Genomic DNA, 41,822 nt, shown 5'->3' with positions numbered 1-41,822 from the left:
GGGGACATCGTCCCCGCCCGCCGTTTGCGGTGTCGTCCTACAGAACGCCCAGTTCGCGAGCTGACCGGGCCCGCCCGGTCATGGCGATGGTACGGGCGGATCGGGTTGCCTCAGTGCTCGTGGTGCTGCGACCGGCCTGAGGCCGGAGCATTCGAACCCTCGACAACGCTTCGTTGAGTAGGTACATCTCGGCTCCGTTCGGAAGGTGCAGCATGGTGGTCCGCTTTCTGTCGGCCGGTGCGACACCGGCGGGGTTGATCGGAATCGGGAACATGTCAGGCAGCCAGCCGGACCGCGCTGCGCGACGTGGCCAGACCATCGGCCGCCAGTCGCGCCTCGGCCTCGACCCGCAACTCGGCGTCACGGGCAAGATCCTCCTTGCGCGGGCGACCGCGAGGCCGCTTGCGCGGAACGACCGCGCCGCGCTCGAAGATCTCGCCACCCCAGACGCCCCAGGGCTCGGCCCGCTCGACCGCACCGGCCAGGCACTCGACGCGCAACGGGCAGTCCCCGCAGAGCGACTTGGCCAGTTCCAGCTCGGTGGGCGAGTCGGAGAACCACAGGTCAGGGTCGAACTTCCGGCAGGGCAGGTTCGCCTCCACCTCGACGCTCACGTCGAGCGGAGCCAACGCCAGACTCATCGCCCGGTCACCTCTCTCTCACTGCGGTCTCTCATGGACCGCTGTCGATGTACTTCGGCGGTGCAAAAAACTAAGGCCGCGGATCCCGGTATGCGGGTTCCGCGGCCTCGAGGTGAGCCGGTGGTCTGTGGTCAGACCGGTCTACCTCGAGGTGGAACACCGCGGACGTCCATCCGCTTGCTGACGCCATCGACGCCCTTGCCCGTGAAGCCACTACGCCCCTGGAGCCCGTTCGTAACCGGTGCGAGAATCAGCTCGGCCTGAACCTCGACCCGGTGCACCTGCGGAGCCCACGGTCGCGCGGCGACAGCGGTGGCCCGGACTTCCGCCAGCGGAGCGACGGTCATCGGGGCAGCCGACAGCGGAGCGACGGCAACGGGCAGCGCCGTCGGACGCTGGTAGATGTAGCTCTCCATCGGTGCCACCTCCTTTGACGTTCACTCGTGGTCGACCCGGACACAAACCCCGTGAGCAGCCCGAACAGGGCCCCCTCCCGAGGTGTGCCATGAGGCTATGCCTGCCGGCAGGGCGAGGGCAAACGAATTAACGGTCAGATTCAGAAGTTTTCTGTGGGCAGATCTCGTCGACCGCCGCGCCTGCCACCAACGCCAGCACCGCCTCCCCGTACAGGCCGAGTTTGCGCGGCCCGATCCCGGCGATCGCGACCAGTTCCTCGGCCCGGCCCGGCCGCCGCTCAGCCAGTGCCACCAGCGTCGCGTCGGTGAAGACCACGTACGCGGGCACCTTCTGCGCCCCCGCCACCCGGGACCGCCACTCGCGCAACCGCTCGTGCAGCTCGTCGTCGATGTCGGAGAGACAGGTGGCGCACCGGCCCAGTTTGCGGTCGGGTCCGGCGAGCAGGGTGGTGCCGCAGATCCGACAGGACACGATCCGGGTGGCGGCGCGCCGCTGGGGGGTCCGCACCGGGCGCCCTCCGCTGGCCCGCTCCGTCGCCGAGGTGGGCGCCAGTTGCGGCAGGAAACGACACGGCCGTCGCGGTCGGCCCCCCGGCGAACGGGCCGAGGCGTACGACAGCCAGAGCCACTGCCGGGCCCGGGTGATACCCACGTAGAGCAGGCGGCGTTCCTCCTCGACCTGCTCGGTGGTGCGCGCGTACGTGGTGGGCAGGGTGCCCTCGGCCAGACCGACCAGGAAGACGGCGTCCCACTCCAGGCCCTTGGCGGAGTGCAGGGAGGCCAGGGTCACCCCGTCCACGGTGGGTACGTGCTGCTGAGCCGCCCGCCGGGCCAGTTCCTCGGTGAAGTCGGTCAGGGTGACCGGGCGCTCCACGGTGGCAGCCACCCCCAGCGGCACGATCTCCGGCGTGGCCGCGTACTCCTCGGCGAGTTGCACCAGCGCGGCCAGCGCCTCCCACCGTTCACGGGCGGCACCACCCGGCGGAGGGGTGTCCGGTGCCCATCCGACACCGGCCAGCGCCTCGACCACCGCCGCCGGCAGTGGCGTGTCACCGGGCAGCGACCGGGTCGCCGCGCGTAACGCGACAATCGCCTGACGGACCTCGACCCGCTCGAAGAACCGCTCCGCCCCCTGGACCAGGTACGGCACGCCGGCCTCGGCGAGCGCCTTCTCGTACGCCTCGGACTGGGCGTTGGTGCGGAACAGCACCGCGACCTCGCGGGCCGGGGTGCCGGCGTCGATCAACGCGCGGCAGCGGGCGGCGACCGCGGCGGCCTCGGCCGGCTCGTCGGTGAAGATCCGCCGCTCCGGTTCCGGGCCGGCCGGACGCTGCCCGACCAGTTCCAGGCGCAGCCGCGCCTCGGTGCCCCGCGCCTGCGAGATGACCGCGTTGGCGAGCCCCACCACCTGGGGGGTCGAGCGGTAGTCGCGAACCAGCCGGACCACGGTGGCCGCCCGGTACCGTCGCGGGAAGTCGACCAGGTACGCCGAGGTGGCGCCGGTGAACGAGTAGATGGTCTGGGAGGCGTCGCCGACCACGGTCAGGTCGTCACGTCCGCCGAGCCAGGCGTCCAGCAGCCGCTGCTGCAACGGGTTGACGTCCTGGTACTCGTCGACGACGAGGTGTCGGTACTGGTTACGGACCTGCTCCGCGACATCCGGGTGTTCCTCGATCCCCCACACCGCGGCACGCAGCACGTCCTCGAAGTCGATCACACCTCCGGTGCGCTTGAGCCTCTCGTACGCGGCGAACACCTCCGCCACCTTCGCCGGCTCGTGCGAGGTCTCCCGCAGTGCCTTCGCCGCGGCCACCACGTACTCGCCCGGCTCGACGAGGGAGGACTTGGCCCACTCGATCTCACCGGCGAGGTCGCGGGCCGCCGTCCGGTCGGCCCGGAGACCGGCTCGCGCGGCGGCGAGGGTGACCAGTCTGACCTTGCTGTCCAGCAACTCGGGCATGGCCCGGCCGTCGAGCAGCCGGGGCGCGAAGTAGCGGACCTGGCGCAGCGCCGCCGCGTGGAAGGTGCGTGCCTGTACGCCGGCCACACCGGCCACGGCGAGTCGTTGCCGCAGTTCCGCGGCGGCGCGGGCGGTGAAGGTGACCGCGAGCACGTGCCGGGCCGATATCTCACCGGTCAGCGCCCGGTACGCGATCCGCGACGTGACCGCTCGGGTCTTCCCGGTGCCGGCGCCGGCGAGCACGCAGACCGGGCCGGCCGGGGCGGTCACCGCCGAGCGTTGCTCCGGATCGAGCCCGGCAAGCACGCGTTCGGACGCGGAGTTAACCACCACAGCGGGGAATTGTCGCAGCTCCCCCTGATGTTGCAGCGGATAGCCCGTGCTTGATCGGCAAGCCACCGGGCGCGACGTTGGAGGATCTGACCATGCTGACGATGTATTCCACCCCCTGGTGCGGCTACTGCCACCGGTTGAAGTCGCAGCTCGACCGGGAGGGGATCGCCTACGAGGTGGTCGACATCGAGCAGGATCCGGCAGCCGCGACGTTCGTGATGCAGGTCAACGGCGGTAACCAGACCGTGCCCACGCTGCGCTTCGCCGACGGCAGCGCGTTGACCAACCCGTCGATCACTCAGGTCAAGCAGCACCTGGAGAGCATCGCGGCCTGACCGCCCTGGCGTGGACCATCTCCTCCCGCGCCGATCATGACGTTGGTTGCCCGGGTGCGCGTGCACCCGGGCAACCTCATGATCAACGGTGTCGGGAGGGGTGGGGAGTCTTGGACAGAGCGGTGTCGGCTTTCCGGGCCTCGGGTGCCGGGCGTTGGATGGGAATCCGGGGTCGGGCCGGTGGGCCGGGCGGTGGACTCAGGTGCCGCCCACGCCAGAGGTAGTTGCCCGCGAGCAGGGTCGCCAGACCGACCACCGCGAAGACCAGCCGGTAGTCGAGCAGGGCAACGACAAGCGCACCCATGCCGACAGAGAACGCCTGCGGGCACCTGACCGCCGCCTCGGCGGCAGCGGCGACCCGGCCGAGCAGTTCCGGCGGGGTCCGCCGCTGGATCAGGGTGTGCAGGCCGACCAGGGCCAGCGGCAACGACAGACCCGCCACCAGCACCGCGGCGAGGCCGAGCCACAGATTCGGGTACGCCAGCATCAGCGCGGCAGGTCCGAAGAGCGCCACGCCGACCGCGAGAGTGCCCAGCTCACCGACCCGACGCAGCACAGCGGCGGAGAGCAGCCCACCCACCAGACCACCGATGCCCTGCGCGGTGAAGAGCACCCCCACGAAGGCGGGATCCCGCCCGAGCCCCCGGTCCACGTACGCGAAGATCAGTGACTCGGTGAAGCCCATCACCAGCGAACCGAGGCCGTATCCGAGCAGCGCCCGCCGCAGCGCCGGCTCGCCCGCCAGGTGGCGGAGTCCAGCGACCAGTTCCGCCGGCCAGCGTGGTCCGGGCCTGGCATCGTCGGCCAGCGCGGCGGGCACCTCGTGCGGCACGGCGACCCCCCGCGGCATACCGACCACCACGGCGGCCAGCAGGAATCCGACAATCCCCACCAGGACCAGCGGCCAGCCGCCGAACGCCACGTAGAGGCCGGCACCGGCGAGCGGGCCGATCAATCGCAGTCCCTGCCGGGCGGTCTGCAACGCCCCGTTCGCCTCACCGAGCAAATCCGGTGGCACCAGTTCCCGCACCAGCCGGCTGAGCACCGCCCCGATGGTCAGGTTCGACAACCCGTACCACGCGGCCACCGCGTAGACGAGCCACATGTCGCCCGCGTCGCGGACCGCGAAGAGGGGGGTGAGCAGCAACGCCGTCGCGAGGTTGGTGACCACGAAGAGGGGCCGCCCCGGATACCGGTCGACGAACCATCCGACCAGCGGTGCGAGCGTGCGTGGCGCGAGGATCACGAAGATCGTGGCACCGGCGAGGCCGTCCGATCCGGTGAGGTCCTTCACCCAGACGGCGAGCGCCAGCAGCAGGATCGACTCCGCGGTCATGCTGGCCAGCAGTCCACCGAAGAGCAGGCGGAAGTCCGGGCGGTTCAGGACGGTGCGCATCGATCCTCCGGTGGCGCGACTCGGGATGGAGGGTGTTCGGCGACGCGGATCGCGCCGACCGGAGTCGCTGTCGGGTCCGCGTATTTCTGATGACACGCCCCCACCGGTACCTCCGGCGCCGGTCGCGACGTCCATACTGACCGTGGGGGGCGAATTTCATACAGTTACCGTCGCGTCTGCGGCGGTCGACGGAAAAGAGGACACTGTGCCTCCTGCCGCACCCAGCCCGATCCTGCGCCGCCGCCGGCTCGGCGGTGAACTGCGCCGCCTGCGCGAGGCCGCCGGGCTCACCGGCGACCAGGTCATCGAACGCGTCGGCTGGGCTTCCGCGTCCAAACTGTCCCGGCTGGAGAACGGTCGCAGCCGACCCGACCCAGGCGACGTGCGGGACCTGCTCGACCTGTACCACGTGGACGACGCCCTCCGCCTGGAGCTGCTCGGCATCACCCAGGAAGCCGGCGACATGCGTGGTTGGTTGAAGCGATATCCGGCGATGACGCAACAGCAACGCGGCTTCGCCGAGCTGGAGGCGGGTTGCGCCGAGATCTCCGAGTACAACCCGGTGCTGGTGCCGGGGCTGTTGCAGACAACGGGATACGCGCGGATGCGGATCTCCTCCGCCTGGCAGGTCGATCAGGCCGCCGGTGCCCCGGAGGCCGAGGACGAGATCGAGACGGAGATCAGGGCTCGGTTGGCGCGACAGTCGGCACTCATCCGGGAGATCGATCCGCCCCGCTACACGGCGGTGCTGGAGGAGTCCGCGCTCGGCCGCCGGGCCGGGCCACCGGAGGTGCTTCGTGAGCAGTTGGCGCAGCTCTGCGAGCTGGCCATGCTGCCGAACGTCACGCTGCACGTGCTTCCCCGGGACGCTCCGATCGGCCAGTGGTACCTCCCGCCGACCGCGTTCTCGGTCTACCGGTTCGCCGATCCCCTCGATCCGGAGACGCTCGCCATCGAAGGTGGCTTCACCGACGTCATGTCGACCGACGCAATGACCCTAAATCGCTATAAAGTGGTTTTCGAGTGGCTATGCACGGCGGCACTCTCCGCAACGGACACCCTCTCCTGGCTGATGGAGTCGTCGGGACGGCTGTCCGCCGCGGCGACCCCGCCCACTGTGGCGGGTGGTCCGGCAACGGCGCCGGTTCAACGCCGCAGAGCCTCCGGGCGCCTGACAGAACGGTGACCGGTACCGGTCTGCCGTCGGGACGTGCGTGCCCACTCGTTCCGTCGGTTCACCTCAGGAGCGCAACGATGAACGAGTTCCGCAACACGACAACCGTCCTCACCCAACTCGCGGACGCACCCTGGCGCACCAGTACGCGCAGTCAGACCTCCAACTGTGTGGAGGTGGCACCGCTGTCCAACGGTCCCGCCGCGGTGGCGCTGCGTGACAGCAAGGACCGTGGTGGCCCGGTGCTGCTGTTCGGTCGGGTTGGCTGGCAGGGCTTCATCGCCGGTGCCCGGAACGGGGAGTTCGACACGCACTAGCACGTGGACGTTCGACGGGGCCGCCGGCTGCTGAGCCGGCGGCCCCCGCCGTCGTCCGACAACCCCTGAGCAGGGGTCGGATGATCGGTCGGGCCTGCACACCGATGGGCGCGTTTCACTTGCTGGGACACGCGACGGGCGTACGATGACGAAAGTGACGTGGAACTTCCACGGTCCCATTCATCGCGACACATCCGGAGACCCGCATGCGGTTCCTGATCGTTCGCACCGACATTCGCGCCGTCGCCGACGCCGACATCACCGCTGCCTGGGCCGAAGGGCAGCGGTTGCGGGACGAGACCGCCCAGCCCGAGGCACGGCGCCAGGTCGTCCACGCCGACGACCGCGACGCCGCGCTGCTGCTGGCCCGCGCAATCGCCACCGTGGGCGCCGTGCGTTCCGGCAAGCAGCGGGTCAAGGTGCTGCCGCTGGACGACCCTCGCCACCAACGGGCCGCCTCCGGCTGGCCCGGCACCTGACCCATCACACGTCCGTCGTGGTCGACCGGCTCCCCCGCCGTGTTCCTCACCAGCCGACCACGACGGCCCGTGTCCCCGGTCCGTGACCGCCGCGGCAACGACGGTCACGGACCGGGGCCGCACCACATCGTCCGTCAACAACGCCGGTCGAGCCAGCGGTGCACCAGGAACAGCGCGATCGACGAGGGCGGGGGCAACAGCAGACGGGCATCGCCCACCTCGACCGGCCGACCGGCGAGCGCCGCCTCGATCTCCCGCCGGGAGAACCAACGCGCCTCCGCGATCTCGGTCGGATCGACCCGCAGTGGTTGCGCCGGGTCGGCCACGGCCAGGAAGCCGAGCATCAGCGAGCCCGGAAACGGCCAGGCCTGGCTGCCCGCGTACGTGATGTCGGAAACCTCGACGCCGACCTCCTCGCGGACCTCGCGCAGCACCGCGGCCTCAGCCGACTCCCCCGGCTCCAGGTAACCGGCGAGGCAGGAGAACCGCCGCACGCCCTTCCTGCTGGGCCAGGTGGCGTTGTTGCCGAGCAGACACCTGCCCTCGGCGCCGTCGACCCCGTCGTGCACGAGCACGATCATCGCCGGGTCGGTACGCGGCCACACCCGCTCGCCGGTGCTGTCCACCCGGGTCCAACCGGCCTCGTCCGCCCGGGTCGGCTCGCCGGTGACCGGATGGTACAGGTGTCGGAGATGCCAGTTGGTCAACGCCAGCGCGGTGGTGAACAACCCGGCGTCCCGGTCGTTGAGCACATGCCCGACGTCCCGTAGATGGGCCGGTCGGGTCTCCGGTGCCGCCGGCAGTTGACTGTGCACACAGAAGACCGGGATCCCGTCCGGCTCGACACCGAGGAACATCGCGCCCGAAGCGAGTGCCGGCGGCACTGCCTCGGCGGCCACCAGCACCAGTTCCGGCACGGCGGTGTCGGTACGCACCAGCGCCCGCCCACCCGCCTCGATGTCCAGGACCAGCACCCGTGCCCCGGCCCACGCCTGGGCCAACCACTGCGGATCGGTACGCCGATGCGCCGCGCGGTCCAGCGTGGAGCGGGCCAACGGCGGGCTGCTCTCTCCGCCTCCGCTCACCACGACCCTCCACCGCGACGCCGGCCGACGTATGGCGCCACCGCATGACGACGCACGCTCAACACGGAACCGGGACGGTCTCGACCGGCGCCAGCGTGGCCAGCGACCCAGCGATCCGCTCGGCGTCACCGAGCACCACCGTGACCGCTCGTGACGGGGCGAGGTAGCGGGCCGCCACCTCGGTGACATCGTCCACGCCCACCTTCGCCAGCCGGGCCGCGTGTTCGGCCAGGTAGTCCAGCCGCAGCCCGTTGCCGGCGTACGCGCTGACCAGCGACGCCAGCCCGGCCTGAGTGGAGATGCCGAGCTGGAGCGTGCCGAGAGCGTACTGCCGGGCCTGTTCCAACTCGTCGACAGCGGGCGGCACGGTGGCGATCCGACCCAACTCGTAGATCGTCTCCAGCAACGCCGGTGCCGTCACCTCGGTGGCCACCTCGGCGGCGGCCACCAGCACCGAACCGGCCACCGAGTGCTCGATCAGCGAGTGCGGACCGTACGTGTATCCCTTGTCCTCCCGGATGTTCTCCACCCATCGGGAGGAGAAGTAACCGCCGAAGAGCAGATTGGCCAACTGCAGAGCCGCGTGGTCGGGATGCGTACGCGGTGCCCCCGGCAATGCCACCCGCATCGACGACTGCACCGACCCGGGCCGGTCGACCAGCAACAACGGGCCCGGCTCCAACGGTGGAATGGGCGGCACATCCGCCGCGCGCCCAGCACCGGCCCACCCGCCGAGGGCCTTCTCGGCCGCGTCCAACGCCCGCTCCGGGCGCAGGTCGCCGACCAACACCAGCACCGCGCCCGCCGGATGCACCCGCTGGGCGTGCAGCGACCGCAACGCCGCCGGACGCACGGCCCTGACCTGCTCCGGCTCCGGCGTCTGTACGGCGTACGGGTGCCCGCCGAAGATCCGCCGGAGCAGCGCCGTACGGGCCAGGTGCGCGGGCTGGCTCCGGGCGACCTCGATCCCGTCGACGAGCCGGTCCCGCTCGATGCCCACCCACGCGGACGGGTAGTTGGCGCCGGTAAGGATCTCCGCGAGGATCTCCAGCATCCGGTCCAGCCCGGTGGCCAGGCCGGTGCCGGAGAGCATCAGCCGGTCCGGGTCCAGCCCCGCGGAGAGCCCACCGCCGATCTTCTGCAACTCCGCGGCGATCTGCACACTGCTCATCGTCTCCGTGCCGGAGAGCAGAGTCTGCGTGAGCAGGTGGCCCCGGGCCGGGTGGACCCGCCCGAAGGGCATCCAGAGCCGCAACTCCACCAACGGGACCGCAGGTCGGCGTACCACGATGACGGTGAGCCCGTTACCGAGTGTGCGCTCGGCCTGTCGGGGCAGCTTGAGCCTCCGGGTCGGACCCAACGGCGGCAACTGTCGATGCGGTGTGATCACGCTCACCGGCGCACACCTTTCGTTCGCGACTGCGGGGCTCGCAAACCCGGCTCACTCCTCGCGCTCACCGGGCCCCTCCGGGAATGACCTCGATGGACGCGCGGCGCTCCGGGCGCAGGGTGGCCGCAGCGGCCCGGACCTGCTCGTCGGTGACCGCACCGATCAGGCTGGGCAACTCGCCGAGCAGCCCTGGCTCGCCGCGCTGCTGCTCCAGCACCGCCATCCGCAGCGCCCGGCCGAGCACCGCATCGGTCTCGCGCAGCAGGTGGGTGGCCATCCGCGCCTGGGTACGGGCCAGTTCGCCGTCAGCGAGCCCGTCCTGAGCGAGCCGGTCCAGTTCCTCGTCGAGGGTCCGCAGCACCTTGTCGGCATCGCCACCGGGCGGCAGGTGCGCTTGGAGCACCAGCGCGGTCGGGTCGCGTACGTCGAACGGGTCGCCCATGAAGCCCAGGTAGCCACCGATGCTGGTCACCGTACGGTCCCGGTGCACCAGCCGCCCCACCAACCGCGACGCGTCCCCGTCGGTGAGCACCTCGGCCAGCACCACGTAGGGCAGGTAGGCGGCGAAGTCGTCCACCGGGTCGGGCACCCGCCACGCCGTCGCCAGGGCCGGCAGAGGAGCCAACTGGTCGGTGTACGCGGTACGACGCTCGGCGGTCAGGTCCGGCTCGGCGAAGTCCGGCCGGTCAGGTGCCGGGCGAGCCGGTACGTCTCCGAAATGCCGCTCGATCAGGGTCACCGCCTCGGCGGTGTCGATATCCCCGCTGATCGCGAGCACCGCGTTGCCGCTGGCGTAGTAGCGCCGGAAGAAGTCAGCGGCGTCGGCGACGGTGGCCGACTCCAGATCGTCAAAGGAGCCGTACCCGTCGTGCTCGTTGGGGAAGGTGTCGAACATGACCGGTGGCAGGGTCAGCCAGGGGAACCCGCCGTACGGCCGGTTGAGCACGTTGACCCGGATCTCCTCCTTGACCACGTCGACCTGGTTGCGCAGGTTCTCCTCGGTCAGCCGGGGACCGCGCATCCGGTCGGCCTCCAGGAACAGCGCCCGCTCCAGGGCGTTGCTCGGCAGGGTCTCGAAGTAGTCGGTGTAGTCCAGGTGGGTGGAGCCGTTGAAGGTGCCCCCGGCGCCCTGCACGTACCGGAAGTGGGCGAGCTTCTCCAGATTCTCCGAGCCCTGGAACATCAGGTGCTCGAAGAGGTGCGCGAAGCCGGTACGCCCCTCCGGCTCGGATCGGATGCCGACGTCGTAGACGACCGCCACCCCGATGACCGGGGCGCTGCGATCGGGGGTGAGGACGACCCGTAGGCCGTTGTCGAGGGTGAACCGTTCGACCGGATACCTCGTCGCTGGGATTCTCGCTCTGCGGGTCGGCACGAATCCGACCCTAACGTCTCACCGCCTCTACCGGTGCCTGCGTGGGACGAAGCACCCGGCGACAGGGGTGGTGTGACGACCGGCCCGAGGGCCGCCCGGTCAGCCGGACGCGTTACCGACCTGGTCGGTCGGTGCTGGTCCCTGCAGCTCCACCAGACCCGAGGGAGCGGGACCACCCGGTGTGACCGGCCAGGAGGCGAAAGCCACGGCCGTGGCCAGCAGCAGCCCGACCGCCGCCACCGCGATCACCAAGAGCAGCTCACGCGCCGCCGAGCCCACCATGGTCGTCCCTCCCCCGTACCGAACACGAGCCCCCGGCTCGTCCCCCGCAGCCAGGGTCCCGGAGCCCGGCCAGGATGACAGTCGCCCACCCGACGGCGGAAAGACTGATTACCGACTCAGGGTTATGGTCCTGGTCGGAGCCGGAACGCGGGGACAGACGGGCCGGGAATGTCGGCCACGCGTCCGACCGCGCTCGCCCAGCAGACACGGACGGCCGGGCCGCCACCGGTGCGCGATTGCACGGCGGCGACCCGGCCGACACCGGGTGACCTGGAGATCAGAGCGGACGGATGTTCTCCGCCTGCGGGCCCTTCTGGCCCTGCACGACCTCGAACTCGACCCGCTGGTTCTCGTCGAGGCTGCGGTAGCCGGAGGACTGGATTGCCGAGAAGTGGGCGAAGACGTCCGCGCCGCCGCCGTCCGGGGTGATGAAGCCGAAGCCCTTGTCAGCGTTGAACCACTTGACGGTGCCAATAGCCATGCTTGTTTCGTCTCCTTGACGGAACGTCAACTCCGCACCTGTTGCGGAGTTGAAAGAGGAATGTCCCGGACGAACCTGCCCGAAACGCCTGTCGCTGTTGGTCGCCCCGCCCGGAGGAGTCCGGACATAACAAAGAGCGCCTGGGGCCACATTCCGCCAGGCGCAAACAGAGCTGGTAACCGAAACTGCAACGTGGCAACGATACCACGAACCTGGTGGCGCGCCAGTACTCATGGCAACTCGGGAACCGATCTGATCAACGCGGTCAGCCCGTCGACGTCCAGCAGGTCAGCCGGCCGAACGGTCCCCCCGTCCCGCACGTAGTGGAACGCCGCGCCGACCCGGTCGACCGGCACACCGGCCAGCTCCGCCCAGGCCAGCCGGTAGACCGCCAGCTGCACGGCCGCCGCCTCGGCGGCGGCCCCGTCCGGCCGGCCGCCGGTCTTCCAGTCGACCACGTCGAAGCGGTCACCGGGCCGGCGAAACACCGCGTCCATCCGACCGCGTACCACCACGCCGCCGATCACCGTCGCGAACGGCACCTCCACCTCGACCGGGGTGCGGTCCGCCCACTCGCTCGTCAGGAAGCGCCGCTGAAGCTCGGCCAACTCCTCATCCGGTGCCGCGTCGGCGTCCGCCGCCCCCGGCAGCTCGTCGGTGTCGAGCAACCGGTCCACTCCGAACCGCTGCTCCAGCCAGGCGTGGAACGCGGTGCCCCGGCGGGCGTACGGGCTGGGCTCGGTCGGCATCGGGCGGCGTAGCGTCCGGGCCAGCCCGGCCGGATCCCGGCGCAACGCGACAAGTTGCGTCACCGACAGCTGGTCGGGCAGCGACACCTCGACCGGGCCGGAGAGCCGGCTCAACTCCGCCCGCTCGGCCAGCAGCAGATCGGCTTCCCGCCGCCACCGGGCCACCTCCGGATCCGGGCCGGCCGCCTCGTCCGCCTCTTCGCCTTCCCTGTCGCCGGCGGTCAGGAAACGGCGGACCAACGCCGCCGCCTCGGCCAACGCCGGACGGCGAGGGCCGAGGGGATCCGCCGGCCACTCGGCCCGCAGTACCACCTCGGTGGTGGGATTCACCGCATCCGGTGCCGGTTCCGGAGTCCACTCGTCGACCAGGTGACCGGCACCGGCGTCCAGGCACGCTTCGTACACCTCGCGGAGCAGCGCCGACGGGCCGCGCGGACGCTTGGTGCCGTCACCCCACCAGTGACCGGAACAGAGCAGCAGGCGTCGGGGCCGAGTCACCGCCACGTACGCCAGCCGCCGCTCCTCCCGCTCGTCGTGGGCCCGCCAGGCGTCGGTGAAGTCCTCCACCGCCCGGGCCACACCCCGCTGGTCGTCCGCCTCGGCCAGGGCCAGCTCGGGCAGCCCGTCCGCGTCTCCCCGCAGCGGGAACGGCAGCACGCCCAGGCCGCCGAGCCAGTGGTCAGAGTTGCGGACCGGCCCCGGCCACACGCCACGGCTCAGCCCGGCCACCGCCACCACGTCCCACTCCAGCCCCTTGGCGGCGTGTGCGGTGAGGATCTGCACCGCGCCCTCGACCACCTCGACCTCGCCCGGCGTGAGGCCGCGCTCCTCGTCCTCGGCGGCGGCGAGATAGGCCAGGAAACCGGCGAGTGTGGCCGCCGGTGACTCCCCGCTGAACCGGGCGGCCACGTCACCCAGCGCGTCCAGGTGGCCCCGGGCCAGGCCGGCGTCACCGGCGCCGTCCCGGCCGGCCCGCACCGCCACCTCCACGTCCAGCCCGGTGGTCCGCTCCACATCCGCGATCAGCTCCGGTAGGGACTGGTCCAGCCGGTAGCGGAGCAGGCCCAGTTCCCGGGCGTACGCGCGCAGCCGCGCGTACCCCTCGGCCGAGTACGCCTGCGCGGGCCCCAGGTCGGCGAGCGCCTCCACCAGGGTCGCCTCGTCGAGTCGATCAGGAGTGATCTCCGGGGCACCATCGTCGGCGAGCCTGCGGCGGGCCACCGCGATGGCCCTGGCCCGGCGGTGCAGGGCCACCAGATCCCGCGGCCCGATCCGCCACCGTGCGCCGGTCAGCAGCCGCAGCAGCGCCGCTCCGTCGGTCGGATCGGCCAGCACCCGCAGGGTGCAGACCACGTCGCGTACCTCCGGGGTGTCCAGCAGGCCGCCGAGCCCGACCACCTCGACCGGCAGGCCGCGCTCGCGCAGCGCGGCGGCGATCGCGGGGATCTGGCTACGCAGCCGGACCAGCACCGCCGTGGTCGGGCGGCGGGTGACCGGAATCTGCTCGGGAAGCGCACCTGGCGTGTTGGCCGCGCCCCGCCAGGCCGCCAGCAGGCTGTCGGCGATCCAGTCGGCCTCGTCGGCGTAGGTCGACAGCAGGGCACAGTGCACCGTGCCGGCGGCGGCTCCGCGTGGACTGCGATGCGGGATCGGCTCGTCGACGCCGAGCGCGGCGTGCAGCTCCGGCACCCGGGCCCCGGCCGCGCGCAACGGCGTGGCCAGCGCGTTCGCCACGGCGAGGATCTCCGGCCGGTTCCGCCAGCTGGTGGTCAGCCCGAGCACCCGCGAGGGGCTGCCGTCGGCCCGGGCGAACTCGGTCGGGAAGCGGTCCAGGGTGCCGGCGCTGGCTCCCCGCCAGCCGTAGATGGACTGGCAGGGATCACCCACCGCGGTCACCGGATGCCCACCGCCGAACAACGCGCCGAGCAGCACCACCTGCGCGTGACTGGTGTCCTGGTACTCGTCGAGCAGCACCACCCGGTAGCGGTCGCGCTCGATCTCGCCGACCCCGGGATGATCCCGGGCGACCCGGGCCGCCCGAGCGAGCTGGTCGGCGAAGTCCATCGCCTCGAAGTCGTCCTTGCGGCGGACGTACCCGCGCACCAGCGGCAGCAGCTTCAGCCGGGTCTGCTGGAGGGCGAGGGCCTTGCGCACACCGGCGTAGATCCGCCCCGGACGCGACTGCACGTCGGCGAAGAAGCGGCCGGTCCAGGCGGCCAGCTCGTCCGGGTCGACCAGGTGCTCGTCCAACTCGCCGGCGAGCGCGAGGACCGCGTCGGTGACGGTGCTCGGCATCCGTTCCACCTCGGACATGTCCCCGTCGTAGTTGCGCACGATCAGGTCGACCAACTGCCAGCGGGACGCCTCGGTCAGCAGCCGGGTCGACGGCTCGTAGCCGGCGCGCAGGCCGTGCTCGGTGACGATCCGCCCGGCGTACGAGTGGTAGGTGGCCACCGTCGGCTCGCCGGCGAGGGGATCGTCGAGCGGGTTCCGCTCACGTCGGCCCAACCGGCGGACCAGTTGGTCGAGCCGGACGCGTACCCGGTGCGCCAGCTCACCGGCGGCCTTGCGGGTGAAGGTGAGGCCGAGCACCTGCTCCGGCCGGACGTACGAGTTGGCCACCAACCACACCACCCGGGCGGCCATCGTCTCGGTCTTCCCGGAGCCCGCACCGGCGACCACCAGCAGCGGTTCCACCGGCGCCGCGATGATCGCCGCCTGTTCCCGGGTGGGTGCCGGCAGCCGGAGCAGCTTCGCCAGTTCCACCGGCGTGTACCGAGGGCCGGCGTCGGCGGCGCGAGGCGCCGGCGGGACCGGCTCGAACAGGGTGGGTTGGCTCACGGTTCCACCACCTGCCGTCCCTGGCCGGAGACCGGGCAGCTGCTGCGTACCGGGCAGACCCGGCATTTCGAGTTGGCGACCGCCGCAAAGGTCGCCGCGGCCATCGTGTCGGCGGTCCGGCGGACCAGCGCGGTCGCCCAGCCGGCCTCCGGGCCGTCGGTGGCCGGCGGCTGGGCCTGCTCGCGGGCGTCCTTCGCGCTGGTGCCGAGCTGCACCAGCGCCGCGCCGCCGGACTCGTCGCCGAACTCGGCGAACGCTCCCGCCTCCACCGCCGCCTGATACGCACCCAGCTGCGGATGCTCGGCCACCTCACCCTCGGTGACCGCGGTGGACTTGCCGGTCTTCAGGTCGACAACCACCAACCGGCCATCCGCGTCGACCTCCAACCGGTCCACCCGGCCGGTCAGCTCGATTGGCCGGTGCGGGTCGTCCAGGCGTACCGCGAACTCGTGTTCGATGGCGAGCAGCCGGCGCGGGTTGGCGGCCAGCCAGCGCAGCAGCTTGTCCACCATCGCCTCGGCCCGAGCCTGCTCCGGGCCGACCATCCACCGCGCGGCCAGCTCGATCGCGTCGAAACGGGCGGCCACGTATTCCAGCAGTGTCTCCCGGTCGACGCGGGCGTCCTCGGCAAGCATCGCCGCCGCGTGCACCAGGTTGCCGACGCCCTGCGCGGTGCTGGCCGGCGCGCTGCCGCCGTGCCGTTCCAGCAGCCAGCGCAGGCTGCACCGCAGCGCGCTCTCCATCCCGGACGGAGTCACCCGGACCGGTTCTCCGTCGTCGACCAGGGGCCGGTCGTCCGAGAGGGGCCGCAACCCCCACCAGTCGTCCGGGTGCGCGCCGGCCACCCCGGCGGCGGCCAGCCGAGCCAACTCGGCCGCCGCCGCGCGCCGCCGGACGATCGGTGCTGCGGGATCGACGACCGCGGTACGCAGCTCCGCCACCAATGCGGGCAGCGTGAGCGCCCGGGGTGGCCGGCTCAACGGCAGCCGCCCAGGGTTCAGCCGTTCGGGCTCGGCGGCACCTGTCGGGCCGTCATCGCCCGGGACGTGATCCGTCGGCGGCCCCGGGGGGTGCGGGTGGGTCTGCGGCGGCGGCCCGGCCGTGTCACCCGGCTCGCCGGTGGGGCCCAGTTCGTAGAGGAAGCGGCTGGGTTGCTCCTCGTGGTCGTCACCGCCCACCGAAGCGGAGGCGACCGCGCTGACCAGCAACCGCCGCCGAGCCCGGGTCACCGCCACGTGGAACAGCCGACGCTCCTCGTCGAGCAGCGCGGAGGTCTGCCCGACCACGGTGGCCACCTCGGCTGTGCCGTCCCCGCGACCGGCCAGCACGTCGACCAGGCGTTCCGAGCCGAGCAGACTGCCGCGCAGACGCAGGTCCGGCCAGACGCCCTCCTGCACCCCGGCCACCGCGACCAGGTCCCACTCAAGTCCCTTGGCGGCGTGTGCGGTGAGCAGCCGCACGGCGTCACCTCGGTCGGCGGTCGGCGCGAGCGTGTCAGCCGGCAGTTCCTGACCGAGCACGTGATCGAGGAAGACCTCGGTACGCGCACCCGGCAGACGGTCGGTGAACCGGGCGGCGGCGTCGAAGAGAACCAGCACCGCGTCCAGGTCACGGTCGGCCGCCTCGGCCCGGCGACGCCGGGCGAGGTCGCCTTCGCCGGACACGGCCGGGCCTCGGGTCAGCGCGGCCGACCACAGCTCGGCCAGCCCGCTGGCCCGCCAGACGGCCCAGAGGACCTCCTCGACGGTGGCGGCCGGTCGACCGGCAGCCTCCCGGGCGACGGCCAGCAGCCCGGCCACCGTCTGTGCCGGCTCGGCCCACCGCCGCTCGACTCCGGCCAGTTCCGCCGGGTCGCGGAGCGCCTCGACGATGAGCTCGCCGGAGGGCCGGCGGTCGCCCCGGGCCAGGGCGAGGGCGCGCAGGCCCTGCCGCAGCCGCCGCTCCGCCAACGGGTCGGCACCGCCGAGCGGCGAGTGCAGCAGCGCGACGCCGGCCTCCTCGTCGAGCCGCTCCGGCTCCAGCGCGCACCGCAGCAGAAGCAGCAGCGGCGCGACCGCTGGTTGCAGGTGCAACGGAAGGTCCTCGCCGTGCACCACGGTCGGCACGCCGGCCGCGTGCAGTGCCCGGCGCAGTCCGGGGAGATGCCGGGCGGTGGAGCGCACCAGCACCGCCATCCGCGCCCACGGCACTCCGTCGAGCAGATGCGCTTCCCGTAGGGCGTGCGCCAGCCACGCCGCCTCACTCGTGGTCGAGGAGAAGGTGCGTACCTCCACCACACCTGGCGGAGTGTCCGGCAACGGTCGCAGCCGCCGGTGCGCGGCCGGTCCGCGCAGCCGCCGGGCCAGCCGGGCGGTGGCGGCCAGTAGCCGCTCGCCGGCGCGGTAGCTGGTGGTCAACAGCACCTGCGCGGCCGGGGCACCCGAGGCGGTGCGGAACCGGTGCGGGAAGGTCGTCACGCCCGCCGGGTCAGCACCCCGGAAGGCGTACGTGGAGGAGTCCGGGTCGGCGAACGCGACCAGGGGAAGCCCGCCGCCGGCCACGGTGTCCAGCAGCTCCAACTGCGCGGGGTCGGTGTCGGCGAGTTCGTCGACGTAGACGTACGCCAGTCGACGCCGCTCGGCGGCGAGCAGTTCCGGATCGTCGCGCAGCATTCCGGTGGCCGCCCGGACCAGTTCCGCCGGGTCGTAGGCGACCGAGCCGCGGTTGGTCACGTCACGCAGGGCCAGCACGGCGACGTACTGCCGCAGGAACCGGGCGGCGGCCGGCCAGTCGGCCCGGCCGAGCCGTGCACCGATCCTGGCCAGCTCGACCGGGCCCACCCCCCGCTCGGCGGCCCGCATCAGCAGGTCGCGCAGCTGAGCGGCGAATGCCCGGGTCCGCAGCGCCGGCTGCAGGTCCGCCGGCCAACCGACCGGGTCCTCGTCGGGCTCCGCACCGACGGCGTCCAGCAGTTCGCGGATGATCAGATCCTGCTCCGGACCGGTGAGCAGCCGGGGTGACGGCTCGCCGCGTTCGGCGGCGGCACGCCGCAGCAGGCCGAAGGCGTACGCGGGAAAGGTGCGCACCAGCGGCTCGCGCAACACCCGTTGACCGGTCGCGGCGATCCGCGCCTCGATCCGGTGCCGCAGGTCCGCAGCGCCACGCCGGCTGAAGGTGAGCACCAGGATCCGCTCCGGGTCGACTCCCTCGGCGACCCGGGCGGTGACCGCTTCGACGAGGGTGCGCGTCTTTCCGGTGCCCGGTCCACCCAGGACGAGCATCGGGCCGGCGGTGTGCGCGACGACCTCGGCCTGCCGTGGATCCCCCGGCCCTGGCCCGCCGACCACCTGCCCCGGCGCGGTCTGCCCCGGGTCGACCTGGGGATGTGCGGCGTCCGAAGGCGGACTGCTCCCCTCGGTCGGCCCGGCGGGCCGACGCACCAACCGGTACGCCTGCATCCCGCCATCTCATCACGGCCCTGCGACACCGCTCGACGCGCCACACCCCGCCCGGCCACGCGACGCGCCGCAGGACCGGGACTGCGATCGGCCGGACGGCCCGGATCGTGATGTGCCGGACCGACCGCCTCGACGGTGGCACCGTGACCGGGCATCGGCCGGGCGGGTCAGGCGAGGTGGGATTCGATGAGGTCGAGAGCAGCGGGGACGGTGTCGACCGACCGGAGCAGGTCGAACCCGGCAGGTTTGAGGAAGGCCTGACCGGCCAGATCGCGCAGCCAGGCCAGCAGCGGATCGTAGAAGCCGTCGGTGTCTACCAGCACCATCGGCTTGTGGTGCAGGGCGAGCGTCGCGGTGGTCCAGACCTCGAACAGCTCGTCGAGCGTGCCGAGCCCGCCGGGCAGGGTGACGAAGGCGTCCGACTTCTCGATCATGAGGATCTTCCGGCTGGCCATCGAGTCGGTGACCAGCAACTCGTCGGAGGCGAGGTCGGCGACCTCCAGGTCGACCAGCGCCTGCGGTATGACGCCGATCGTGCGGCCCCCCACCGAACGGGCGCCGTCGACCAGCGCACCCATCATCCCGACGCAGCCTCCGCCGCTGACCAGCGTGTGCCCTCGTCGAGCGATCTGCGCCCCGGTGTCCGCAGCCAGGTCCAGCCAGCGCTGGTCGAGGGTGCGGGACGAGGCGCAGAACACGCAGATCGCGGCCACCGGTCAGCGCCCCGGAGGGCCGTCGGACGCGGCCGACGCGTCATCGGCGGCGGCCTGCTGGTCAGCGGCGGCCCGGGCGACCGCTTCCTCGCGTACGACCTCCTGCTCGACGCTGAGGGCGGCCTCGGCCTCCACGATGTGCCGAACCGCTGCGGCGACATCGTCGGTGACGCAGATCAGCTCCAGGTCGATCGGGCCTATCTTGCCTTCGGCGGCCATCGTGTCCCGCAGCCAGTCCAGCAGGCCCTGCCAGTAGTCCGCGCCCATCAGCACCACCGGGAACCGGGTCACCTTCCCGGTCTGCACCAGGGTGAGCGCCTCGAAGAGCTCGTCCATGGTGCCGAAACCGCCGGGCAGCACCACGAACGCCTGCGCGTACTTGACGAACATGGTTTTCCGGGCGAAGAAGTAACGGAAGTCGATGGCGAGGTCGACCCACTCGTTGATGCCCTGCTCGAAGGGGAGTTCGATGCCGAGGCCGACCGAATGGCCACCGGCCTCGCTCGCCCCCCGGTTGGCCGCCTCCATCACGCCGGGACCACCTCCGGTGATCACCGCGTAACCGGCCCGGGCGAGTGCCGCGCCCAGCGCCTCGGCGAGCTGGCACTCGGGACTGTCCTGCTTGCTGCGTGCCGAACCGAAGACACTGACCGCCGGCGGCAGGTCGGCGAGGGTGTCGAAGCCCTCCACGAACTCGGAGAGTATGCGCAGCGCCCGCCACGCGTCCTTGGTCTTCCAGTCGGCACGCGCGCGGGAGTCCAACAGACGCTGGTCCGCAGTGCTGTTGGTTATCGACTGACGACGGAGGGTGACGGCACCGCGATGCCGCTCCTGTCCCCGTTCGCGCGCGTTGCTCTGGGTCATGGAAGCAACCGTAGTGGAGCCGGGCCGCAGAACCCGGCAAACACTTTGTGATCTTGTGCAACCAAATCGCTTTACCGCACGTCTTACTATTCACATACCGGGTATGCCCCGGCGCGCGGGCTTCGGGGGAGGAGACAGCGTGATCAACAACAGCGAACGGATCCGGATTCGACGACAGATGCAGCGACGCATCCGCGACGTGGTGGCCGAGCGCCGCCGTACCCGCCTGCTTGAGGACTCGCCCGAGCCACCGGTCGACCCCGGCACCGAGTCCCGGCTGACCGCCGTCTGATCTGTCGCGGCGTCCGCCCGCCAGAATGCTGCCGCCGGACGGTCAGGCGGCGGCGAGCCAACGGTGCAGAGTGGCCGCTCCCTCGCGAATCTTGCCGATCTCGACGTGCTCGTCCGGGTGATGGGCCAGGTTCGGATCCCCCGGGCCGAAGTTCAGCGCCGGGATCCCCATGGCCGCGAACCGAGCCACGTCGGTCCAGCCCAACTTGCCGATCGGCGCGGCACCCACCGCCGCCAGGAACTCCCGGGCCGGTGCGGCCTCCAGTCCGGGCAGGGCACCGGCCGCGCAGTCGGTCACCGTCAACTCATAGCCCGCGAAGACCTCGCGCAGGTGCGCCTCGGCCTCGGCCGGCGTACGGTCCGGCGCGAAACGGTAGTTCACCTCGATCTCGCAGCGGTCCGGCACCACGTTGCCGGCGACCCCGCCGTGGATGCGGGTGGCGTTCATGCCTTCCCGGTACTCACATCCGTCGATGGTCACTCGCCGGGCCTGATACGCCGACAGGCGACGGAGCACCTCCCCCGCGTCGTGCACCGCGTTGACACCGTGCCAGGAACGGGCCGAATGGGCCCGCACCCCGGTGGTCACCACCACGGCTCGCATGGTGCCCTGACAGCCGGCCTCGACGATGCCGTGGGTCGGCTCCAGCAGCAGGGCGAAATCCGCCTCCAGCCAGTCCGGGTGCGCCTGCGCGACCAGGTACAGCCCGTTGTACCTCGACTCGATCTCCTCGGCCTCGTAGAAGAAGTAGGTCACGTCGTAGCGCGGCTCAGGCAGGGCCGTCGCGAGGTGCAGCGCGAAGGCGACCCCCGACTTCATGTCCGAGGTGCCGCAGCCGTACATCAGATCGCCCCGCAGGGTCGACGGGAAGTTGTTGTTCAGCGGCACCGTGTCCAGGTGGCCGGCCAGCACCACCCGGGAGGCCCGACCGAGGTCGGTACGGGCCATCACCGTGTTGCCGTGCCGGAAGGTGGTCAGGTGCGGAACCACCCGCAGCACCTCCTCCACGCAGTCGGCGATGGCCTTTTCGTTCAAGGACACGGACTCGATGTCGACCAGCGCGCGGGTCAACGCCACCGGATCGGCGAGGACCTCGGGGGTAAGCGGGTTCTCCATGGTCCGCACGGTACCGTCAGAACCGGCGACCGTGAGGCGCGAGCCCGTCGGCGAGGCACGATGTGCGAGCCTGCGAGCCCCGCAGTCGCGAGCAGCAGCCAACCCAGCAGGGAGCGAGGGGTGAGTAAGTGACGTCCACACAATCCGCGTGGGGCATCGGCCTGGCCACCGTCACCGCCGAGGACCAGGTGCTCGACACCTGGTACCCGACCGGCAAGCTGGGCCTCGGTGAACTGCCGCTGGTGGCCGGTGAGGACGAGGCCGACGTGCTCGACCTGCCGCCCGGCGCGGTCGGCGACCGGGCCCTGCCGGGTCTGCGTACCGTCCAGGTGGTCAGCGTCATCGGCTCGCTGGACGACCCGATCAAGGACGCGCCGGACGCGTACCTGCGGCTGCACCTGCTCTCCCACCGCCTGGTGCGCCCCAACGAGATCAACCTCGACGGCATCTTCGGCAAGTTGGCCAACGTGGCCTGGACCTCCGCCGGACCGTGCCCGCCGGAGCGGGTGGACGAGCTGCGTGTCATCGAGCGGGCCGCCGGTCGCCACCTCGGCGTGTACGGGGTGGACAAGTTCCCCCGGATGACCGACTACGTGGTGCCCTCCGGGGTGCGGATCGCCGACGCCGACCGGGTCCGGCTCGGCGCACACCTCGCCTCCGGCACCACCGTCATGCACGAGGGCTTCGTGAACTTCAACGCCGGCACGCTCGGCACCTCGATGGTCGAGGGGCGCATCGTCCAGGGCGTGGTGGTGGGTGACGGCTCCGACATCGGCGGCGGCGCCTCCATCATGGGCACGCTCTCCGGCGGCGGCACCGACAAGGTCCGCATCGGCGAACGCAGCCTGGTCGGTGCCAACGCCGGTGTCGGCATCTCGCTCGGCGACGACTGCGTCGTCGAGGCGGGTTGCTACATCACCGCCGCCTCGAAGATCAGCCTGCCGGACGGCCGGGTGGTCAAGGCGCGCGAGCTGTCCGGCGTCGACGGGCTGTTGTTCTGGCGCAACTCGGTCTCCGGCGCGCTGGAGGCCCGCCCCCGCACCGGCCGGGGCATCGAGCTGAACGCCGCCCTGCACGCCAACGACTGACGAGCAAGGAAGGGCACCTTCCTAACGCCTCAGGTATAGGAAGGGGCCCTTCCTAACACCTCGCGTTCCGGTGGTCCCGCCCGCGCCGCGGGCGGGACCACCGGGTGCGGCTCACCGCAGGCGGTACGCCTGGATGATCCGCTGGGTGACGGAGTTGCCGTCGACGTCCCGTGCGGTCGCGCGCAGCGACACGTGACCGGGACCGCGCGGGTGCTGCACCGTGGCCTGCCAGCCGTTACCGGCCTTGCGCAGCTTGGCGCGTTGCCAGCGCTTCCCACCGTCGTAGGAGACCTCGACGGTCAACGAGGCCGTCTTCGCCGCCGGTGCACCGGGTTGACGCTGCACCGCGACCGGGATCACGAACGCCCGGCCCGCCGCAGCCGCGTTCCGGTCGTCCAGTGGGGGCGTGAAGCGGATCGCCGAGGCCGGCAGCCGGCGCGGGTCCTCGCCCCGCACGTGCCGGGACCGGAAGGTCCAGGTGGTGACAACCTCGGTACTCAGGTCGGTGAAGGAGCGCTTCGCCGACGTCTCCAGCCGATACCTGGCGGGCCCGGCCGGCACCTCGAACTGAGCCCAACCCGCGTCCTCGGTCTCGCCGACCAGCCTGCCGTTGCGGTACAGCGCGGTACGCGTGGCGTCCGTCAGCGAGCTGCCCGGATGCCCCGCCGCGTCGCTGTACAGCGGCACGGAAAGGCTGATCAGGTCACCCTGCCGGGTCAGACCCTCGTCCGGCCAGCGCGGCACCGGGAACGACGGCGCGTGGGGTGCGCCGTTCCAGACGTCCCGATAGGTCCGTCCACCCCGGTACGCCGTTGGCTCGGAGAACAACACGGCCACCGGCTCGAGCCAGGGCACGTCGTCGCTGCGCGTGCCGGACCACAGCTCGGTGTTCCAGCGAACCGCCCTGGTGCTGTAGTACTCGACCCGCTTGCTCGGCAGCGCGACCGGTAGCCCGATCGCCCAACCGCCCAGGTCGGGGTCGAATTCGGCGAAGGACATCCGTTCGCCGAGCGCTTCCGGATGGCCCTGGGTGAACGTCTGCTTGACGGTGGCCAGGTCACCCCGCCGATAGTTCCGGGTGAGCCCCGCCGGCATCCGTCCCGGGACCATCTCGGCGAGCCCGTAGAAGTACGGGCTGCTGGCTGCCGCCAGGTCGGCGAACTGGCTGTTGAACGCGGCGAAAAAGTGATCCGCGTTGCTCCGCCCGCCGACCTGGCCGCTGAAGAGTCCGCCGAAGTTGTCGGCGAACGCGCCGAATCCGGCCGACCCGTCGTCCAACAGGAAGTTCGCGTCGACGGTGACCAGCGCCGGCGTCGCCGACCGGTCCGGCACCGTCATCCGCACCGGCTTCGCGGTACGCGCGTCCACCACGGCCTTGGCGTCGGACTTCACCACCAGCTCCGGCTGGGCCATCAGCACCAGACTCTCGTCGGCCTCGTCGAACAGGAAGCTGGCCAGCCCGTACCGCCCCTTGGGCACGCGCACCTCGGCGGTGCCGTCCGCGTCGTACACGAGGATGTCGCGGTAGTCGTCCAACCCGACCAGGAAGGTCAAGTAGTCGTCCGGCACCCCACCCTCGCGGCTCAGGTGGCGCACGGTCAGCGTGTAGCTCTCCACCTCCTTGTTGACCGCCAGCGGGGTGGTTGCCACCAGGTCGCCGGCGCGGGCGACCAGCCGAGCGGTGTAGTGGCCGTCGGGCCCGTCGACGCTGGTGTCGGTCGTGACGGTGGTGGACGCGGTACCGCCGGCCGGCACCTGGACCCGCTGCGTACCGAGCGTGAACATGCCGGCCGGCGCGGATGCCCCGTCCGGGCCGGTGGCCTCGACGCTGAGGTCCAGCGTGAGCGGCGTGGTTCCGGTGTTGCGCCAGGTCACCTCGCGTTGGATCGGCTCGTCGTCGTCGTGCGGCCACAAGGTCCGGCCGAACGAGACGCTCGCCGGTTCGCTGACCACCGACTGGGTGATGGCTCGCGCCACGTCGACCCGGCCGGCACCCTGCTGGTACGCGGACAGTTCCGGATGCGGCCGGGCCGAGGCCATCAGGGTGGCCTTGAGCCGCTCCGCCGTCGCGTCGGTGTGCTGCTGGGCGAGCAGCGCTGCCGCACCGGCGACGTGTGGTGCGGACATCGAGGTGCCGGAGAGTGAGACGTACTGTTCCCCGACCAGTTCACCGAGCTGCGTGCCCTGCCCTCGGGCGGCCACGATGTCCACGCCCGGCGCGGTGATGTCCGGCTTGAGGGCGTCGTCACCGACCCGGGGGCCCTGGCTGGAGAAGTCGGCGAGTTGGTCGTCCCGGTCGACGGCGCCGACGGCGAGGGCGGCCTCGGCGCTGGCCGGCGAGCCGACCGTGCCGATCCGGCCGTCGTTGCCGGCGGAGATCACGAAGAGGGCGCCGGTCTGCTCGGTGAGTGTGTTCACCGCCTCCTCAAGCGGATCGACCTCGGGGGTGTCCGCCCCGCCCAGACTCAGGTTGATCACGTCGGCTCCGGCCTCGGTGGCGGCCCACTGCATTCCCGCCAGGATGGCCGACTCGGTGCAGCCGTACTCCTCACAGACCTTGCCGGAGAGCAGGGTGGCGTCGGGTGCCACACCCCGGTAACGGCCGTCCGAGGCGGCGCCGCTGCCCGCGATAATCGAGGCGACGTGGGTGCCGTGCCCCACGATGTCGCCCGGGTTCTCCTCCTCGGTGAAGTTCCTCGCCTCGGCGACCCGGCCGGTCAGGTCGAGGTGCGCGGCGTCGACGCCGGTGTCCAGCACCGCTACGCGTACCCCCTGGCCGGTGAAGCCGGCCTGGTGGGCGGTGGGTGCCCCGATCTGCGGCACGCTGTGTTCCAGGGTCAACTGCCGCCGGCCGTCGAGCCAGATCCGCTCGACACCCCCCGCCGCGTCGAACCGGGCGCCTCGGTTGCCGGCGGCCCCGGCCCAGAACTGGCTCGCCTGTTGCTTGTCCGCGCTGGCCGCGACACCACCGATGGCCGCCAGGTCACGGGTGACGGTCACCCCTTCCGGGGCCCCGGCCCGCCGAGCGGCCGGCCCGTAGGTCAGGAGCAGCGGCAGGTCGTCGCGGTGTGCGTCGTCGTAGCCGGCCGCGATCAGCCCGGTCACGTCGAAGAGCCGACGGTCGACCCGCCCGTCACGGATCAGCGGCAGGGCGTCCTGCGGCACCACCCAGAGGTGGTCCCGCTGCCGCTGGGTGAGGAAGCGGATGCCGTCCCGGCCTGCAGCCGGGCGTACGCTCGCCCCGGCCGCGGTGACCGTCACCCGGTCGCCGGTGACCAGGGTGACGGTGGCGCGGCCAAGGTCCGGTCGGCTGGTCGGGGCATGGTTCGGCGGGGCCGCTGCCGGCGGGGCCGGTGTGGCCGCAGCCACCGCCGGTACGCCGAGCACCAGACCCATCACGAGTCCGGTAGCGGTCAGTTTGCTCCTTCGTCGCAACTGAATCCTCCTCTGGAGCGTCTGTATCGATGTAGGACACATCGATCCCTCTCACCCTTACATACCGGGTATGCAAATAGGAGTCAGGAATTCGACGAAGTTGAGTCCTCGCCACGGCGACGCCCGGCATGATCGGACGGATGACGTCCATGAAGGAGCGCATGCTCGCCGGTGATCCGTACCTCGCCGACGACCCGGAACTGATCGCCGACCACCTGCGCGCCCTACGCCTGATGGAACGGATCAACAGCGGTGGTGTCGACGACCGGGAGGCCCGTCAGGCGGCGCTGCACGAGCTGCTCGGCGAACTCGGCAAGGAGGTCGAGATCCGACCGCCGTTCTCCTGCGACTACGGCTACCACATCCGGATCGGGCCCCGCAGCTTCGTCAACTACCACGCGGTCTTCCTCGACGTCGCACCGATCACCATCGGCGCCGACGTGCAGGTCGGTCCGAACGTGCAACTGCTCACCCCCACGCACCCGGTGGAGCCGGAGCCACGCCGGGCGAAGTGGGAGGCCGCCCAACCGATCAGCATCGGCGACAACGTCTGGCTCGGTGGCGGAGCAATCGTCCTCGCCGGCGTCACCGTCGGTGACAACACCGTCGTCGGCGCGGGTGCCGTGGTAACCCGCGACCTGCCCGCCAACGTCGTCGCGGTCGGTAATCCGGCCCGCCCGGTACGCCAGCTCGACTGACCCACATTAACCCCTCTAGCTGCATAAACACCGCCACGACGAGTGGCATCCGACCCACCACATCGGGCACTGTAGGTGACAACAACGTCACCAGGAGGCACGCATGGGCGGTCGGATCCTCGAACTGCGCGTACACGGCGTGTCCAACACACCACCCGCCGAGATCCTGGGCCTGACGGCGGAACCCGGCTGCGAGGCACCGCCGCCCCGGCTCGTCGCCGGTGGCCCGGTCACCGGCTTCTACCGGTCCCCGAATGCCCTGCCCGTCGACCCGATCGTCGTCGAGGCGTACAGCTGGGGGCAGTTGACCTCCGGTGCGCGGACCGCCCGCGACGTGGAGCGGGCCCTGTGGACGCTGCTGTTGCCCTTCACCCTGGCCAACGTCGCACTGCACGCCCGCCCCGGGATACCGGCCGACCCCACCACCGAACGGCTGGCCAGCCGCTCCGGCATGACGGCCTGGCTGATCAGGCTCTTCTGCCTGAGCCTGACCAGCAGCGCCGTGCTCACGATGACCGGTGTCGGCGTCGATCTCATCGGCTGGCAGTGCGTGGACGAGGACTGCCTGAGCCGCGTTCCCGGGCCGTGGGATTTCCTCGCCGACCCCTGGTGGCAGCAGGGCGGTCGGGCCCTGGCCATCGGCCTCACCGTGCCGCTGACCATGATCGGGGTGCTCGGTCTGGTCACCTGGCGGACCTACCAGTACGAGGCGGTGATGCCGGCCGACCCGACCACCGATCCGGCGGGTCGGCGTACCCCGCCACCCGCCGACGCCGACGTACCGCTCAGTCAGCCCGTGCAGGAGCCACCGCCGGTGCCCGAGCCGCCGCCCGGGCCACCGACCAACCCGCTCCAGGACCCGACGTTCTGGTGGGGCGAGGGGCAACTACGTCGTTCGGCCGTACTGCACCTGTGCACCGGCATCGTGGTGGCGGCAGCCGTCCCACTCGGCACGGTCTCGGTGCTCGACCCGCCACAGGGCGCCCGCGCGGTGGTCACCTGGTCCGCCGTGACCGCTTTCACCGCCGTTCTGGTGATCACGCTGGTGGCCGTCGGCCGGCCCTTCCTGACCCGACGCGCCGGTGCCACTCCGCTCGGCCGATGGAGCATCGCGGTCATCGTCCTCACCGGAATCGGCCTGGCCGCAACCTTCACGGTGCTGCTGTTGCCCGACGGTGCCGCCGGCATCCCACTGGCCGAACTACGTCCACCCGTCGGCTGCGACGACGACCCCACCCAGCCCGGCTGCCGGATAGACCGGTCGTTACCTGGCTTCGACCAGGCCATCACCGGGCTCGGCACCGGTCAACTGCTCCTGCTCATCGCGATCGGCGCGACTGCCCGCTCCGGCCGGCGTGGTGGCGCCATACCGGCCGCTGCCGCGCTGCTGATCGCCCTCGGGGCCGCCTGGCACCACGGTTGGCTACCTGCCGCACCACCGGCCCCGGCGACACTGCCGCAGTTCACCCTGCCGCTGCTCGGTCTCGCCACGATCGGCCTGCTGCTGCCCCGGACCCGCCCCACCGGATGCACCCAGCCGCTCGAACCGCACACCGACCTGGCCTGGCACGGTCGGGCGCCCGCCGTCATCGCCGGCTTCGGCTGGCTGCTCTGTCTCGCGTACGGCACCGGGGTGCTCTACTGGGTCACCGACCGACTCAACGGCGACGGCACCCCCGGCAACGGTCCCCGGGTCGTCCCGCCGATCCCGGTGACCTGGGCTGGCCTGACCTTCGCCGCCGCGCTGCTGCTACTCGCCCTGGTCGCCCTCCGCGCCGTGGTGCTCCTGCACCGATTGCGCCATGAGGAATACGCCCAACTGATTGGCCGTGGCGGCCGAATGTCCGCACACGACCTGCGCCGCGCCCGCGACGTGAGCGTCCACCAGGCGCTGCACCGGCTGGTGGGTGAACACGCGCTACGCCTGATCGGTTGGTACGCCGGCGCCATGACGGTCCTCGTCGTGCTGGGCTGCGCGGCCGCGCTCGCGTGTCCCCTCCCGCAGACCGGGACGAGCGGAGCCGCCCTCGTGACCGCGGCGGTGGCGGACATCGGTGCCGCCCTGCTCGGCTGGCTGCCGGTGGCGGTGGCCGCCGTCGGGCTGCTCGTCTACCGCAAGAACTCCATCCGCCGCTCCGTCGGGGTGATCTGGGACGTGGGAACCTTCTGGCCGCGCGCCGCCCATCCGCTGGCGCCACCGAGCTACGCCGAGCGGGCGGTACCCGAACTGCTCACCCGCACGGCCGGCCTGATCGCGCTGGCCGAGCACGATCCGCGCCGGGTGGAGGGCATCATCCTTTCCGGGCACAGCCAGGGCACGGTGATCTGCGCGGCGGTCATCCTGCAGATGCCACGGCGTTGGCGACGCCGGATCTGGTTCTTCTCCTACGGCTGCCAACTGACCCGCCTCTACGGTCGGATCTTTCCCGCCTACTTCGGGCCGGACCGGCTAACGGTGCTGGCCGAGGCACTGACCCGCCCCGGCGGCGGAACCCGGTGGACGAACTTCTGGCGGGACACCGATCCGCTCGGCTGGGCGGTCACCGCCGGAGAACGGGACATCGCGGTGACCGATCCGGAGGCGCTGCATCCGAGCGACGGCGAGGTTGCCGACCCGCCGATCCGCAGCCACAGCGGATATCCGGAGGCCGCCGAGTTCCAACGGGAGAGGTCCCGGGTGGCGTGGCTGCTGCGGCGAGCCGTCCCGTCACCCCGACGGCGGCCCGGCTAGGCGTACCACCAGGTCGGCGCGTTCGGCGGTGCCGGCCACCAGCGCCGCGTTCACCTCGTCGCTGCCCATCGCCCAGGCTCGGGCGTCCTGTTCCGACCGCCCGTACGCCATGTGCCGAGCCACCAACCGACGACGCCGCAGATCGGCGTCGAGATCCAGAAACCATGCCTCGTGCAGCAGGGAACGTACCTCGTCCCAGGGCCAGTTCGGAATCAGCAGGTAGTTGCCCTCGGTGACCACCAACCGAACCTCCGGCGGCACCTCGATCGCACCGGCGATCGGCTCCTCCAGGTCCCGGCGGAACTGCGGCGCCCAGACCGACGTCGGTTCCTTGCGTCGCAGGCGACGCAGCAGCGAGACGTAGCCGTTGGCGTCGAAGGTGTCGATGGAACCCTTCCGCAGGGCCCGATCGAGCCGGAGCAACTCGTCCTGGGCGAGATGGAAGCCGTCCATCGGCACCAGCCGGGCGGCCGGGCCGACCGCCTCCACCACCTGTGCGGCCAGCGTCGACTTGCCGACACCGGGAGCGCCGGTGATGCCGAGCAGTTGTCTCGGCCCGGCATCGGCCAGCGCCCGGGCGCGCGCCAGCAGGTCCTCGACCGGCAACAGCTCAGCGAGAGTCATCAGGACAGGACCGGGCGGCTGATCGTGAACCGGGCCCGAACGGCCGCGTGCACGCTCTGCGGCTGCGGGTCGAGATCCAGTTCAGGCGGACCAGCGGCCTCGACCCCACCGGTGTCGAAGGCCATCCGGGCCATCATCGGCTGGGCGGTGCCACCCTCGTCGGAGAGCTCGACCAAGTCGGTGACCTGGGCACCGAGGGCCTCGGCGTATTCACGGGCCCGCTGCAACGCATCGCTGATCGCGGCATGCCGGGCCTGCCGGTAGACCGGGCTGTCCGGGCGCAGCGACCACCAGGGGCCGGCCACCTCGACCTGATCCTGATCAGCCAGGCGCAGCATCACCTCACCGAGGGCGGTGAAGTCGCTGACCGTCACCGTGGTCACCACCGACCCGTGCCAGGCCACGACCCGCTCCCCGGAGCGCCGGGTCTCGGGCCGCACCCGCAGGTCGCCGGTCTCCCGTCGGTCGATCATCGGACCGTACGAATCGAGCAGGACCCGGATCGCCGCGGCCCGCTCGGCCAGCCGGGTAAGCGTCGGCTCCCGTTCCCGGTCGCGGGCCAACGCGGCCACGGTGAACCGGGCGAACTCCGGCGGGACCTCGCGGTACGCCTCGCCACGTACGGTCACCACCGGTCCGTCCACCATGCGCTCACCCTACTGGCGGACCCGACGCCGCGCCCACCGATGAGCCGGGTACAGCGCCGTTCAAACCCGCGGCAGGTGAGCGAGATAGGAGACGCCGCCTGCCACCGCACCACACCCGCTCAGGTGGCCGCCGGCCGCCCCGACGCCGTGCAACCAGGCCACCTCGGCCGGTTCCGCGTCCGCCGGGAACGACCGGACCTGCTGGTCGTACGGGCGGCCGGCCAGCTCGGCCCGGGCGGCACCGGCCTCGGCGCACCGGGCGGTGAGGGCGTCGGCGTCGTCGGAACGCAACGCACCGGCCAACTCGTCGAGAAACGCGGTGACCTGGTCCAACGCTGCCAGCACCTGGTCGCGGTTGCCGCGCAGCATGTTGCCGGTGCGGTGCGGCGGGGTGCCCGCGACCCGGGTACCGTCCCGGAAACTCCCGGCGGCCAGCGTCAGGACCGCGTCACGCAATGGCGATCGGTGCGCCGCGCCGGCCAGCGCCCCGGCGAGCACATGCGGCACGTGCGAGGCGAGCGCCACCACGGCGTCGTGCCGGTCCGCCGCCATCGGCACCACCCGGGCGGCGAAGACGTCGGTGATCAGGGTGACGAGGCGACGGAACGCGGCCAGCCCGTCCGGTGCGGGGCAGAGCACCCAGGCAGCACCGCTGAACAGGTCCGGCAGCGCCGCCGCGAGCCCCGCCCGGTCGGTGCCGGCCATCGGATGTCCGGGCACGAACCGGTTGGTCAGCCCCCGGTCCGCGGCGAACGCCGCCAACTCGGCCTTGGTGCTGCCCACGTCGGTGATCAGGCAATCCTCGGCGGTGGCAGCGGCAACCTCGACCAGGGTGGCGGGCAGCGTGGGCAGCGGCCCGCCGAGGAACACCACGTCCCGACCGGCCACGGCCTCGGTCAGCCGCTCAGCCATCGGTACGCCGGCCAGCCGAGCCTGCCCGCGGGTCTGCTCGTCCGGGTCCCAGCCGGTCACGTCCAATCCGACGGCGTGCAGTCGGAGCAGCACCGAGCCACCGATCAGGCCGGTGCCGACCACCGCTGCCCGCAGCCGTGTGCCGGCCCTGAGCACCATCCGCCTACCTCGACGTTCCGTGTCGTCACGGAGCCGGCCGGCCCCGCGGCGGCGTGCCTGCCGAATCCGCGTCGAACTGCCACGATCTTCGCAGACACGCCCTACGTCCGCGCCGAGGATAGCGCCGGCCGCTTCGACACCCGCCGACCGGACCGGTACGCGTCCCGGCCGTCAGCCGCGTACGGCCGGACCGAGCAGATCCCGGATGGCTCCCCAGTCGTGTCGCTGCGCGGCTTCGCGTAGTGCCTGCGCGCCGGCGGAACCGGACCGGAAGGGGGATGTCCGGCGAACCTTCAAGCCGTACGGTCCCCTGCGCCGCCCGCAGCCGTGCGGGCGTACGGAACGGGGAGGAACGGCCATGGCCGCGACGTACCGGGCGCTCGCCTCGGTGGTCATGTTGATCGGGTTCTACGTGGTCGCGCTGCTTCAGCTGGCGGCCGTCGCTGCCCTCGGCGTGTGGCTGTTCGGCCACACGAACGGGCTGGTCACCGGGAAACTGCTGCTGCCGCTGATCATCGCGCTGGGTGCGGTGGCGGTCGGGCTCTGGCGGGCGATCCGGACGAAGAACGAACCGGCCCCCGGACTGGTGCTCGACGAGCGGGAGGCACCGCAGTTGTGGGCCACCGTCCGGGAGCTGGCCGACGCGGTCGGCACCCGGGCACCGGACGAGATCCGGCTGGTGCCGGAGGTGAACGCGGCGGTCGGCGAGCAGAGCCGGCTGCTCGGGTTGATCGGCGGGCGGCGCACCCTCTACGTGGGTCTGCCGCTGCTCCAGGCGATGCGGATCGACCAGCTCCGCTCGGTGCTGGCGCACGAGCTGGGTCACTACTCCGGCAAGCACACCCGGCTGGGTGGCGTCGCCTACCGGGGTCGGTTGGCGATCGAGGGCACCATTGAGCGGATCAAGCCGCGCAACCCGATCGGGCTGGTCTTCAGGGGTTACGCCAAGCTGTACCTGATGGTCGACAACGCCGCGTCGCGGCGGCAGGAGTTGGAGGCCGACCGGGCCTCCGTCCAGCTCGCCGGGCACGAGGCTGCCACGTCCGCGCTCCGTAGCCTGCCGGCGCTCGACGCGGCCTGGAACTTCTTCACCGGGCGGTACGTGGAGTCGGGATGGCAGGCCGGCCTCGCCCCGGACGATCTGTTCGGCGGCTTCGGACAGCTTCTTCAGGCCCGTCGGGACGAGATCGACAAGCTCCAGCAGGACGCACCGGACCGCGAGCAGTCCCGCTGGGACACCCATCCACCGATCGGCATCCGGATCCAGGCGATGGCACAACTGCCGGCCGGCATGGTCCGCGCCGACGACCGTCCCGCGCACCTGCTGCTCACCGACGTCCATGACGCCGGTCGGCGCTTGCAGGGCCTCGTCGTCGATGTCGGCAACCGTCAGGTGCTGCCGTGGCCGGAGTTCACCCACGCGGCGATCGCCGCTGGCGTGCAGCGCCAGGCGGACGGCATCTACCGGGCGGCCGGCCGGTTCACCGGTGTCGCCGATCCGGGCCTGACCACCGTGCTCGATCTGGTACGGACGGGACGCCTGGGCGAGTTCGCCGAGCAGTTCTTCAGTGACGCCACCCGTCGTGAGGCGGCGGCGCTCTTCGCCGGACCGATGGAGATGTTGCTGGTCAACGCGACAGTCCGCGCCCGGCGGGCGCACTGGCAACTGTCCTGGAGCGGTCCGGCCCAGTTCGTCGGTACCGGCGGCGAGCCGTTGGACCTCGCCGAGCTCGCCAAGCTGGCGGTCTCCGCGGACACCGTCGACGAGGCACTCGCCCGGCTCGCCGAGCTCGGTGTCGACCCGTCCGCCGCGACCGTGGTGCAGCGCCGGGCCACCGCCGACAACGCCGGCGTCATCGGCGCCATCGGCAACGTGAAGGTCGACGGCGTACAGCATGACCTGCTGGTGCTCGACCGCGGTCTGATCATGGTCGGGGGTCCGGGCAAGGCCGGCGACGGTGCGGAGCGGCTCAAGGGCCTGCTCGAATCGACGCCGGTCGCGACGCTGGCCACCCGGCACCAGTTCCTGCCGTACGAGGAGATGCGTTCGGTGACGGTCACCAGGGAGATCCCGCTCAAGGCCGAATTGACGCTGCACGACGGTCGGACGGTGACCCTGCAGGAGCTGTACGGCAGCGTGCTGCTGGAGCGGCACAGCCGGGACAATCTGCTCCGGGTGTTCGAACGGATCAACGAGGACTGAACCGACCCGCCGTTCGATGGTCAGGACAGCCGGGCGGCGACCGCCGCGATCCGCTCGTCGGACTCGGTCAGCGCCGCCCGGACGTACTGCTGCCCACCGGGACCGTAGAAGGCACCGGCGGCGACCAGAATCCCCCGCCGGGCCAACCAGTCGACCGTGTCCCAGCAGTCCTCGCCACGGGTCAACCACAGGTAGAGCCCCGCCTCGGAGTGCTCCACGGTGAAACCGGCGTCGGTGAAGGCCGCCCGCAATGCCGTCCGGCGCGCGCGGTACCGCTCCTTCTGCTCGTCGGCGTGCCGCTCGTCACGCAGGGCCACCGCCATGGCCGCCTGCACCGGTGCCGGCACGATCATCCCCGCGTGTTTGCGGATCTTGAGTAGCTCGGCCACCAGCGCCGGATCGCCAGCCACGAAGCCGGCCCGGTAGCCGGCCAGGTTGGAGCGTTTGGAGAGCGAATGCACCGCCAGCACCGAGTCGTACGAGCCGCCGCACACCTCGGGCGACAGCACCGACACCGGCTCGGCGTCCCAGCCCAGCGGCAGATAGCACTCGTCGCTGGCCACCACCGCGCCGCGCTCCCGGGCCCAGTCCACCACCTTGCGCAGGTGGGCGGCGGGCAGCACCCGCCCGGTCGGGTTTCCCGGCGAGTTCACCCAGATCAGGCGTACCCGGGGTGTCGGGCCGACGGCGGTCAGCGAGTCGGAGCGCATCGTGGTGGCGCCCGCCAACCGCACACCATCGGCGTAGGTCGGGTAGGCGATCGACGGGACCACCACGGTGTCGCCCGGCCCCACCCCGAGCAGGGTGGGGAGCCAGGCCACCAGTTCCTTCGAGCCGATCGTCGGCAGCACCCCGAGCCCGTCCGGCGCAGCGCCACAGGCCCGCGACACCCAGCCCGTGATCGCGTCGCGCAGCGCCGGGGTGCCGGCGGTCAGCGGATAGCCGGGCGAGTCCGAGGCGTCCGCCAGGGCCTGCCGGATCACCTGCGGCACCGGGTCGACAGGCGTACCCATCGAAAGGTTGATCATGCCGTCCGGATGCGCCGCGGCCAACGTGGCCGCGGCGTCCAGGGTGTCCCAGGTGAACTCGGGCAGCCGCGACGAGACCGGGGCGGGCCGGTTCAGTGGCCCTCGCCGCGGGGCGGCTGCGCGGCGACGAAGGTGGCGTCCTTCTCCACCTTGCCGATCTTCGAAGCGCCACCGGGCGAGCCGAGGTCCTCGAAGAATTCGTAGTTGGCGCCGGTGTAGTCCTTCCACTGCTCCGGGACGTCGTCCTCGTAGAAGATCGCCTCCACCGGGCAGACAGGCTCACAGGCACCACAGTCGACGCACTCGTCGGGGTGGATGTAGAGCATCCGGTTGCCCTCGTAAATGCAGTCGACCGGGCACTCCTCGATGCATGCCTTGTCGAGCACATCCACGCACGGCTCGGCGATGATGTAGGTCACCGGTCTTCTCCTCCGCAAGACACGCCGCGATCACCCGCGACGGTAAGAGCCTAGTATCTCGCTCGGAGGAGGTCGATCGTGCTCCGAGAGCAAGACTTGGGACACCGAATCGTGGTGCGGCGTCGCGTCGGCGTACGCGGTGGTCGGCCTGTCTACTCCGATTCCCTCGGCGAACTGGTCGAGCTCACCGAGACGCATCTCACGCTGACCACTCGCCAGGGGCGGCTACGCGTACCGCTCGGCGAGGTGCATCGGGCCAAGCGGGTCCCGGCGGCCCGGCGGCCGACCGCCGCCGCCATGGTCGAGCTGGAACTCGCCGCCGACGAGGCGTGGCCGGCACCCGTCCGGGCTCGGCTCGGTGACTGGCTGCTGCGATCCGCCGACGGCTGGACCGGGCGGGCCAACTCGGCCCTGCCGGTGGGTGATCCCGATCGTCCGCTGCCGGACGCGGTGGACGCGGTGGAACGCTGGTACGCCGGACACGGCCAGCCAGCCCTGGTCAACACGCCGTTGCCCCTGGCCGCGCCGGTCGGCACCGAACTCGACCGGAGAGGCTGGGGCAGCCGCCCGCCGGTGCTGGTACAGACGGTCCCAATCGCCACCCTCGTCCAGGCGGCGCCGGACGGCACGGTCCCGGGAGCACCGGACGTGACCGACCTCACCGACGCGGATGGCACCTACGGCAGCTCCGGCGGCCCGGTGGTCGAGTTGGCCGCCGAGCCGTCGGCGGACTGGCTCGCCGTGGCTGCCGGTCGCAAGGGCGGGCTGCCCGACGCCGCCCGACAGGTGCTCACCGCCGTGGACCAGGTCCGCTTCGCCCACCTGTACGTCGACGGCGCGCTCGTCGCGATCGGCCGCGGCACGGTCACCGGCCAGGGGCGCTGGCTCGGGCTGTGCCTGATCGAGGTGCGCTCCGCCGCACGCCGGCAGGGACACGCCACCCGGGTGGTCCGGGCACTCGCCGACTGGGCGGCCGATGGCGGCGCGACCGATGCGTTCCTCCAGGTCGAGCAGAGCAACATCGGTGCGGTGGCGCTCTACCGGAAGCTCGGCTTCAGCACCCACCACACCTACCTCACCCGGGTCGCGCCGCACTGACGGCGGTCAGCGGCGAACCACCCGGCGGGGCTTGGCCGAGCTGGTCTCGGCGTACCGTTGCAGGTTGCGCGAACGGTAGTCGCGACCGAGCGTGACCAGCAGAAGGTAGCCCAGCATCGTCCCGATGGTGGTCACCACCAGGTAGAGCCCGATCTGCGCGAAGAACGTGCTGCCACCACCGGCGAACGGATTGTTGCCAACCAGCAGCGGCCCGATCAGCACGGTCAACCCGACCGCGACGCCGATCGCGGCCGCCACGTCCCCGGCCCAGCTGCCCAACCGACGCCGCTCACCCCAGACGAAGGCGACACCGGCCAGCATCAGACCGATCACGATGAACATTCCGAGCGACACCCGGTCGGCGGCGCTGTCGTCGCCGTCGAAGCCGAGCCGGATGACCAGCCGGGCGACCACGTTGACCGCGAACAGTGCGATTGCGAGCACACCAACCGCACGCCACCGCTGTGCCATGACACGCCTCCCGCCGTACCGCCCGCCCGGTTGGCGGGTCTCCTGGCAGGAATATCTACCACCCGACGCTGAGCGTCGTCAGTAACGTCTCGGTGCCGGTGCCGGCGCGAGGACCGACCGGAACGCCATCACCGCGAAGGTCATCGCACCGCCCACCACCAGGGTGAGCCCGACCCAGTTCCCGACGAGCAGAACGTCGCCCTCGCTGGTCCGGTCGGCGGCGACCACCATGATGGCCACCCAGGGCAGCGCCGGCAGCGCCACCGCCCAGCGACGGCCGACCGCCTCGACGGCGAACCAGCTCAACGCGATGTTCGCGACCACCGCCACCAGCACCGCGACGCCGATCAGGTACCCGCCGACCCGCAGCGGGGCAAGCAGCAACTCCAGCACCGCGGTCAGCGTCGCGGCCAGGACTGAGAGAACACCGCCGGCCAACCGCAGGCCGACGTCGAGGGGACGTCGCCACCTCCGGCTCGGCCGGGGCGTCTCCTGCTCCTGCGGGGCGACCGACATCGCGGCGGGCAGGGTCACCGGTGACCGGCCGAGCTGGCCGTTCTGGGCACCGGGCCGTAGGCGACGTCTGGACCGCCGACCACCTCCGGCGTGATCCCCTCCACCCCGGCGAACAGATCCGACTCCCAGCCGTACCGGCCGCGGCCCGCCCCCTTCTCCCCCAGCGCCAGGGTGAAGTACTCCACGCCCATGAACTCCGCCCCGAAGTTGCCGGCGATCGAGTACAGCCATGACGTGGCGGGGATCTGCGTCGCGTGAGCGCGCATCGCCGCCTCCTTCGCGGCGTGCTGCTCGGTGGCGTCGATACGAGCCGCGATCTCCTCGTCCGGCGTGCAGAACGGCAGCTCGGTGGCGTCGGTGATGCCGGCGAAGGGGTTGTCCGACGCCTCCGCGAAGTGCGTCATGCCCGCTTCGAGCACGCTGCGCGGCATCGCCGTCCAGTAGACCTTCGCCGGCGCGAGCCCCTCCGCAGCGGCCAGTTCCACCGCCCGCATGGTCACCCGGTGCGCCTGGATGTGGTCGGGGTGGCCGTAGAAGCCGTTGTCGTCGTAGGTGATGACCACCTGCGGGCGTACCTCCCGGATGATCTCCAGCAGGTACCCGGCGGCCTCGTCCAGGTCGGCGCCCCAGAAAGCACGGGGATGCTCGTTGGTCGGCAGACCCATCATCCCGGAGTCCCGGTAGCGGCCGGCCCCGCCGAGAAAGCGGTGGTCCGTGACGCCCAGTTCGGCGCAGGCGGCGGCCAGCTCGGCGATCCGGTACCCGCCGAGCTGGTCGGCCTCGGCCGCGGCGAGCCCGGCCAGCTCCGGTACGTGGATCTCGCCCTCCTCACCGAGGGTGCAGGTCACCAGGGTGACGTGGGCACCCGTGGCCGCGTAGTGGGCCATCGTCGAGCCGGTGCCGATGGACTCGTCGTCGGGGTGCGCGTGGACCAGCAACAGGCGGCGGTCAGGCAGCGTCGTCACGACGGTCACTCTAACCGGCGGTTATCGCCGGACGGCCCCGACGCGTCCGCGCAGGTCGCTCACATCAGGCTCGGTACCGGCCTACGATCTGGCCTGTGGACTTTCCCGAGCTGGCCGCCCGCACCCGCAGGTTCAGCCACGGGGCGCCGCGCGCCGTCGCCGTGGCCGATGACGGCGCCCGGGTGGTCTTCCTACGCTCGGCGGGACCGGAGGATCCGGCCGACGCGCTCTGGTTGCTGGATGTGGCGACCGGTACGGAACGGCTGGTCGCCGATCCGACCACCCTGCTCGGCACCGACGTCGACGCCGATGTGCTGAGCCCCGGGGAACGGGCCCGGCGGGAGCGGCTGCGGCTGAGCGCCTCGGGCATCGGCTCGTACGCCCTCGACGGCGCCGGACGGGTGGCGGTGTTCGCGCTGGCCGGGCGGCTGTTCCGGGCCGACCTGGTGCACGGCGACGTGATCGAGGTGCCGACCGTCGGCCCGGTGCTCGACCCACGACCGGACCCGAGCGGGCAGCGGTTGGCCTACGTGACCGATGCCGCCGAGGGAGTACGTCGGGGCGAGCTACGGGTGATCGACTCCGACGGTGCCGACACCATCCTGGCCGGCGAGGACTCCGGGGTGTGCTGGGGGTTGGCCGAGCACATCGCGGCGGAGGAGTTCGGGCGGCACCGCGGCTACTGGTGGGCACCCGATGGCCGGTCGGTACTCGCCGCCCGGGTCGACGAGTCCCGGCTGCCCCGCTGGCACCTGCACGATCCCGCGCAGCCCGACAGCCCGCCAACCAGCGTCGCGTACCCGGTGGCGGGCGGGCCCAACGCCGAGGTGAGCCTGCACCTGCTCGACCTCGACGGCGGCTGGGTCGACGTGCACTGGGACCGGGAGACCTATCCGTACCTGACCGCGGTGCACTGGGGTGAGGGCGCGCCGCTGATCACCGTGCTGCGCCGCGCCCAGCAGCACGGGTTGGTGCTCGCGGTCGACCCGCGCACCGGGGAGACCCAGGTGCACGCCGAACTGGCCGACCCCCGCTGGGTCGAGCCGATCCCGGGCACGCCCGCACACCTGCCCGACGGTCGGGTGCTGGTCGGCGGCGAGCTGGCCCACGACGGGTACGACGCGCGCTGCCTGTTCGCCGACGGCACGCTGCTCACCCCGCCCTCGCTGTACGTGCGCCGGGTGATCGGCCGGCTGGCCGCCGGCAGCGGTCCGGCGGACCTGCTGGTCGAGGCGAGCGACGGTGAGCCGAGCGAACAGCATCTGTTCCGGGTGCGGACCAGCATCGGCGGCGGCGTGGACGCCCGCCGGTTGACCAGCGACGCCGGCTGGCACGTCGGGGCGGTCGGCGGCGGGGTGCTGGTCGTCGGCAGCGCCTCGCTGGACCACCCAGGCGTCCGATGGGCGGTACTTCAGGGTGATCACGAGGTGGCCACGCTACGGTCGCTGGCCGCCACGCCCAGCTACTCCCCGCTACCGCTGCTGGAGCGGGTGACCGACCGTCGGATTCCCGCGGCGGTGCTCTACCCGGACAACCACGTCACCGGCCGCCGGTTGCCGGTCCTGCTGGACATCTACGGTGGTCCCGGGCATCAGGAGGTGGTTGCCGCACGCTCGGCCTGGCTGGAGCGGCAGTGGTGGGCCGACGCGGGCTTCGCGGTCGTCGTCACCGACAACCGGGGCACACCGGGAATCGCCCCGTCGTACGAGAAGGCCATCCACCGGCGGGTCGCCGACGTGATCCTGCTCGACCAGGTGGAGGCGCTCACCGCACTCGCCGACAAGCACCCGGACCTGGACCTGGACCGGGTCGCGGTGCGTGGCTGGTCGTTCGGTGGCTGGCTGGCCGGCCTGGCGGTGTTGCGGCATCCGGAGCTGTTCCGGTGCGGCATCGCCGGGGCGCCGGTCACCGACTGGGCCCTGTACGACACCGCGTACACCGAGCGGTACCTGGGCCTGCCCGCCGACGGCGAGGACGTCTACGCGCACCACTCACTTGTGGAACTGGCCGCCGAGCCGGTCACCGAGCCGGCGCACGCCCGACCGCTGCTGCTGGTGCACGGCATGGTCGACGACAACGTGGTGGCGGCACACACGCTGCGGTTGTCGGCGGCGTTGCTGGCCACCGGCCGGCCGCACTCGGTGCTGCCGCTGACCGGTGCCACCCACATGGCCACTGGTGGCCTCGCCGAACGCCTCCTCCCCCTGGAACTCGATTTCCTCCGCACCCACCTGGGGATGTGAGCGCGCCCTACGGCAACACCGCCTGCCGCCCCGGTCGCACGGAAGGTGCGACGATGAGTGCAGCCAGGCAGGCAGGATCCCAGCCGAGACGAGCGGAGGTGACCATGACCGTGGCGGTGTTCGACCACGAGGGCCCGTGGACCGAGGAGGAGTACCTCGCCCTCGGCGAGACCTCCCAGCGCGTCGAACTCTTCGACGGGAGCCTGCACGTGACCCCAGCACCCACCCCACGCCACCAGCGAATCTCCAGGAAGCTGGGCAACATCCTGGAGACCGCTGCCGAGTCCGTCGGCTTGGAGCTGCTGGAGGCGGTGAACGTTCGACTGCGGCCGGGGCGCGTCCCGGTGCCCGATCTGGTGGTCACCGCGCCGGTCGACCTGGACGATCCTTATATCGAAGCGGCCGACGTACGGCTCGTATGCGAGATCATTTCGCCCGGCAACGCGGCCACGGACAACGTCCTCAAGATGCACTACTACGCCGCCGCCGGCATCGAGTGGTACCTGTTGGTTGAGCAGACGACCGGCACGCTGCGCCTCTACCAGAAGCGTGGTCGCCACTACGTCGAGCATCAAGCGGTCAAACGGGGTGGGGTGCTGAACCTGAGCGCACCCGTCCGGGCAACGATCCATCCCGAGGACCTCGTCCCCTGACGGTTGTCGGTCGGCTGGCCTAGGGTCGGGCCATGAGCGAGTTCGACGTGGCCGAGGCCGCCGTGCAGGCGGCGCTGGACGCCGGAGCCCGCTACGCCGACGTGCGGGTGATGCACCGGCGCTACGAGTCGATGACCGCCCGTAACGGCGACATCGAGTCGCTGACCCAGGACGAGAGCGTCGGACTGGGCGTACGCGCGCTGGTTGATTCGAGTTGGGGCTTCCACGCCGTACCGGAGCTGTCCGACCTGGCCGC

Annotated in this window: 36 protein-coding genes (1 of these 36 running past the window's edge); 13 read left to right on the top strand and 23 right to left on the bottom strand. The window is 71.8% G+C overall.

What is annotated here, in order from left to right:
- Positions 1-275 precede the first annotated feature (275 nt).
- The 3 genes from Vlu01_RS19060 to Vlu01_RS19050 form a co-directional block, all read right to left on the bottom strand.
- Positions 276-641: a WhiB family transcriptional regulator gene (locus tag Vlu01_RS19060; RefSeq protein WP_204001398.1), complete on the bottom strand. Its 366-nt coding sequence runs from the start codon at positions 639-641 to the stop codon at positions 276-278.
- A gap of 131 nt (positions 642-772) precedes the next feature.
- Positions 773-1,057 (bottom strand): hypothetical protein, encoded by a 285-nt coding sequence (locus tag Vlu01_RS19055; RefSeq protein WP_204001396.1) that lies wholly within the window; start codon positions 1,055-1,057, stop codon positions 773-775.
- A 127-nt stretch (positions 1,058-1,184) separates the two neighbouring features.
- Positions 1,185-3,350, bottom strand: a complete 2,166-nt coding sequence (locus Vlu01_RS19050) for an ATP-dependent DNA helicase UvrD2 (protein ID WP_204001394.1) — start codon at positions 3,348-3,350, stop codon at positions 1,185-1,187.
- Between the two features lie 92 nt (positions 3,351-3,442).
- Here Vlu01_RS19050 and Vlu01_RS19045 point away from each other — a divergent pair, with 92 nt between their 5' ends.
- The gene (locus Vlu01_RS19045; protein ID WP_204001392.1) at positions 3,443-3,685 is read left to right on the top strand and encodes a mycoredoxin; all 243 of its coding nucleotides are present in this window, start codon (positions 3,443-3,445) and stop codon (positions 3,683-3,685) included.
- A gap of 82 nt (positions 3,686-3,767) precedes the next feature.
- Here the strand turns inward: Vlu01_RS19045 and Vlu01_RS19040 are convergent, their stop codons facing one another.
- A complete protein-coding gene (locus tag Vlu01_RS19040) occupies positions 3,768-5,081 on the bottom strand; it encodes an MFS transporter (RefSeq protein WP_204001389.1) in 1,314 nt (437 codons plus the stop codon).
- Positions 5,082-5,286: 205 nt separating this feature from the next.
- Between Vlu01_RS19040 and Vlu01_RS19035 the strand changes: the two genes are divergently transcribed.
- The 3 genes from Vlu01_RS19035 (at position 5,287) to Vlu01_RS19025 (ending at position 7,051) form a co-directional block, all read left to right on the top strand.
- The gene (locus Vlu01_RS19035) at positions 5,287-6,267 is read left to right on the top strand and encodes a helix-turn-helix domain-containing protein (RefSeq protein WP_204001388.1); all 981 of its coding nucleotides are present in this window, start codon (positions 5,287-5,289) and stop codon (positions 6,265-6,267) included.
- A gap of 68 nt (positions 6,268-6,335) precedes the next feature.
- Positions 6,336-6,572, top strand: a complete 237-nt coding sequence (locus Vlu01_RS19030) for a DUF397 domain-containing protein (protein ID WP_204001386.1) — start codon at positions 6,336-6,338, stop codon at positions 6,570-6,572.
- Positions 6,573-6,778: 206 nt separating this feature from the next.
- A complete protein-coding gene (locus tag Vlu01_RS19025; protein WP_204001384.1) occupies positions 6,779-7,051 on the top strand; it encodes a hypothetical protein in 273 nt (90 codons plus the stop codon).
- A gap of 134 nt (positions 7,052-7,185) precedes the next feature.
- Here the strand turns inward: Vlu01_RS19025 and nudC are convergent, their stop codons facing one another.
- The 9 genes from nudC to Vlu01_RS18980 all read right to left on the bottom strand — a co-directional run bounded on the left by nudC (position 7,186) and on the right by Vlu01_RS18980 (position 20,268).
- Complete coding sequence (nudC, locus tag Vlu01_RS19020) at positions 7,186-8,139, bottom strand: NAD(+) diphosphatase (RefSeq protein WP_373307448.1); 954 nt, start codon at positions 8,137-8,139, stop codon at positions 7,186-7,188.
- A 55-nt stretch (positions 8,140-8,194) separates the two neighbouring features.
- Positions 8,195-9,532, bottom strand: a complete 1,338-nt coding sequence (locus Vlu01_RS19015) for a M16 family metallopeptidase (RefSeq protein WP_204001380.1) — start codon at positions 9,530-9,532, stop codon at positions 8,195-8,197.
- 58 nt (positions 9,533-9,590) lie between these two features.
- Entirely contained in the window at positions 9,591-10,901 is a 1,311-nt protein-coding gene (locus tag Vlu01_RS19010) for a M16 family metallopeptidase (RefSeq protein WP_204001378.1), read from the bottom strand.
- Positions 10,902-11,000: 99 nt separating this feature from the next.
- On the bottom strand, positions 11,001-11,183 hold the full coding sequence (locus Vlu01_RS19005; protein WP_204001376.1) for a hypothetical protein: 183 nt from the start codon (positions 11,181-11,183) through the stop codon (positions 11,001-11,003).
- A gap of 277 nt (positions 11,184-11,460) precedes the next feature.
- On the bottom strand, positions 11,461-11,664 hold the full coding sequence (locus tag Vlu01_RS19000) for a cold-shock protein (protein WP_013735772.1): 204 nt from the start codon (positions 11,662-11,664) through the stop codon (positions 11,461-11,463).
- Between the two features lie 230 nt (positions 11,665-11,894).
- Positions 11,895-15,254 carry an ATP-dependent helicase gene (locus Vlu01_RS18995; RefSeq protein WP_204001374.1) on the bottom strand — a complete coding sequence of 1,120 codons (3,360 nt, stop codon included), beginning with the start codon at positions 15,252-15,254 and terminating at the stop codon, positions 11,895-11,897.
- On the bottom strand, positions 15,251-18,691 hold the full coding sequence (locus tag Vlu01_RS18990) for an ATP-dependent helicase (protein WP_204001371.1): 3,441 nt from the start codon (positions 18,689-18,691) through the stop codon (positions 15,251-15,253). The genes Vlu01_RS18995 and Vlu01_RS18990 overlap by 4 nt, the downstream gene beginning before the upstream one ends.
- A gap of 167 nt (positions 18,692-18,858) precedes the next feature.
- Positions 18,859-19,404: an LOG family protein gene (locus Vlu01_RS18985; protein WP_204001368.1), complete on the bottom strand. Its 546-nt coding sequence runs from the start codon at positions 19,402-19,404 to the stop codon at positions 18,859-18,861.
- A gap of 3 nt (positions 19,405-19,407) precedes the next feature.
- Complete coding sequence (locus Vlu01_RS18980; protein ID WP_204001365.1) at positions 19,408-20,268, bottom strand: LOG family protein; 861 nt, start codon at positions 20,266-20,268, stop codon at positions 19,408-19,410.
- Between the two features lie 139 nt (positions 20,269-20,407).
- On the opposite strand from Vlu01_RS18980, the gene Vlu01_RS18975 reads away from it, so the two are divergent.
- Positions 20,408-20,560 carry a hypothetical protein gene (locus Vlu01_RS18975; protein WP_204001362.1) on the top strand — a complete coding sequence of 51 codons (153 nt, stop codon included), beginning with the start codon at positions 20,408-20,410 and terminating at the stop codon, positions 20,558-20,560.
- A 42-nt stretch (positions 20,561-20,602) separates the two neighbouring features.
- On the opposite strand, the gene dapE is transcribed toward Vlu01_RS18975, so the two are convergent.
- Entirely contained in the window at positions 20,603-21,676 is a 1,074-nt protein-coding gene (dapE, locus tag Vlu01_RS18970; protein ID WP_204001360.1) for a succinyl-diaminopimelate desuccinylase, read from the bottom strand.
- Between the two features lie 128 nt (positions 21,677-21,804).
- Here dapE and dapD point away from each other — a divergent pair, with 128 nt between their 5' ends.
- Positions 21,805-22,764 carry a 2,3,4,5-tetrahydropyridine-2,6-dicarboxylate N-succinyltransferase gene (gene dapD / locus Vlu01_RS18965; protein WP_204001358.1) on the top strand — a complete coding sequence of 320 codons (960 nt, stop codon included), beginning with the start codon at positions 21,805-21,807 and terminating at the stop codon, positions 22,762-22,764.
- A 111-nt stretch (positions 22,765-22,875) separates the two neighbouring features.
- Here the strand turns inward: dapD and Vlu01_RS18960 are convergent, their stop codons facing one another.
- Positions 22,876-26,199: a S8 family serine peptidase gene (locus tag Vlu01_RS18960; protein ID WP_373307446.1), complete on the bottom strand. Its 3,324-nt coding sequence runs from the start codon at positions 26,197-26,199 to the stop codon at positions 22,876-22,878.
- Between the two features lie 140 nt (positions 26,200-26,339).
- On the opposite strand from Vlu01_RS18960, the gene Vlu01_RS18955 reads away from it, so the two are divergent.
- On the top strand, positions 26,340-26,897 hold the full coding sequence (locus tag Vlu01_RS18955; RefSeq protein WP_204001354.1) for a sugar O-acetyltransferase: 558 nt from the start codon (positions 26,340-26,342) through the stop codon (positions 26,895-26,897).
- A gap of 103 nt (positions 26,898-27,000) precedes the next feature.
- Positions 27,001-29,628, top strand: coding sequence for a hypothetical protein (locus Vlu01_RS18950; protein ID WP_204001352.1), 2,628 nt, complete (start codon positions 27,001-27,003; stop codon positions 29,626-29,628).
- Here Vlu01_RS18950 and Vlu01_RS18945 read toward each other — a convergent pair.
- Genes Vlu01_RS18945 through Vlu01_RS18935 form a run of 3 tightly spaced genes read right to left on the bottom strand, consistent with a single transcriptional unit; the run spans position 29,605 to position 31,970 of the window.
- Complete coding sequence (locus tag Vlu01_RS18945; RefSeq protein WP_204001350.1) at positions 29,605-30,252, bottom strand: nucleoside/nucleotide kinase family protein; 648 nt, start codon at positions 30,250-30,252, stop codon at positions 29,605-29,607. The two genes, Vlu01_RS18950 and Vlu01_RS18945, sit on opposite strands and share 24 nt — an antisense overlap.
- Positions 30,252-30,899 carry an SIMPL domain-containing protein gene (locus tag Vlu01_RS18940; protein WP_204001347.1) on the bottom strand — a complete coding sequence of 216 codons (648 nt, stop codon included), beginning with the start codon at positions 30,897-30,899 and terminating at the stop codon, positions 30,252-30,254. Before Vlu01_RS18940 ends, Vlu01_RS18945 begins: the two co-directional genes overlap by 1 nt.
- A gap of 60 nt (positions 30,900-30,959) precedes the next feature.
- The gene (locus Vlu01_RS18935) at positions 30,960-31,970 is read right to left on the bottom strand and encodes a prephenate dehydrogenase (RefSeq protein WP_204001344.1); all 1,011 of its coding nucleotides are present in this window, start codon (positions 31,968-31,970) and stop codon (positions 30,960-30,962) included.
- A gap of 358 nt (positions 31,971-32,328) precedes the next feature.
- On the opposite strand from Vlu01_RS18935, the gene Vlu01_RS18930 reads away from it, so the two are divergent.
- The gene (locus Vlu01_RS18930; protein ID WP_204001340.1) at positions 32,329-34,173 is read left to right on the top strand and encodes a M48 family metallopeptidase; all 1,845 of its coding nucleotides are present in this window, start codon (positions 32,329-32,331) and stop codon (positions 34,171-34,173) included.
- 20 nt (positions 34,174-34,193) lie between these two features.
- Here the strand turns inward: Vlu01_RS18930 and dapC are convergent, their stop codons facing one another.
- Positions 34,194-35,399, bottom strand: coding sequence for a succinyldiaminopimelate transaminase (dapC, locus tag Vlu01_RS18925; protein ID WP_204001430.1), 1,206 nt, complete (start codon positions 35,397-35,399; stop codon positions 34,194-34,196).
- Complete coding sequence (gene fdxA, locus Vlu01_RS18920; protein WP_007464872.1) at positions 35,294-35,620, bottom strand: ferredoxin; 327 nt, start codon at positions 35,618-35,620, stop codon at positions 35,294-35,296. Before fdxA ends, dapC begins: the two co-directional genes overlap by 106 nt.
- Positions 35,621-35,698: 78 nt before the next feature.
- Here fdxA and Vlu01_RS18915 point away from each other — a divergent pair, with 78 nt between their 5' ends.
- Positions 35,699-36,718 carry a GNAT family N-acetyltransferase gene (locus tag Vlu01_RS18915; RefSeq protein WP_204001338.1) on the top strand — a complete coding sequence of 340 codons (1,020 nt, stop codon included), beginning with the start codon at positions 35,699-35,701 and terminating at the stop codon, positions 36,716-36,718.
- 6 nt (positions 36,719-36,724) lie between these two features.
- On the opposite strand, the gene Vlu01_RS18910 is transcribed toward Vlu01_RS18915, so the two are convergent.
- From Vlu01_RS18910 to mshB, 3 genes are all read right to left on the bottom strand, one after another.
- Entirely contained in the window at positions 36,725-37,189 is a 465-nt protein-coding gene (locus Vlu01_RS18910) for a hypothetical protein (RefSeq protein WP_204001336.1), read from the bottom strand.
- A gap of 78 nt (positions 37,190-37,267) precedes the next feature.
- Positions 37,268-37,705, bottom strand: coding sequence for a hypothetical protein (locus Vlu01_RS18905; RefSeq protein WP_204001428.1), 438 nt, complete (start codon positions 37,703-37,705; stop codon positions 37,268-37,270).
- A 14-nt stretch (positions 37,706-37,719) separates the two neighbouring features.
- Positions 37,720-38,679 carry an N-acetyl-1-D-myo-inositol-2-amino-2-deoxy-alpha-D-glucopyranoside deacetylase gene (gene mshB / locus Vlu01_RS18900; protein WP_239095987.1) on the bottom strand — a complete coding sequence of 320 codons (960 nt, stop codon included), beginning with the start codon at positions 38,677-38,679 and terminating at the stop codon, positions 37,720-37,722.
- 86 nt (positions 38,680-38,765) lie between these two features.
- Here mshB and Vlu01_RS18895 point away from each other — a divergent pair, with 86 nt between their 5' ends.
- The 3 genes from Vlu01_RS18895 to Vlu01_RS18885 all read left to right on the top strand — a co-directional run.
- The gene (locus Vlu01_RS18895; protein WP_204001334.1) at positions 38,766-40,913 is read left to right on the top strand and encodes a S9 family peptidase; all 2,148 of its coding nucleotides are present in this window, start codon (positions 38,766-38,768) and stop codon (positions 40,911-40,913) included.
- Positions 40,914-41,017: 104 nt separating this feature from the next.
- On the top strand, positions 41,018-41,566 hold the full coding sequence (locus tag Vlu01_RS18890) for a Uma2 family endonuclease (protein ID WP_204001425.1): 549 nt from the start codon (positions 41,018-41,020) through the stop codon (positions 41,564-41,566).
- Between the two features lie 32 nt (positions 41,567-41,598).
- Positions 41,599-41,822, top strand: partial view of a TldD/PmbA family protein gene (locus Vlu01_RS18885; protein ID WP_204001333.1) — the start only. Its footprint extends 1,213 nt past the window's final position; only the first 224 of its 1,437 coding nucleotides appear in the window; the start codon lies at positions 41,599-41,601; its stop codon lies beyond the right edge, outside the window.

This window comes from Micromonospora lutea (genome assembly GCF_016863535.1).
GTDB lineage: Bacteria > Actinomycetota > Actinomycetes > Mycobacteriales > Micromonosporaceae > Micromonospora > Micromonospora lutea.
This window is presented reverse-complemented; position numbering and strand designations above follow the sequence as displayed.

Excerpts from the sequence above, each read along its gene's own strand:
- Vlu01_RS18910 (WP_204001336.1), bottom strand. The coding sequence starts at position 37,189 with ATGGCACAGCGGTGGCGTGCGGTTGGTGTGCTCGCAATCGCACTGTTC.
- Vlu01_RS19055 (WP_204001396.1), bottom strand. The coding sequence starts at position 1,057 with ATGGAGAGCTACATCTACCAGCGTCCGACGGCGCTGCCCGTTGCCGTC.
- Vlu01_RS18935 (WP_204001344.1), bottom strand. The coding sequence starts at position 31,970 with ATGGTGCTCAGGGCCGGCACACGGCTGCGGGCAGCGGTGGTCGGCACC.
- Vlu01_RS18905 (WP_204001428.1), bottom strand. The coding sequence starts at position 37,705 with ATGTCGGTCGCCCCGCAGGAGCAGGAGACGCCCCGGCCGAGCCGGAGG.
- dapE (WP_204001360.1), bottom strand. The coding sequence starts at position 21,676 with ATGGAGAACCCGCTTACCCCCGAGGTCCTCGCCGATCCGGTGGCGTTG.
- Vlu01_RS18940 (WP_204001347.1), bottom strand. The coding sequence starts at position 30,899 with ATGGTGGACGGACCGGTGGTGACCGTACGTGGCGAGGCGTACCGCGAG.
- Vlu01_RS18945 (WP_204001350.1), bottom strand. The coding sequence starts at position 30,252 with ATGACTCTCGCTGAGCTGTTGCCGGTCGAGGACCTGCTGGCGCGCGCC.
- Vlu01_RS19040 (WP_204001389.1), bottom strand. The coding sequence starts at position 5,081 with ATGCGCACCGTCCTGAACCGCCCGGACTTCCGCCTGCTCTTCGGTGGA.
- Vlu01_RS19045 (WP_204001392.1), top strand. The coding sequence starts at position 3,443 with ATGCTGACGATGTATTCCACCCCCTGGTGCGGCTACTGCCACCGGTTG.
- Vlu01_RS18955 (WP_204001354.1), top strand. The coding sequence starts at position 26,340 with ATGACGTCCATGAAGGAGCGCATGCTCGCCGGTGATCCGTACCTCGCC.
- Vlu01_RS18930 (WP_204001340.1), top strand. The coding sequence starts at position 32,329 with ATGGCCGCGACGTACCGGGCGCTCGCCTCGGTGGTCATGTTGATCGGG.
- Vlu01_RS19025 (WP_204001384.1), top strand. The coding sequence starts at position 6,779 with ATGCGGTTCCTGATCGTTCGCACCGACATTCGCGCCGTCGCCGACGCC.
- Vlu01_RS18990 (WP_204001371.1), bottom strand. The coding sequence starts at position 18,691 with ATGCAGGCGTACCGGTTGGTGCGTCGGCCCGCCGGGCCGACCGAGGGG.
- Vlu01_RS19060 (WP_204001398.1), bottom strand. The coding sequence starts at position 641 with ATGAGTCTGGCGTTGGCTCCGCTCGACGTGAGCGTCGAGGTGGAGGCG.
- Vlu01_RS18950 (WP_204001352.1), top strand. The coding sequence starts at position 27,001 with ATGGGCGGTCGGATCCTCGAACTGCGCGTACACGGCGTGTCCAACACA.
- Vlu01_RS18890 (WP_204001425.1), top strand. The coding sequence starts at position 41,018 with ATGACCGTGGCGGTGTTCGACCACGAGGGCCCGTGGACCGAGGAGGAG.
- Vlu01_RS19000 (WP_013735772.1), bottom strand. The coding sequence starts at position 11,664 with ATGGCTATTGGCACCGTCAAGTGGTTCAACGCTGACAAGGGCTTCGGC.
- Vlu01_RS18980 (WP_204001365.1), bottom strand. The coding sequence starts at position 20,268 with ATGACCCAGAGCAACGCGCGCGAACGGGGACAGGAGCGGCATCGCGGT.
- Vlu01_RS19030 (WP_204001386.1), top strand. The coding sequence starts at position 6,336 with ATGAACGAGTTCCGCAACACGACAACCGTCCTCACCCAACTCGCGGAC.
- Vlu01_RS19005 (WP_204001376.1), bottom strand. The coding sequence starts at position 11,183 with ATGGTGGGCTCGGCGGCGCGTGAGCTGCTCTTGGTGATCGCGGTGGCG.